General features: G+C 57.7%; 53 protein-coding genes and 2 tRNA genes (1 of these 55 running past the window's edge). 25 read left to right on the top strand and 30 right to left on the bottom strand.

Going from position 1 to position 55,958, the window contains the following annotated elements; all coding sequences use genetic code 11:
* A protein-coding gene (locus C4S59_RS19150; RefSeq protein WP_103911960.1) for a c-type cytochrome crosses the window boundary here: on the bottom strand, positions 1–415 show its 5' portion. It extends 20 nt beyond the left edge of the window; 415 of the gene's 435 nt are visible here — the first part of the coding sequence; the start codon lies at positions 413–415; its stop codon lies beyond the left edge, outside the window.
* A 127-nt stretch (positions 416–542) separates the two neighbouring features.
* On the opposite strand from C4S59_RS19150, the gene C4S59_RS19145 reads away from it, so the two are divergent.
* Both C4S59_RS19145 and C4S59_RS19140 read left to right on the top strand, forming a co-directional pair.
* Positions 543–2,201 carry a Y-family DNA polymerase gene (locus tag C4S59_RS19145; protein ID WP_103911959.1) on the top strand — a complete coding sequence of 553 codons (1,659 nt, stop codon included), beginning with the start codon at positions 543–545 and terminating at the stop codon, positions 2,199–2,201.
* Positions 2,202–2,250: 49 nt separating this feature from the next.
* A complete protein-coding gene (locus tag C4S59_RS19140) occupies positions 2,251–2,592 on the top strand; it encodes a DUF2794 domain-containing protein (RefSeq protein ID WP_103911963.1) in 342 nt (113 codons plus the stop codon).
* 6 nt (positions 2,593–2,598) lie between these two features.
* On the opposite strand, the gene speB is transcribed toward C4S59_RS19140, so the two are convergent.
* The 4 genes from speB to C4S59_RS19120 all read right to left on the bottom strand — a co-directional run bounded on the left by speB (position 2,599) and on the right by C4S59_RS19120 (position 6,245).
* Positions 2,599–3,561: an agmatinase gene (gene speB, locus C4S59_RS19135; protein ID WP_103911958.1), complete on the bottom strand. Its 963-nt coding sequence runs from the start codon at positions 3,559–3,561 to the stop codon at positions 2,599–2,601.
* Complete coding sequence (locus tag C4S59_RS19130) at positions 3,558–4,403, bottom strand: C40 family peptidase (RefSeq protein ID WP_234994841.1); 846 nt, start codon at positions 4,401–4,403, stop codon at positions 3,558–3,560. Before C4S59_RS19130 ends, speB begins: the two co-directional genes overlap by 4 nt.
* Positions 4,400–5,785, bottom strand: a complete 1,386-nt coding sequence (locus tag C4S59_RS19125) for a leucyl aminopeptidase family protein (protein WP_103911956.1) — start codon at positions 5,783–5,785, stop codon at positions 4,400–4,402. Before C4S59_RS19125 ends, C4S59_RS19130 begins: the two co-directional genes overlap by 4 nt.
* A 79-nt stretch (positions 5,786–5,864) precedes the next feature.
* On the bottom strand, positions 5,865–6,245 hold the full coding sequence (locus C4S59_RS19120) for a hypothetical protein (protein ID WP_146064567.1): 381 nt from the start codon (positions 6,243–6,245) through the stop codon (positions 5,865–5,867).
* Positions 6,246–6,396: 151 nt separating this feature from the next.
* Here C4S59_RS19120 and C4S59_RS19115 point away from each other — a divergent pair, with 151 nt between their 5' ends.
* A complete protein-coding gene (locus tag C4S59_RS19115; RefSeq protein ID WP_103911954.1) occupies positions 6,397–7,050 on the top strand; it encodes a carbonic anhydrase in 654 nt (217 codons plus the stop codon).
* A gap of 3 nt (positions 7,051–7,053) precedes the next feature.
* On the opposite strand, the gene C4S59_RS19110 is transcribed toward C4S59_RS19115, so the two are convergent.
* From C4S59_RS19110 to C4S59_RS19100, 3 genes are all read right to left on the bottom strand, one after another.
* Entirely contained in the window at positions 7,054–7,365 is a 312-nt protein-coding gene (locus C4S59_RS19110) for a hypothetical protein (RefSeq protein ID WP_103911953.1), read from the bottom strand.
* Positions 7,366–7,597: 232 nt separating this feature from the next.
* Positions 7,598–8,620, bottom strand: coding sequence for an aspartate-semialdehyde dehydrogenase (locus tag C4S59_RS19105; RefSeq protein ID WP_103911952.1), 1,023 nt, complete (start codon positions 8,618–8,620; stop codon positions 7,598–7,600).
* 172 nt (positions 8,621–8,792) lie between these two features.
* Positions 8,793–9,635: an LOG family protein gene (locus C4S59_RS19100; protein ID WP_103911962.1), complete on the bottom strand. Its 843-nt coding sequence runs from the start codon at positions 9,633–9,635 to the stop codon at positions 8,793–8,795.
* Between the two features lie 142 nt (positions 9,636–9,777).
* Here C4S59_RS19100 and dapD point away from each other — a divergent pair, with 142 nt between their 5' ends.
* The 3 genes from dapD to C4S59_RS19085 all read left to right on the top strand — a co-directional run bounded on the left by dapD (position 9,778) and on the right by C4S59_RS19085 (position 11,368).
* Positions 9,778–10,605, top strand: a complete 828-nt coding sequence (dapD, locus tag C4S59_RS19095) for a 2,3,4,5-tetrahydropyridine-2,6-dicarboxylate N-succinyltransferase (protein WP_103911951.1) — start codon at positions 9,778–9,780, stop codon at positions 10,603–10,605.
* A gap of 126 nt (positions 10,606–10,731) precedes the next feature.
* Positions 10,732–10,977 carry a GlsB/YeaQ/YmgE family stress response membrane protein gene (locus C4S59_RS19090; RefSeq protein WP_103911961.1) on the top strand — a complete coding sequence of 82 codons (246 nt, stop codon included), beginning with the start codon at positions 10,732–10,734 and terminating at the stop codon, positions 10,975–10,977.
* Positions 10,978–11,032: 55 nt separating this feature from the next.
* Positions 11,033–11,368, top strand: a complete 336-nt coding sequence (locus C4S59_RS19085) for a hypothetical protein (protein ID WP_103911950.1) — start codon at positions 11,033–11,035, stop codon at positions 11,366–11,368.
* 6 nt (positions 11,369–11,374) lie between these two features.
* Here the strand turns inward: C4S59_RS19085 and C4S59_RS19080 are convergent, their stop codons facing one another.
* Positions 11,375–12,448 carry a Hint domain-containing protein gene (locus C4S59_RS19080; protein ID WP_103911949.1) on the bottom strand — a complete coding sequence of 358 codons (1,074 nt, stop codon included), beginning with the start codon at positions 12,446–12,448 and terminating at the stop codon, positions 11,375–11,377.
* Complete coding sequence (locus tag C4S59_RS19075; RefSeq protein ID WP_103911948.1) at positions 12,445–14,019, bottom strand: Hint domain-containing protein; 1,575 nt, start codon at positions 14,017–14,019, stop codon at positions 12,445–12,447. Before C4S59_RS19075 ends, C4S59_RS19080 begins: the two co-directional genes overlap by 4 nt.
* Positions 14,020–14,286: 267 nt before the next feature.
* On the opposite strand from C4S59_RS19075, the gene dapE reads away from it, so the two are divergent.
* The 3 genes from dapE to rnr are packed head-to-tail and all read left to right on the top strand — an operon-like array spanning position 14,287 to position 18,191.
* On the top strand, positions 14,287–15,429 hold the full coding sequence (gene dapE, locus C4S59_RS19070; protein WP_103911947.1) for a succinyl-diaminopimelate desuccinylase: 1,143 nt from the start codon (positions 14,287–14,289) through the stop codon (positions 15,427–15,429).
* On the top strand, positions 15,429–15,848 hold the full coding sequence (locus C4S59_RS19065; protein WP_103911946.1) for a GNAT family N-acetyltransferase: 420 nt from the start codon (positions 15,429–15,431) through the stop codon (positions 15,846–15,848). The genes dapE and C4S59_RS19065 overlap by 1 nt, the downstream gene beginning before the upstream one ends.
* A gap of 45 nt (positions 15,849–15,893) precedes the next feature.
* On the top strand, positions 15,894–18,191 hold the full coding sequence (rnr, locus tag C4S59_RS19060; RefSeq protein WP_103911945.1) for a ribonuclease R: 2,298 nt from the start codon (positions 15,894–15,896) through the stop codon (positions 18,189–18,191).
* On the opposite strand, the gene C4S59_RS19055 is transcribed toward rnr, so the two are convergent.
* Complete coding sequence (locus tag C4S59_RS19055) at positions 18,169–18,900, bottom strand: glutathione S-transferase family protein (protein ID WP_103911944.1); 732 nt, start codon at positions 18,898–18,900, stop codon at positions 18,169–18,171. The two genes, rnr and C4S59_RS19055, sit on opposite strands and share 23 nt — an antisense overlap.
* Before the next feature lie 81 nt (positions 18,901–18,981).
* On the opposite strand from C4S59_RS19055, the gene C4S59_RS19050 reads away from it, so the two are divergent.
* Positions 18,982–19,680: a helix-turn-helix transcriptional regulator gene (locus tag C4S59_RS19050; protein WP_103911943.1), complete on the top strand. Its 699-nt coding sequence runs from the start codon at positions 18,982–18,984 to the stop codon at positions 19,678–19,680.
* A gap of 72 nt (positions 19,681–19,752) precedes the next feature.
* Positions 19,753–21,060, top strand: a complete 1,308-nt coding sequence (locus tag C4S59_RS19045) for a lytic murein transglycosylase (RefSeq protein ID WP_103911942.1) — start codon at positions 19,753–19,755, stop codon at positions 21,058–21,060.
* Here C4S59_RS19045 and C4S59_RS19040 read toward each other — a convergent pair.
* The 5 genes from C4S59_RS19040 to gpmI all read right to left on the bottom strand — a co-directional run bounded on the left by C4S59_RS19040 (position 21,057) and on the right by gpmI (position 26,179).
* The gene (locus C4S59_RS19040) at positions 21,057–21,563 is read right to left on the bottom strand and encodes a hypothetical protein (RefSeq protein WP_103911941.1); all 507 of its coding nucleotides are present in this window, start codon (positions 21,561–21,563) and stop codon (positions 21,057–21,059) included. The two genes, C4S59_RS19045 and C4S59_RS19040, sit on opposite strands and share 4 nt — an antisense overlap.
* Positions 21,560–22,042 carry an RNA pyrophosphohydrolase gene (locus C4S59_RS19035; protein ID WP_103911940.1) on the bottom strand — a complete coding sequence of 161 codons (483 nt, stop codon included), beginning with the start codon at positions 22,040–22,042 and terminating at the stop codon, positions 21,560–21,562. Before C4S59_RS19035 ends, C4S59_RS19040 begins: the two co-directional genes overlap by 4 nt.
* A 150-nt stretch (positions 22,043–22,192) precedes the next feature.
* Positions 22,193–23,527 carry a S41 family peptidase gene (locus tag C4S59_RS19030; protein WP_103911939.1) on the bottom strand — a complete coding sequence of 445 codons (1,335 nt, stop codon included), beginning with the start codon at positions 23,525–23,527 and terminating at the stop codon, positions 22,193–22,195.
* Positions 23,528–23,534: 7 nt separating this feature from the next.
* Entirely contained in the window at positions 23,535–24,665 is a 1,131-nt protein-coding gene (locus C4S59_RS19025) for a murein hydrolase activator EnvC family protein (RefSeq protein ID WP_103911938.1), read from the bottom strand.
* On the bottom strand, positions 24,662–26,179 hold the full coding sequence (gpmI, locus tag C4S59_RS19020) for a 2,3-bisphosphoglycerate-independent phosphoglycerate mutase (protein ID WP_103911937.1): 1,518 nt from the start codon (positions 26,177–26,179) through the stop codon (positions 24,662–24,664). The genes C4S59_RS19025 and gpmI overlap by 4 nt, the downstream gene beginning before the upstream one ends.
* A gap of 67 nt (positions 26,180–26,246) precedes the next feature.
* On the opposite strand from gpmI, the gene C4S59_RS19015 reads away from it, so the two are divergent.
* Positions 26,247–26,849, top strand: coding sequence for a hypothetical protein (locus tag C4S59_RS19015; protein ID WP_103911936.1), 603 nt, complete (start codon positions 26,247–26,249; stop codon positions 26,847–26,849).
* A gap of 53 nt (positions 26,850–26,902) precedes the next feature.
* Here C4S59_RS19015 and carB read toward each other — a convergent pair whose 3' ends face one another.
* Positions 26,903–30,235 carry a carbamoyl-phosphate synthase large subunit gene (carB, locus tag C4S59_RS19010; protein ID WP_103911935.1) on the bottom strand — a complete coding sequence of 1,111 codons (3,333 nt, stop codon included), beginning with the start codon at positions 30,233–30,235 and terminating at the stop codon, positions 26,903–26,905.
* 287 nt (positions 30,236–30,522) lie between these two features.
* On the opposite strand from carB, the gene aspS reads away from it, so the two are divergent.
* On the top strand, positions 30,523–32,304 hold the full coding sequence (gene aspS / locus C4S59_RS19005; RefSeq protein WP_103911934.1) for an aspartate--tRNA ligase: 1,782 nt from the start codon (positions 30,523–30,525) through the stop codon (positions 32,302–32,304).
* 63 nt (positions 32,305–32,367) lie between these two features.
* Here the strand turns inward: aspS and C4S59_RS19000 are convergent, their stop codons facing one another.
* Positions 32,368–33,084 carry a response regulator gene (locus C4S59_RS19000; protein ID WP_103911933.1) on the bottom strand — a complete coding sequence of 239 codons (717 nt, stop codon included), beginning with the start codon at positions 33,082–33,084 and terminating at the stop codon, positions 32,368–32,370.
* Positions 33,085–33,224: 140 nt separating this feature from the next.
* Between C4S59_RS19000 and mce the strand changes: the two genes are divergently transcribed.
* Positions 33,225–33,629, top strand: a complete 405-nt coding sequence (gene mce / locus C4S59_RS18995) for a methylmalonyl-CoA epimerase (protein ID WP_103911932.1) — start codon at positions 33,225–33,227, stop codon at positions 33,627–33,629.
* A gap of 60 nt (positions 33,630–33,689) precedes the next feature.
* Positions 33,690–33,989, top strand: a complete 300-nt coding sequence (locus C4S59_RS18990) for a DUF1467 family protein (RefSeq protein ID WP_103911931.1) — start codon at positions 33,690–33,692, stop codon at positions 33,987–33,989.
* On the opposite strand, the gene C4S59_RS18985 is transcribed toward C4S59_RS18990, so the two are convergent.
* Positions 33,940–34,644, bottom strand: a complete 705-nt coding sequence (locus C4S59_RS18985) for an EI24 domain-containing protein (protein ID WP_103911930.1) — start codon at positions 34,642–34,644, stop codon at positions 33,940–33,942. The genes C4S59_RS18990 and C4S59_RS18985 overlap by 50 nt on opposite strands.
* A complete protein-coding gene (locus C4S59_RS18980) occupies positions 34,641–35,219 on the bottom strand; it encodes a nitroreductase family protein (protein WP_103911929.1) in 579 nt (192 codons plus the stop codon). Before C4S59_RS18980 ends, C4S59_RS18985 begins: the two co-directional genes overlap by 4 nt.
* A gap of 99 nt (positions 35,220–35,318) precedes the next feature.
* Between C4S59_RS18980 and C4S59_RS18975 the strand changes: the two genes are divergently transcribed.
* Positions 35,319–35,579 (top strand): DUF167 domain-containing protein, encoded by a 261-nt coding sequence (locus C4S59_RS18975; protein ID WP_103911928.1) that lies wholly within the window; start codon positions 35,319–35,321, stop codon positions 35,577–35,579.
* On the opposite strand, the gene C4S59_RS18970 is transcribed toward C4S59_RS18975, so the two are convergent.
* Positions 35,576–35,812, bottom strand: coding sequence for a hypothetical protein (locus C4S59_RS18970; protein WP_103911927.1), 237 nt, complete (start codon positions 35,810–35,812; stop codon positions 35,576–35,578). The two genes, C4S59_RS18975 and C4S59_RS18970, sit on opposite strands and share 4 nt — an antisense overlap.
* Positions 35,813–35,821: 9 nt before the next feature.
* On the bottom strand, positions 35,822–36,208 hold the full coding sequence (locus C4S59_RS18965; protein WP_160006971.1) for a thiol-disulfide oxidoreductase DCC family protein: 387 nt from the start codon (positions 36,206–36,208) through the stop codon (positions 35,822–35,824).
* 105 nt (positions 36,209–36,313) lie between these two features.
* On the opposite strand from C4S59_RS18965, the gene C4S59_RS18960 reads away from it, so the two are divergent.
* Positions 36,314–37,051 carry a M48 family metallopeptidase gene (locus C4S59_RS18960; protein WP_103911925.1) on the top strand — a complete coding sequence of 246 codons (738 nt, stop codon included), beginning with the start codon at positions 36,314–36,316 and terminating at the stop codon, positions 37,049–37,051.
* Positions 37,052–37,127: 76 nt separating this feature from the next.
* Positions 37,128–37,385, top strand: a complete 258-nt coding sequence (locus C4S59_RS18955) for a DUF6455 family protein (protein ID WP_103911924.1) — start codon at positions 37,128–37,130, stop codon at positions 37,383–37,385.
* Positions 37,386–37,441: 56 nt separating this feature from the next.
* Here the strand turns inward: C4S59_RS18955 and C4S59_RS18950 are convergent, their stop codons facing one another.
* Positions 37,442–38,422 (bottom strand): complex I NDUFA9 subunit family protein, encoded by a 981-nt coding sequence (locus C4S59_RS18950; RefSeq protein ID WP_103911923.1) that lies wholly within the window; start codon positions 38,420–38,422, stop codon positions 37,442–37,444.
* A 149-nt stretch (positions 38,423–38,571) separates the two neighbouring features.
* Here C4S59_RS18950 and C4S59_RS18945 point away from each other — a divergent pair.
* Together C4S59_RS18945 and C4S59_RS18940 are read left to right on the top strand one after the other, a co-directional pair.
* Positions 38,572–38,657 (top strand) — tRNA-Leu (locus C4S59_RS18945).
* 270 nt (positions 38,658–38,927) lie between these two features.
* A complete protein-coding gene (locus tag C4S59_RS18940; protein ID WP_146064566.1) occupies positions 38,928–39,308 on the top strand; it encodes a hypothetical protein in 381 nt (126 codons plus the stop codon).
* 45 nt (positions 39,309–39,353) lie between these two features.
* On the opposite strand, the gene nusG is transcribed toward C4S59_RS18940, so the two are convergent.
* The 5 genes from nusG to C4S59_RS18915 all read right to left on the bottom strand — a co-directional run bounded on the left by nusG (position 39,354) and on the right by C4S59_RS18915 (position 44,983).
* Positions 39,354–39,857 carry a transcription termination/antitermination protein NusG gene (nusG, locus tag C4S59_RS18935; protein ID WP_103911921.1) on the bottom strand — a complete coding sequence of 168 codons (504 nt, stop codon included), beginning with the start codon at positions 39,855–39,857 and terminating at the stop codon, positions 39,354–39,356.
* A gap of 156 nt (positions 39,858–40,013) precedes the next feature.
* Positions 40,014–41,534, bottom strand: a complete 1,521-nt coding sequence (locus tag C4S59_RS18930; RefSeq protein ID WP_146064565.1) for a tetratricopeptide repeat protein — start codon at positions 41,532–41,534, stop codon at positions 40,014–40,016.
* A gap of 57 nt (positions 41,535–41,591) precedes the next feature.
* Positions 41,592–43,301: a class I SAM-dependent methyltransferase gene (locus C4S59_RS18925; RefSeq protein WP_160006968.1), complete on the bottom strand. Its 1,710-nt coding sequence runs from the start codon at positions 43,299–43,301 to the stop codon at positions 41,592–41,594.
* A 172-nt stretch (positions 43,302–43,473) separates the two neighbouring features.
* Positions 43,474–44,010, bottom strand: a complete 537-nt coding sequence (locus C4S59_RS18920) for a hypothetical protein (protein WP_103911918.1) — start codon at positions 44,008–44,010, stop codon at positions 43,474–43,476.
* Positions 44,011–44,023: 13 nt separating this feature from the next.
* A complete protein-coding gene (locus C4S59_RS18915) occupies positions 44,024–44,983 on the bottom strand; it encodes a hypothetical protein (protein ID WP_103911917.1) in 960 nt (319 codons plus the stop codon).
* A gap of 414 nt (positions 44,984–45,397) precedes the next feature.
* Between C4S59_RS18915 and C4S59_RS19615 the strand changes: the two genes are divergently transcribed.
* The 5 genes from C4S59_RS19615 (at position 45,398) to C4S59_RS18895 (ending at position 50,499) form a co-directional block, all read left to right on the top strand.
* A complete protein-coding gene (locus C4S59_RS19615) occupies positions 45,398–47,431 on the top strand; it encodes a hypothetical protein (RefSeq protein ID WP_160006965.1) in 2,034 nt (677 codons plus the stop codon).
* The gene (locus tag C4S59_RS18910) at positions 47,314–47,730 is read left to right on the top strand and encodes a glycosyltransferase (RefSeq protein WP_160006962.1); all 417 of its coding nucleotides are present in this window, start codon (positions 47,314–47,316) and stop codon (positions 47,728–47,730) included. The genes C4S59_RS19615 and C4S59_RS18910 overlap by 118 nt, the downstream gene beginning before the upstream one ends.
* Positions 47,731–47,804: 74 nt before the next feature.
* Positions 47,805–49,481 carry a hypothetical protein gene (locus tag C4S59_RS18905; protein ID WP_146064564.1) on the top strand — a complete coding sequence of 559 codons (1,677 nt, stop codon included), beginning with the start codon at positions 47,805–47,807 and terminating at the stop codon, positions 49,479–49,481.
* The gene (locus tag C4S59_RS18900) at positions 49,474–50,034 is read left to right on the top strand and encodes a hypothetical protein (protein ID WP_103911914.1); all 561 of its coding nucleotides are present in this window, start codon (positions 49,474–49,476) and stop codon (positions 50,032–50,034) included. Before C4S59_RS18905 ends, C4S59_RS18900 begins: the two co-directional genes overlap by 8 nt.
* A 159-nt stretch (positions 50,035–50,193) precedes the next feature.
* Positions 50,194–50,499, top strand: a complete 306-nt coding sequence (locus C4S59_RS18895) for a hypothetical protein (protein WP_103911913.1) — start codon at positions 50,194–50,196, stop codon at positions 50,497–50,499.
* A 93-nt stretch (positions 50,500–50,592) separates the two neighbouring features.
* On the opposite strand, the gene C4S59_RS18890 is transcribed toward C4S59_RS18895, so the two are convergent.
* Together C4S59_RS18890 and C4S59_RS18885 are read right to left on the bottom strand one after the other, a co-directional pair.
* Positions 50,593–55,167: a cadherin-like domain-containing protein gene (locus tag C4S59_RS18890; RefSeq protein ID WP_103911912.1), complete on the bottom strand. Its 4,575-nt coding sequence runs from the start codon at positions 55,165–55,167 to the stop codon at positions 50,593–50,595.
* 612 nt (positions 55,168–55,779) lie between these two features.
* A tRNA-Met gene (locus tag C4S59_RS18885) sits at positions 55,780–55,856 on the bottom strand.
* Positions 55,857–55,958: the final 102 nt, after the last annotated feature.

The raw sequence follows: 55,958 nt of genomic DNA, 5'->3' as shown, positions 1-55,958 counted from the left end.
TATGGCATGCTTTACAGCTTGCACCAATAGCGCCCATTCCGGCCCGTAAGCTGTCCATTGACGACGCATCTGCGGCCTCTACCGCCGCGACCATGTCATTCGACTTTGCAACGAAATCGTCCCAATCGGTCCAGATTGCAGGCGCCGCTTCGGTTTTCGGGTCGGTTGCTTGCACCTCGAACGCGGCAGGGATCGCTTTGGCGTGATCCAGCAATGCCAGTCGCGCGGCTTCGGCCTGTGCGGCGTCAAAAGGGATTTTACCCTTCAGCATATTGCCCAGAACGCCGGTGCTGTCCTTGATCTCGACCATCAAATCCATGCGCGCCTTGACCAGCGGGTCCTTTACGCCGCCGTGGGCCATCGCCATCGTTGCTGCCATCACCAGTGTGCCAAATCCGAGAACCAGATGCTTCATCAATCCATCCTGTGTGTCGTTTCCTTTCCCTAGACCTGTCGCACAGACCCGCCCCTGACAAGGCAAAAGACTCGACTCACCATGACGTGAATATTAGAACAAAGTGTGAACATGCTTTCTGGAATCGATGCCGCACAAACGCGTCCTGTCCCTTTGGTTCCCCAGATTGGGGGCCGAACGTCTGATCCGTCAGAACCCGGTTCTGGGCGATACGCCCTTTGCCGTGGCCGAGGATGTGGGCCAGATGCAGGTGCTGTCCTCGCTGTCTGAAACCGCTGCACAGGCGGGGCTCTATCGCGGCCAGCCCCTGCGTGACGCCCACGCGATGTGCGCAGGCCTGATCACCCGCCTGCGCAATCCACACCGCGAGGCCGCATTTCTGGGGGTGCTGCACCGCTGGGCTGGCAAATATTCCCCTTGGGTCGCACGCGAAGCCCCCGATGGGCTGATCATCGATCTGACCGGCTGTGCGCATCTTTTCGGAGGAGAGGCCGCGCTGGCCCAACAGGTTGAACAGGATTGCACCGATCTGGGGCTGACGGTGCGACTCGGGCTGGCTGATACGCTGGGGGCCGCGTGGGCCTTAGCGCGCTACGCAGACGCCACCCCCACCAGCGACCGTTCTGGCGATGCGATTGACCAAGAGGCCCGCGCCACGCGGTCCCGTGCTGGCAAACGGCGGCATTGGGAACGGGGCGGTGCTTCGCCCCTTGCCCATGCGCCCAAGGCCCAGACCACGCGCATTTGCCCCCCCGGCAAAACGCATTCCGCCCTTGCGCCCTTGCCCATCGCGGCCCTGCGCCTGTCCGATGATACAACCGCGCAACTGGGCCGTCTGGGCTTGCGCCGCATTGGTGATCTGACAGGCCAACCCCGCGCCGCTTTGGCCCGCCGGTTCGGCACGGGGCTGGTCTACCGGCTGGATCAGGCCATGGGCAGCGCACCTGAACCGATCTCGCCCGCGGCCCCGCCGGACCGCTTTGCCACACGGCTTAGCCTGCCCGACCCCATCGGGCTTGAGGACGACATCCTTGCCGCGCTTGACCGGATGCTGCCCCGCCTATGCGAACTGCTGGAACGCAAAGGCCGCGGCGCACGCACCCTGCGGCTTGAGGCTTATCGCAGCGACCAAACCATGGCGTGGATCACCGTCAGCCTTGCACGGCCATCCCATAACCCCGACCGCCTGCGCCCCCTTCTGGCGATGAAGCTGACCGACATCGACGCAGGCTTTGGCATCGACGTTCTGCGGCTCGAGGCGACGGCCCATGAACCGCTGCACGAACGCACCCGCGTCGGGCATCTTGAGGCTGGCAAATCCGTCACCCAGAAAATGGCCAACAACACCGGCCTTGATGATCTGATCGGCCGCCTTGGGGCCCGTATCGGGTTGGACGCCATCACGCGGGTGCATCCGGCCTCAAGCCATATCCCCGAGAAAGGCGCGCAAACGCTGGCTGCTGCGTGGTCGGAACCCGCCCCTGACAACTGGCCAGCAAGCCCCGTGCCCCGTCCATTATTGCTCTGGCGGCCCGAACCTGTGACCGCGCCGGACACACCCGCACCGCCCGACACCTTCCGCTGGCGGGGACGGCAGTTTCAGACCACAGGCCGCAGGGGGCCGGAACGGATTGCACCGGAATGGTGGCTGGATGATCCCGACTGGCGCAGCGGCCAGCGCGATTACTGGTCGGTCTACACCGATCAGGGCGATCATCTGTGGTTGTTCTACGCCCATGGCGCCACACTTTCCGGCGGATGGTTTTGCCACGGTTCCTTTGCCTGATCTGCTTATCGTGCTTGATTTAAAGCACAAACCGCCCCAGATTCATTTTATGAACTCATTCACGCCCCTGACCCCACAAGGCGCTGCGCCAGATTCGGTGATGTTCCACCGCACCGAGCTTAGCGTGATCCTATCGCTTTACGGACGCATGGTGGCAGCAGGGGAATGGCGCGATTACGGAATATCGGCCCTACGCGACACCGCCGTGTTTTCGGTGTTCCGCCGCGCTGCCGAACAGCCACTTTACCGGATCGAAAAACACCCCCGCCTGCGCAACAAGCAGGGGCAATACTGCGTGGTTGGCATGGACGGCCAGATCCTGAAGCGCGGCAACGATCTGAAGACCGTGCTGCGCGTTCTGGAACGCAAACTGATCCGCGCGGTCGAATAAACGCCCCTAGCGGCGCGCCTCGACGATCTTGCACAGCAATTCGAACATGATCGACACGCCCAGAAAGGCGGTGCCACCCGAGGTATCAAAGGGTGGCGACACCTCGACCAGATCGGCGCCGACGATGTTCACCCCTTCCAGCATGCGCACCACCTGCAGCGCTTGATAGGAATTCGGGCCGCCAACCTCGGGCGTGCCGGTGCCGGGGGCAAAGGTCGGGTCCACAAAGTCGATGTCATAGCTGACATAGGTCTTGCCGGTGCCGGCGATCTCACAGGCCTCGGCCATCACATCCGCAGGACCACGATCATGAAATTCCTCGATCGGGATCACGCGAATGCCGACAGATTTGGCAAAATCGCGATCTTCCGTGTCGTACATCGTGCCGCGAATACCAATCATCACGACACGTTTTGGGTCCAAAAGCCCCTCTTCCACCGCACGGCGGAAGGGCGTGCCATGGGTGTACATCGTGCCGCCGAAATACGAATGGTACAGGTCCGTATGGCTGTCAAAATGCACCATCCCCAACGGACCATCCTTGGCCAAAGCCCGCAGGATCGGCAGCGACGTCAGATGGTCGCCCCCTGCCGTCAAAGGCGTGATCCCTTGCGCCACCAACCCGCCATAAAACGCCGTGATCCGGTCCATGCTGTCCATGATATCGGCAGGGTTCGGGCCCACATCCCCCAAGTCGGCGACATTCAGCACCTCGAACGGGCGCAAACCCGACACAGGGTGCTGCGCGCGGATCATCGTCGAGGCATCGCGCAACTGTCGCGGACCATGGCGCGGACCCGGTCGGTTGGTCGTGCCGCTGTCCCACGGCACGCCAAGAATCCCGACATTCACATCACCGAACCGGTCATGATCCGGCTGCACCACAGGCAGTCGCATGAAACTGGGCACACCGGCAAAGCGCGGCAGCTCGAAACCCGACACAGGGTGAAAGAACGGATCGCTGGTCATGATGTTCTCCGAAGATAAGGCAGGCGGGCGTGGCGCGTGACGGGGCCGTCGCCCTGATCGGCGATACGGGCAATCGCCTGTTTCAACGGCTCATAGGCCACCGCCATGTGAAACGCGTTTGCATGCAGCAGAGTGTCCTCATCCGCGACCCACGCCACATGCCCTTTCCAGAACAGCAGATCGCCGCGCTCGGGCGCCGTGCCCTCGGGCAGGGTTTCGCCCAAGGCGGCCTCTTGCAGATCGCTGTCCCCGGGGCAGGCCTGACCAACAGCATACAGCCCCGCCTGCACAAGACCGGAACAATCGATGCCAAAGCTGGAGTTGCCACCCCATAGGTAAGGCGTGCCTAAAAGACGATCCGCCACTTCGACCGCATCAACCTCGCGCTCTTCCACAGGCAGAAGATGCGTCAGAGGGATAAAACCGCGCGCCGTTTCCGCAAATCGGCCTTCGATCCCCGTCACCTCGATCAAGGCCCCCATCGACAGGCTTTCGCGTTCGCGCTGTTTGAAATCGGGTGCAGGGTAAACATGCGTCGCACGTGCCGACACACGGTGCGTCACCGCCGCAACATGATCGACCTGTTCCACCCGAACATAGCCGCAATAATCGTCCTGCGCTGCCTGCACAAAGGCCCAGCCATCGCGTTCCTCATAAACCTGAACCGGCGCCCCCAACAGCAGCTGCCGGTCACGCGCGCCATCCGGTTCACGCAGCAAATCCGCCAAACCGGTGCTGATCCGCGCGTCCGACCCTGCCACGAAATGTCTGTCTTCGACGCTACCGAACAGATGCGCCGCAGCCACGCGGTCATTCACAGGGGTGACGCGGCGGTCCATCACAGGTCCAGCAGTTCGGGCAATGCGCCCAGAATGGCGCGAACGCCCTGCATCGCACCGCCCTTGGTCCGGCCAGGTGCCGCAGCAGGCTGCCAGCCGTAGATGTCGAAATGCGCGTAACGCGGCGTGTCTGTCACAAAACGGCGCAGGAACAGCGCCGCCGTGATCGCCCCCGCAAAACCGCCCGCGGGCGCGTTGTCCAGATCGGCGATGCCGGGTTCGATCATCTTTTCATAGGGGTCATGGAACGGCATCTGCCAGACCGGATCTGCCGCCGTCACTGCCGCCGTCGCAACCGCATTCGCCAGCTCGGGCGTGGTCGCGAAATAGGGTGCAAGGTCAGGCCCCACCGCCACACGCGCAGCCCCCGTGAGCGTCGCCATCGAGATCACCAGATCGGGCTTATCCTCATCTGCCAAGGCCAATGCATCCGCCAGAACCAGACGCCCCTCGGCATCTGTATTGTTGATCTCAACCGTCAGGCCCTTACGCGATGTCAGGATGTCCTGCGGACGGAAGCTGTTGGACGAGACCGAGTTTTCGACCGCAGGCACCAGAACCCGCAACTGCAAAGGCAGACCCAGCGCCATGATCGCATGCGCCAGCCCCAGCACGTTCGCGGCACCGCCCATGTCCTTCTTCATCAGGCCCATCGACGATCCCGGCTTCAGGTTCAGACCGCCAGTGTCAAAGCACACGCCCTTGCCCACCAGCGTCAGTTTGGGGCCACTGTCGCCCCACCGCATATCGATCAAACGCGGGGCCGAGGCGCTGGCCCGACCCACCGTATGGATCATCGGAAAGTTATTCTTCAGCAGGTCCTCACCGACCGTCACATCGATCTTCGCGCCATGTTCAGCCGCCAGATCACGGGCCGCTTGTTCAAGATCGGCAGGCCCCATGTGTTCGGTCGGAATATTGATCAGATCACGTGTCCGCGCCTCTGCCGCGGCCAAAACCTCGATCCGGGCGGCATCCACTCCTTCGGGCGCGATCAAGCTGCCGACCTTCGGCGTCTGATCCGCGTATTTCGAAAACCCGTAGCCTGCCAGCAGCCAGCCCAATGCCTCTACCTCGGCATCTTCAGCAGGCAGACCGGACGCGATCCGCCATGTGCCGCGCCCCAGTCCAACTGCCGCAGCAGCCAGAACATACCGCGTGCGCCGCCGCGCATCGGGCGTGCCATAGCCGGCCAAAGCCATCTCCGGATGCCCATTCGCATCCGGAATAACCAAGCTCGCGCCCAGAGCGCCATCAAACCCTTGCGCCGTCACCCAATTGCGGACGCGGTCGGGCTGACCCGCCAGCCAATCTTCGACCTCGCCCTTGGCAATGACATGAAGATCAAGCGCATCGGCGCTGTTGGGTGCGAATTCAAGCGGCATAGAAGGCTCCGGTCCGGGGTGTTTTCAACCACAGTATCGCGCCCGCCTGCGGCTGCAAGCCCAGTCGCACGAACACTTCCTAGAACACCGGATCAGCCCTGTCCCAAAGCGCATAAAGCGACATTTCACCAAGCCGCACCAGCCGCGCCAGAACCGATGCCGTGGCAACATAGTCATGCCCGTCCAGCAAGCCCTGCAAATTCTGCGCGACCTTACCCAGATCCGACAACCCTGTCTGCGATGCCAGATGGATCAGCATCTGCACCTCGCAATGGGTGCCCTTCATATTGCCAGCGCGCCAAAGCTGATCCACCCGCGACAGGCGCAGGGCAATATCCTCCATCGACCTGCACAACAATTCTTCCGTGTCGCGCGCCGATCGGTCGCCGTATAGTTTCTTCAGTCTGTCCGTATCCACATGCACAACTGTGCGCGGCACCAGATGGGTCACACCTGCCATCAGGTTCACTCCTTTACCTGCACCCTTACCCAAGACCAGAAAATCGCGGCGAACCTTTTCCAATGCGTTACCAGCGCCCGTCGATTTCCCTCGAATTTCTTGAAAAATCCGCGTAATTGATCCGGAACGAAAAAATGAACCGGAGGGACATATGCACAACGCCAAGCCACTGCCCAGCTATCTCGTGCAACGGTATCAGGGCTGGAAAGCCACCACTCATGCCGAGAATAGCGCGTGGTATCGTCGTCTTGCGACCGAAGGGCAGCGCCCCCGTGCAATGGTGATTTCCTGCTGCGACAGCCGCGTGCATGTGACGTCGATTTTCGGTGCCGATCAGGGTGAATTCTTTATTCACCGCAACATCGCCAACCTTGTTCCGCCTTGTGAACCCGATGGCAACAAACACGGCACCTCGGCGGCGCTGGAATATGCCGTAACCGCGCTCAAGGTGTCCCATCTGATCGTACTGGGCCACTCGCTGTGCGGCGGCGTTCAGGGCTGTGTAGATATGTGTTCCGGCAATGCGCCCGAGCTGGAAGAGAAGACCAGCTTTGTGGGCCGCTGGATGGACGTTCTGCGCCCGGGCTATGACCGCGTCAAAGAACGCAACCTAGCGCCCGAAGAAGAACCCCGCGCACTGGAAAAAGAGGCTATTCTGGTCAGCCTGTCGAACCTGATGACCTTCCCGTTCGTCAAATCCGCCGTGGAATCCGGTGAACTGACGCTGCACGGTCTGTGGACCGATATCGGCGAAGGCGATCTTGAATTCTACAACGCCAAAACAGACGATTTCGAACCTGTCTAAGCCTTAGCTGAGGCGCGCGAAATGTCCTGTGTGGTCGGCCCGCAGCTTGGGCCGGCCCAGACGTTCGGACAGCGTCCTCAGCGGATGGCCCACGTCAGACCCACAGCACACGGCCACGCCGGTATAGCTGTCGGAAATCACCAGACGTCCGTCTTCAAAATCCAGATCATAACCGCGCTTGGTCAATTCTTCTTCAAGATTGATCCAATCCGTCGCGCGCTCAAGTACGGGCGCAAGAAAGAGCATCAATAACGTGCGCGTTTCCTGGTCCACAGGACGCATATGCGCCTGCTTGCTGTAGTGTTGGGGTTTCATTGCTCTGCCTCAGTTTTTTTATCTAAAAACGATGACAGATTTCGGAATCAAAGAAAGGAAACTTTTTGCACCAGTTTCCCCGTGTGGCCGCCGCGCAACCGGTTACACTTTGTTAACAGGATTGCGGCTTAATCCGAAAGGCACGTACCGGATTCCCTTGATCCAGTAGTTACCTCGTAAAAAACCGCCCCGACGGGGGCGGTTTTCTTTTTCCAAACTGCACTGGGGCAGCTTAGCCTTTTTTCAGAACCTCACGGCCCAGAACCTCGGCGATCTGAACAGCGTTCAGCGCCGCGCCCTTGCGCAGGTTGTCCGATACGCACCACAGGTTCAGACCGTTTTCCACGGTCGAGTCCTGACGGATGCGGCTGATGAATGTCGCGAAATCGCCAACGCATTCTTTCGGCGTGACATAGCCACCATCTTCGCGTTTATCGATCACCATGATGCCCGGTGCTTCGCGCAGGATGTCGCGTGCTTCGTCTTCATCGAGGAAGTCTTCGAACTCAAGGTTGATCGCTTCCGAGTGGCCAACGAAAACCGGCACGCGCACACAAGTTGCTGTCACCTTGATCGCCGGATCAACGATCTTTTTGGTTTCCGCGACCATCTTCCACTCTTCTTTGGTGGAACCGTCTTCCAGAAACACGTCGATGTGCGGAATGACGTTGAACGCGATTTCCTTGGTGTAAACCTTGGGTTTGATTTCCGATGTCGGGTTATAGACCGCTTTGGTCTGATCCCACAGTTCGTCCATCGCCTCTTTGCCGGAACCGGACACGGACTGATAAGTCGACACAACAACGCGTTTGATCTTGGCGCGGTCGTGCAGCGGCTTCAGTGCAACAACCATCTGAGCGGTCGAACAGTTCGGGTTCGCGATGATGTTTTTCTTGGAATAGCCGTGGATCGCATCTGCGTTCACTTCGGGAACGATCAGCGGCACGTCGGGATCGTAGCGGTACAGCGACGAGTTATCGATGACCACACAGCCGGCTTTTGCCGCGATGGGCGCGTATTTCTTGGTTGCGTCGGAACCGATGGCAAACAGCGCCATATCCCAACCCGAGAAATCGAACGTGTCGATGTCCTGCGTCGTCAGGGTTTTGTCGCCAAAGCTGACCTCGGTGCCCAGCGAGCGACGGGATGCCAGAACGGCCAGTTCGTCTACCGGGAACTCGCGCTCGGCCAGAATGTTCAACATTTCGCGGCCCACATTACCTGTGGCGCCAGCAACGACTACTTTGTAACCCATGGGGGTCTCCTTGTATTCGGTGGGCCGCCCTCGGCCCATAGAAAACGTTGCCGCGCTTCCTATAACAGCATCGGTTGCTGTTAAAGCGGATTCGTTGCGGCCTGTTTTTATCGTGTACGCAACGAAAAAGCCGCGCAGTCAGCGCGGCCTTTCCAAGTGTCACTTTGGCACCCTACCGGTCCGGCAAACCATCCCGTTTGTCAGCAAAATTCCAGGTGTCGATAACCTCCAGCGCTTCTTCTGCGGTCTCGACAAACTTGAACAAGTCCAGATCCTCGGCGGAAATTGTGCCCGCCTCTGACAACGCTTCCCAGTTCACGATGCCGTCCCAGAATTCGCGCCCGAACAGCAGAACCGGAATACGGTCCATCCGGCCCGTCTGGATCAGAGTTAGCGTTTCGAACAATTCGTCCAACGTGCCGAAACCACCTGGGAAAACGCAGATCGCCGCGGCGCGCATCAGGAAATGCATCTTGCGGATAGCAAAGTAGTGGAAGTTGAACGCCAGTTCCGGCGTCACATAAGCGTTCGGCGCTTGTTCGTGCGGCAGAACAATGTTCAGACCGATGGAACGACCACCCGCTTCGTGCGCACCTAGGTTGCCAGCCTCCATCACGCCGGGGCCGCCACCAGTGACAACCACGTTTTCGCGCATGTTCGATTCTTTGGACCGTTCGGTCATCGCAAAGGCAAAACGGCGCGCCTCTTCATAGAAACGCGACAGGTCAGCCAACGTCTTGGTCCGCGCTGTATCCTTGTTGGCAGGCGACGGAATGCGGGCACCGCCGAACATCACGATGGTCGAATCGATATCCATTTCGTCCATCAGCATTTCGAACTTCAAGAGTTCGAGCTGAAGTCGCACAGGCCGCAATTCGCTGCGGCACATGAAATCCTCGTCCGCAAAGGCCAGACGGTACGCGGGCGACCGTGTTTGCGGCGTATCAGGCACCTCGCTTGCGGTTTTGCGGTCAATACCGGCATCGCGAAAGCGGGATTCAAAGCTTTTGGTCATAAAACCTCCAGAAACCATTTGCGCCTGCCTACCCTGTTCAGGGGGCCGACGCTACCCGCGACAATACCGCCGTCAGTTGGGCTTTCCCTGACGTGATTCAAAAGCTAAACAACCGCAAACCCGTAGACACGAAGGACTTGTCATGGACATTGCTGCACTGGAATCCGCCATCGAATCCGCATGGGATGCGCGCGACACGATCACACCTGCCACAACAGGCGAAACACGCGAAGCCATCGAAGACACGCTGAACGCATTGGACAGCGGTTCGCTGCGCGTCGCCGAGCGTCGTGAAAACGGTGACTGGCATGTGAACCAGTGGGCGAAAAAGGCGGTTCTTCTGGGCTTCCGCATCAAAGACATGGAGCAGCAGGACGGCGGCCCGCAGGGTTCCGGTTGGTGGGACAAGGTCGACAGCAAATTCAAAGGCTGGGGCGATGCGCAATGGAAAGACGCAGGCTTCCGCGCCGTGCCGAACTGTGTTGTTCGCAAATCCGCCTACATCGCCCCCGGCGTTGTTCTGATGCCGTCTTTCGTGAACCTCGGCGCTTACGTTGACGAAGGCACAATGGTCGACACATGGGCAACAGTTGGTTCCTGCGCACAGATCGGTAAAAACGTACACCTGTCCGGTGGCGTCGGCATCGGCGGCGTTCTGGAACCCATGCAAGCCGGTCCGACCATCATCGAAGACAACTGCTTTATCGGCGCGCGTTCCGAAGTTGTCGAAGGCTGCATTGTCCGCGAAGGTTCTGTTCTGGGCATGGGCGTGTTCATCGGCAAATCGACCAAGATCGTTGACCGCGAAACCGGCGAAGTCATGTACGGCGAAGTACCGCCCTACTCGGTGGTTGTTGCGGGCTCCATGCCGTCCAAGAACGGTATCAACCTGTACTGTGCGGTCATCGTAAAGCGCGTTGACGAAAAGACCCGTTCCAAAACAGGCATCAACGAACTGCTGCGCGACTAAACTTCCGCCGCAACCAGCCTTTCAAACCCGTCCCGAGCATCGCTTCGGGGCGGGTTTTTATTTGCACCCTTGCAAGACATCCAAATCCGCCCATCTTGTTAGGTAAGCATTTTTATGGGGGCTGATATGGGACTTGGATTTTTAGGCTCGATTTTCGTGGGCGGTTTGGCAGGCTGGATCGCCAGCATGATCATGAAGGCCGATACCGGCATTCTGGCCAACATCATTCTGGGCATCGTCGGCGCAATTGTTGCGAACTTCCTTCTGGGCGTGGTCGGCATTTCCGCGTCGGGCTGGTGGGTGTCGCAACTTGTTGTTGGTCTTTTGGGCGCGTGCATCCTGATTGGCGTCGGTCGCGCGGTCAGAAACTAGGCCCGAACCACGCTAAATTGTTGACAACGAAGGGCTGTCAGGCCCATCTGCGGGCATGGCTCAGGATAAACCTAAAAAGAAACAACAGGTTTTCACCCTTCTTGTCGAAGTCGGGCGCAAAACTGGTGACGGACTTCCCAAAGGGGCGCAGGGCGCGGCCCTGATGTGCTACGCCTCGGGCGTGGACGAAGCCGAAGCTGTGCGCGAAACGGTGGCCATCCTGAAGCAGGCCGATCTAGCCCCGCTGGATGTGACAGGCTACGGCACACTGGACGAACGCCGTGCCCAAGGTCACGAAATCGACGATGCGGAAATCGAACTGATGGACCGCGCCTTGGAAGAAAACTCGGTCATCGTGGCGCAGGTCACGCCGTTTTTCGACAAAGCGTAAGGGGCGTTACGCCGCCCGCGCCTCGGCCAAAGTCACCGCTTCAAACGGTTTCAGAACCTGATAGCCTTTACGGAACTGCTCGGGCATGGACCGCGCAGGGAAATCCGCAAGCAGCGTCTTATCCATCAAATCGCGATCACGGCGCATGCGGCCCACGTACAGGCTTTCAATCGCACAGCCTGACACCTGAATGGCATCGTGGTTCGGCAAAAGCACCTGATGATACCGCACGAACAGCGGTGGATCTTCGTAGATACCGGTAAACCCGTTCACAAGGTTTTCAGCAGGGATCAGAACCGCTTCACGGCCAAAGGTGTATTCCACTTCGCTACCGCCAATCACCAGCTTCTGGTGCGGGGCCACGTGAATATCACGCGTCAGACCCAAATAGGGCGACCGAAGGCGCACAGGCCGGAACGAACCCAGCGCAGGCACCCTGCGCGAGATATTGGCCAGCACAGGCTGCAATTCGCCGCTGTGCGTGTAGACCAGATCACCGGGTTTCAGCTTGGAAATCACGCGGGCACCGAAGGGTGTGCTGACTTCGGTCTCGCCAAAGATCGATGGCATCGGGCCTACAGGTTCGATTGCGCTTGAGACCGCGAAATAGATCACGTCGTCATCGCGTTCGCACAGCTGCGGGCGGTGGATCATGGTGAAGATATCGCTCAGCATCAAAGGCGGCGGCGCAGGTGTTTCGACCGACCGCACCTCATCACCTTCGGGCTGTTCCACAGACAGCCGCGCCCAGCGTCTCGGGGAATCCCAAGAAAACGTCAGACGCAGAACGTCGGTACGGCCATTTTCATGCGCGGGAAGAACGGTGTGAAACACCGCATCGCCCTGCGCCATGACCAGAACCACACTGCCCCCCGGAAGTGCCTGAAGCGAAATACGGCCCGCCCATGGATGGCGCCGTTCATAAGCCAGCAACATCTGCGGGCGGCCATGCGGTGACAGGCGGGTTTCGATAACCAGCGATCCACGCGGTAACAGTGCCTCGCCCGAAGCCGCATCAGACGAAAAGATGTCCGGACAGGTCCAGTTTCGCTCGCCCCCTGCAACCGCGATCCAGCTCATGCTGCGACTTGCCCCAATACCTGCGCTTCGTATGCTCTGAGTATACGCCGTGCCGGTTCGCTATATCCAGCGCCTGTTTGCGGATCGAGTTCGGGGAAGATCTCGCAGATTTCGTCCAGCGTCTCTTGTTCGAAAATGTCCGAGAACATCGGTCCGGGCAGAAAGCTTTCGGATGCCAGACCGTTCGAAAAGACGATCTCATGCGCGTCGAACATCAAGTGGAAGTACGTCACGCTTTTCCCTTCGACGCGGCGGATCGTGTCATCGTTCACCAGATATTTCGCTGCAATCAGCACCTCGGCATCACCGAACATCAATTCGGCCTGAAACTCGCGCACCAGCAGGCGATGAAGCGGGGAAATTTGCAAACGTTCGTGTATACCGAAAGTATTCCGAGCAATTTCAATAGGTGCCATATCGCCCTTGGCCTCGACCGTGCGCGACCCGACCCAACGCATCGGCTGAAAGCCATTGTCCTGCGTCAGCACCAGATCACCCACTTTCAGGTCTTCGACCAGCCGCGGCCCATCAATGGTTTCGATCATCGTGCCTGCAACAAAGCACGGCACCTGATTGACGGTGACAAAGGCTGTGTCCGTGATGCCGCTGTCGGATTCCACCGCATAGGTGAAGTTCACGATCTCTTCGTCAGCATCCGCGTTGAACGTCAGCGTGCCGTCCGCATTCAGCGTAACAGTCTGGCCCGTTGCCAGCGTCACGCTATCGCCAGCCGACACGTTCTGGCCGTTGATCTGCGTGATCGTCAGCGTGCCGGGCGTCTGATTGATGTCGTTGGACAGAACATCGATCACAACGGTGCCTTCGGGCACAACGTTGGCGGTGTCGGTGATGGCAACAACCGACGTCTGAACCGAGTCCGCCGCGATCAGCAGGTTCGAGTCATAGTTCGAATCCACCACATCCGCGATACCGATACGGATCGTGTTCACCTCACCTGGATTGACGTTCATCGTCAGCGTCATGGTGACGGTGAAGCCGTCCATTTCGGTGTTGTACTGGTCGCCGGTGTTGTCGACGTACAAGTTCTCGTTCGAGGTCGAGTTCAGGTTGTTCGGGTCGGCATCACCATCGCCGATGGTCATTTCGACCTGCTGACCGTTCACCCAAACGCCGACAAAATCCTGATAAACAGCGGTTTCGTATTCGGGGTATTCTTCGGACGAAAAGACGAACTGCATCGTCATCACGTCGCCGGTCGGAATGAAATCGACCTCGATATAAGACGCGTCATACGTCGACGTGCCAGCGGCGGCGTTGAACAACGGGTCATTGTTGACGCCGGATGTGTTCGACGACGTATTGCTGTTCAGGTTGGATTGCCAGCGGTTGTTGCTGGTGAAATCTGTTGCGTCACCCGTGGACAGGATGACACCGACATCAGACGGGGTAACACCGGACGTCAGGCGATCACCATCGGTATAAATACCAGACGAAATCGCATCGCCAGTGTACGTCGCACTGACAACCGTAACACCATCGCCAAAGATGGTTTCTGCCATTTCGATCGCACTCGCCTGAGTGTCGATCGGAAGGTTACGTCCTCGGACCATATCTGCCTCGTGCCTTAACGAGGTCAGAACGCAGAGGTCACAACTTGTTTGGGTCACGCAAAGCGTGCCGGGTGTCGTGTTTGGGTGTCTGCTTGCCCTGCCTCGGGCTTATATCTTTTGATAATCATGCATACACGAAAGCGTAAAATTTTAAACGTTGGACATTTTTCGGACGAAATGAGACCTGACAAATGCGGTTTTTCAGCCACATTTGCCCTCGCGCTCTGAACGGGTTAGCCACGGACCCAAGCTATCAAGGAACACGCCATGACAATCGATCCCGTCACATTGACCGCCGATCTGATCCGCTGCCCCTCTGTCACGCCAGAAGAAGGTGGCGCCCTTGTTTTGCTGGAAAAAATGCTGTCCGAGGCCGGCTTTACCTGCACCCGTGTCGACCGTGGCGGCATCGCCAACCTGTTCGCCCGTTGGGGTGACAAAGGCCACGCGCGCAGCTTTGGCTTTAACGGCCATACCGATGTGGTTCCTGTCGGCGATCTGGCGGCTTGGACGGTTGATCCCTTCGGGGCCGAGGAAAAAGACGGCCAACTTTGGGGGCGTGGTGCGACCGATATGAAATCGGGCGTCGCGGCCTTTGTTGCGGCGGCTGTGGACTTTGTTCAGACCACCCCGCCTGACGGCGCGGTCGTGATCACCATCACAGGCGATGAAGAAGGTGACGCGTTGGACGGCACCGTGGCGTTGTTGGATTGGATGAAGGACAACGACGAACGTATGTCCGTCTGCCTGGTGGGTGAACCCACCTGCCCGAATGAAATGGGCGAGATGATGAAGATCGGCCGTCGCGGTTCCTTGAATGCCTTCTTCACCGTGCGCGGCGTGCAGGGCCACGCGGCCTATCCGCACCGCGCGAAAAACCCCTGCCACGCCCTGGCGCGCCTGATGGATCGTCTGGCCTCGACCCCCTTGGACGAAGGCTCGGACCACTTCGATGCCTCGACCTTGGCGGTTGTCACGATGGACGTGGGCAACCCCGCGACCAATGTCATTCCGGCAGAAGCCAAAGCCACGCTGAACATCCGTTTCAACGACCTACACAGCGGTGCGGCCCTGACCCAATGGCTGGAAGATCAAGCCGCTTTGGTCGATGCCGATTTCGGAACGGAAACCGAGGTGAAGGTCAAAATCTCGGGCGAAAGCTTTATCACGCCTCCGGGTGATCTGTCTGATCTGGTGGCCAAATCCGTGCAGGCGGAAACGGGCGTCACGCCGGAACTGTCCACGTCGGGTGGCACATCGGACGCGCGCTTCATGCAGCACCATTGCCCCGTTGTGGAATTCGGCCTTGTTGGCAAAACAATGCATCAGGTGGATGAACGGGTGGATATCGATCAGATCCGCGCATTGAAGGCGATCTATTCCCGCATCCTGACCGACTACTTCGCCTGATGACTGTCACGGTCGCCCCGACGTCGAATTTCAACGCCTGCCGCGATATCCGGATCGCTGTGTTTGTCGAAGAACAACGCATTCCAATGGCCGAGGAATTCGATGTCATTGATGACGTCGCACAGCACCTTTTGGCGACGCTGGACGGCACCCCTGTTGGCACCGCCCGCGTTTATGAAAAGGGTGGCGTGGGCTATATCGGGCGCATCTGCGTTCTGCGCTCGGCCCGTGGTCATAAGGTCGGTCAAAAGCTGGTTCTGGCGGGGCTGGACGTGGTTCGTGATATGGGGCTGCCCACTGCGCAGCTTAGCGCGCAGGATCACGCCATTCCGTTCTACGAGCGCCTTGGCTTTGTGGCCTACGGCGACTTCTACGACGATGCCGGAATCCCGCACAAAGACATGCGCCGCGACCTGTGATCGGTTTCGGATGACGCCCCCTTGCAGGCATGCTAAGTGCCGAACATGAGCACCCTGCCTAGCAAAGACCAGATTCTTGAATGGATCACCGAGAACCCTACCCAAACCGCCAAACGCGACATCGCCAAGGCCTTTGGGATCAAGGGTGCGCAGCGCATCGATCTGAAGCGCATCCTGAAAGAGCTTGAGGCCGAAGGTCACCTGACCAAGCGCAGCAAGACCTATCGCGATCCGGACAAGCTTCCGCCTGTCAGCGTGCTGCAAGTGTCCGAAACCACGCCCGACGGCGACATGATGGCCAAGCCGCTGGAATGGCATGGCGACGGCATCGAGCCCAAGGTTCTGCTGATCCCGCGCGCGGGTGATCCGGCTTTGGGTGTTGGCGATCGCATCCTTGCGAGGCTGACTGCGGTGAAAGACCCCGAGCATCAATACGAGGCGCGGTTGATCCGGCGGATTGGGTCTAACCCCAAAAAAATAGTCGGTATATTCAAGAAATACTCGGAAGGTGGCGTGATCAAAGCCATCGACAAAGGTGTCGATACTGAATGGCGCGTTGGCCCCGATGCCACGGGTGGCGCACAGGAAGGCGAGCTGGTCGAGGCCGAGCAGCTGGGTGCGCCCAACCGCATGCATCCCCGTGCGCGTATCGTCGCGCGTCTGGGTGATCCCAGCGAACCGCGCGCTGTCAGCCTGATTGCCATCCATCAGCACGGCATCCCCGACGATTTCCCCGACGACGTTCTGGCCGACGCGGATTCCAAAAAGCCCGCTGGCCTGTCGGGGCGCGTCGATCTGCGGGACATGCCGTTGGTCACCATCGACCCTGCCGATGCGCGGGACCACGACGATGCGGTCTATGCCCACGCCGACGATGACCCCAGGAACCCCGGCGGTCATGTTATTTGGGTCGCGATTGCCGATGTGGCCCATTACGTGCGCCCTGGTTCGCCGCTTGATCGCGAAGCCCGCAAGCGTGGCAATTCCAGCTATTTCCCTGACCGTGTCGTGCCCATGCTGCCCGACCGCCTGTCGGGCGATCTGTGCTCGCTGCACGAAGGCGTTCCGCGCGCCTGTATCGCGGTTCGGATGATCGTCGATGCCCACGGGCACAAGAAATCACAGAAGTTCGTGCGCGGCCTGATGCGGTCGCCTGCGTCCCTGACCTATCAAGAGGTACAGGCGGCGATGGACGGCGATCCGAATGAACGCTGCGCCGCGATGCTGGATGACGTGATCAAACCGCTTTACGCGGCCTATCACGCGCTGAAATTGGCGCGCGAACGCCGCCAGCCGCTGAACCTTGATCTGCCGGAACGCCGGATCGTTCTGACGGAAGACGGCAAAGTGGCGTCGGTCAACTTTGTGGACCGACTTGATGCCCACAAGCTGATTGAAGAGTTCATGGTTCTGGCCAACGTGGCCGCCGCTGAAACGCTGAAGGCCAAGAACACACCTTTGCTTTTCCGCGTCCACGAAGAGCCGCCTGCCGACAAACTGGAAAGCCTGCGCGACACCGCCGAGGCCGCTGGCCTGACGCTGGCCAAAGGGCAGGTTCTGCAAACCGCGCACCTGAACAAACTACTGGCAGATGCCGCAGGTCGGGACGAAGCCGAGCTGATCAACCTGTCGACCCTACGGGCAATGACGCAGGCCTATTACGGGCCGATCAACTTTGGTCACTTTGGCCTCGCGCTGCAGGACTATGCGCATTTCACTTCGCCCATCCGCCGCTATTCCGACCTGATCGTGCACCGCGCCCTGATCACCGCGCACAAATGGGGTGATGACGGGCTGACTGCGCAGGAAATCGAGCGGCTGGAAGAAACCGGCACGCATATTTCACAAACCGAACGCCGGTCGATGATCGCCGAACGCGACACAACAGACCGATATCTGGCGGCCTTCCTGTCGGACCGGTTGGGCGCAGAATTCAGCGGCAAGATCAGCGGCATTGCCAAGTTCGGCGTGTTCGTGCGCCTGGACGAAACAGGAGCCGACGGGCTGATCCCGATGCGCAATCTGGGTCGCGAATATTTCCATTTCGACCCTGACAGCGCGACGCTGATGGGATCGGAAACCGGCATGGTGATCGGCCTTGGCCAGCGCGTGACCGTAAAGCTGGTCGAAGCCGCCCCTGTCACGGGCGGCATCGCGCTGGAACTACTGACCATCGAAGATCAGGAGATGCCCAAAGGCGGGCGCGGCGATCGACGGGGTCGTGGATCGAAACGCCCCACCGGTCGCAAGGGCCCCAAGGGCAAACCGCCATCAAAGCGTAAACTGGATCGGGCCAAACAAAAGAAGGCCAAGATCAAGGTCACGCGGCAGAAGCGCGGTTAGCACCCGGCACAGGCAGCTGTGCAAACAGCTGTTCGCGCGCACGCCCGACGTAGGCCATCAGCTTATCATCGCCCCGCAAACGACGGCGCAATGCGGTGTCGGCGGGCAGCGTGTCGATCATGCTAAGCACCGGCGCAACCGCTGCATCCGCCGCTGTCGGTGTTGTCCCGAACAAGAACGCGTCGTCGATAAAGGCCGCGATGGTATCAAGATCGCGGCTGAGATAGGTCATACGGTCTTCTTCGGAAAACCGGCCCATCCCGTTTAGATCCATCCGCTGCCTGATCGTTTTCCGCACCATATTGGGCACGAACAATTTCAGCGGCGCCGGAAGGCCACCGAACACCTGCCGGTTTAGAACCGTCCAGCAGTCATCAATCAGCCAACGGTTATAGACCAGCCCTTCGGTCAGGTTCTGTTCTGTCATGCGGATCACCGCACGGGCGGTGGCGCGGGCTTTGGCATCAAGACCGGGAAACATGTCTTTGCCCTGCTCTTCCAGCCAGTCGATCAACAGATTGCTGTCATTCACCATAAAATTCGGTGTCTCGACGACTGGGAGTTTCTTGTAGGCAAACTTGCTGGGGTTCTGAACCCAGTTCGGCGTCCACTCCATCCCTGCAAGGTTCAGAAGAACCATCGCTTTGACGCAGAACGGGCTGGCGCTGTGGTTGCCTAAAGCGGGGTAGAAGGTGTGCAATGTCAGCATCGAAAACTCCTTTGACTGTTGGTGTGTTCGTAGCGCACAGTCATGTCAGTTTTTGTCAGCAGTCATTGCCCCGAGTAATTTATGGCCCGCACCGAACGCCTTTTCCAACTGATGCAAGCGCTGCGGCGTTTGCCGTCACCTGTCACCGCCGAACAGCTGGCAGACGACACGGGGGTGTCGCCGCGCACGTTATATCGCGACATTGAAACGTTGCGCGGTTTGGGCGCCGTGATCGATGGCGCGGCGGGGTTCGGGTATACGCTGATCGAAGACGCGCAACTGCCACCCTTGGCCTTTGACACCGAAGAGATCGAGGCACTGGTTCTAGGCCTGCGCGAGGTGATGGCTGTGGGCGATCCCGATCTTGCCTCCTCTGCCGAGGCCGCCCTAACCAAGCTCGGGGCACGGTTGCCTGCGACGCAGTCACACCGCCTGAAGCATGCAGTGCTGACAGCGCACCGGTTTGACCGGCCCCCCGCGCCAACCGTCGCGGCCCGTACCTTGCGCACAGCGATCTGGGAAGAACGGCAGGTACGGTTTGCCTATCGGGATGCCAAGGGTGACAGCACCGAACGCGAGGTCAAACCGTTGGGCATCGTGTTTTTCCAATCCAGCCACTGCCTGCTGGCCTATTGCCTGTTGCGGGACGGATTTCGCGCTTTCCGTTTGGACCGGATGGATGCGCTTGAGGTCACGCAGACCAGCTTCCGGCCCCATCGCACGTCGTTGCTGCGCGAATTCAAGCAAGAGATGGAATCGGCAAGGTTACGCGCGTCCTGAGCGGCCCGCTTTTGGGGGGCTCTGAAACGCGCTAGGGTTGATGGAAAGAGGCGCAGCATAAGGGCAATCACCATGAAGGCGCTGGCAGTCGCAGGCTTGGTACTTTCACTTTCCGGCACATCGGCATGGGCGCTCGAGCCCGTGGCATCATCGCTGCGTCCCGAGGTGCGGCCAGTGGAAGGCGTTCAGGTGGCATCGCTTTCATTGCCCGTCCGGCCCAAAGCGCGGCCTGCGTCGCGCGATGTGGTCGAAACCGCCGGTCAGGCAGGGTTCGATCGCTGGGTTCGGCAATTCCGCACACGAGCCGAGGCGCAGGGCATTCGCCGCTCGGTTCTGGATCAGGCCTTCAAGGGCGTGCGCTATGATCCTGACGTGATCAAGCGGGACAAGAACCAATCGGAATTCACCAAAACGATCTGGGATTATCTGGACACGGCCGTATCTGACACGCGCATTGCTAACGGCAAAAAGGCATTGGCGCGGGAAGGCGCGGTTCTGAACCGGATCGAACAGCGCTATGGCGTCGACAAAGAGGTCGTCGTGGCGATCTGGGGGCTCGAGTCTGCCTATGGATCGTTCCGCGGGTCGAATTCGACCATCGGGTCTTTGGCCACGTTGGCCTATGGCAGCCGCCGCAGTGACTTTTTCGAAGACGAGCTGATTGGCGCGCTGAAGATCCTGCAGTCGGGCGATACGACCCCTGCCAAGATGAAGGGCAGTTGGGCGGGCGCGATGGGGCACACCCAGTTCATGCCGTCGTCCTATCACGCGCTAGCCGTGGATTTTACCGGCGACGGCAAACGCGACATCTGGTCGGATGATCCGACCGATGCCTTGGCCTCGACCGCCGCGTATCTGAAGCATCACGGCTGGATCAAAGGCCAGCCTTGGGGTGTCGAGGTGCGCATTCCTGACGGGTTTGATTACCTGCAGGCCAACCGCGAGACGCTAAAAATGCCTTCGGATTGGGCCGCTATGGGCGTGGTTGGTGTGGATGGAAAACCGGTGCGCGATCACGGGGCGGCTTCGGTTCTGTTGCCCGCTGGTGCAGATGGCGCGGCCTTTATGATTTTCAAAAACTTCGACGTGATCGAGCGCTACAACACCGCCGACGCCTATGTGATTGCGGTCGGTCATCTGGCGGACCGGATCAAGGGCGGACGCGCCATTCAGAGCAAGTGGCCGCGTGGCGATCGGGCGCTGACCTATGCCGAACGGACCGAGATGCAGCGCAGGCTGACGGCAAAGGGGTTCGACACGGTAAAGGTGGATGGCAAGATCGGGCCGCTGACCATCAACGCCGTGCGCCGATTCCAGCAATCGCGCGGGATGAAGCCCGACGGCTATGCATCCCTGCGTATCCTACAGGCGCTGCGTTAACGCTTTTTGCGCTGTAGGATCGGGCCGTCAGCCACGGGGCAGTCGCCGTTCATACAGGCCTGCATGCGGTCCAGAACCTCTTGCGACGGTTTGGGATAGCTGTTGCTGCCACAGGGGTCGACCGTCATCGTGTAACTGCTGCCGTCTTTTAGCATGAAGGCGAGATAGTCGGTGTCCGACACGGCGCCCCCGCACCACGGGCCGAAACAGCGGGCCGTCAGGGTGATCGGGGTTTCGAACCGATTGGTAAAGCCGTCGCGCGTCAACGAATAGCCTTTGAAATATGCCGGAATGTCCGTTGTCGGGGCGGCGTCATTCGACGGGCCGTCACGGTTGGGCAACAGGCGTTTGTCAAATGTCAGCTTGCCATGCACCACGACCCATTGATTTTCATCGCTGGCCGCACGTTCGAAATCGCGTGCCGGATCAGGCGGAATGCAGGAGAGAGCGAACGCAGGGCCCGAGGCCGCAACAAGGCCCGCAATCAACAGCGCTCGGATCATATCTTATCTCCGAATTCGGCCAGAACAGCGCGGTAGACGTCGCGCTTGAAAGGCACAATCTTTTCGATCAGCTCATCAACCGGCGACCAGCGCCATTCGGAGAATTCTGGGTGGTCCGTTTCGATCTGGATCTGATCGTCGGTCCCGTTGAAGCGCATCAAATACCACTTCTGTTCCTGACCGCGGAATTTGCCCTTCCACAGCTTGGGAACCAGTTCGGCAGGCAGTTCGTATTTCACCCAATCCGATGTCACCGCCTCAAGCGTGACCAGATCGGCGGTGACGCCGGTTTCTTCCCACAATTCACGGAACGCCGCATCCTGCGGGTCTTCGCCCTTATCGACACCGCCTTGCGGCATCTGCCACGCTGGACCGGGGTTATCGATGCGCTGGCCCACAAAAACCTGACCGTCTTTATTGGCCAGCATCACGCCAACGCAGGGACGGTAGGGAAGGCTTTCGATGTCGATCTTGGTCATAGGGTGCCTTTGGTCTTGAAGTCTTTTCATCAGTTTACCGCAGCCGCGACAGCAGGGAAACGGCAAGTGGTTTTGCGGCGGGCGAAATCCCGCTGAAACGAAAACACCCCGACGTTGGCCGGGGTGTTGAGGTTGTCTTTCCTGATCCGCTTATTTCGACGGAAGCAGCGTGGAATAGCCTTTGAGGATGTCGATGGCATAGGCCAGCTGGTAATCCTCTTCGCGCAGGGCTGCGGCGGCTTCTGCCTTGGCGCGGTCTTCCTCGATCTGGCGGATTTCATCCTCGGACAGGCTGTCGTTGTTCAGCGCGCCGCGCAGATCTGCCTCGGACCGTGTTGTCGGTGTTTCTTCTTCCTCGGTCTCGGCGTTGGGATCACGACGGGGCTGTTGGACGACGATATCGGGGGACACGCCCAGCGCCTGAATCGAACGACCCGACGGCGTGTAATAGCGCGCTGTGGTCAGGCGCATTCCGCTGTCGCCACGCAGCGGCATAACGGTCTGGACCGAGCCCTTACCAAAGCTTTTCGTGCCGACAACGATCGCACGGCGGTGATCCTGAAGGGCACCGGCAACGATTTCAGACGCCGACGCAGAACCACCGTTGATCAGAACGACCAGCGGTTTGCCTTGGGCCAGATCGCCAACGGTCGCGTTGTAGCGTTCGCCATCTTCCGGCTGGCGGCCACGTGTCGAAACGATTTCACCCTTTTCAAGGAAAGCGTCGGACACCTTGATCGCCTGTGTCAGCAGACCACCCGGGTTGTTGCGCAGGTCGACAACAAAGCCGTTCACATTGTCGATGCCGCCTGCGGCCTCGATCTGCTTGGCGATGCCTTCTTCAAGGTTCGGGTAGGTCTGTTCGTTGAAGGTTGTGATCCGCAGGACAACGGTTTCACCTTCGGTGCGCGAACGGACGGCTGTCAGGGTGATGGTGTCGCGCACGATTGTAACGTCGAACGGTTCCGCTTCGCCTTCGCGCACAACGGTGATGACAATCTCGGACCCCACCGGACCGCGCATCAGTTCGACCGCTTCGTCCAAAGTCAGACCCAGAACCGAGTCGCCGTCAACGTGGGTGATAAAGTCGCCCGCTTCAATGCCGGCTTCCATCGCGGGGGTGTCATCGATGGGCGAGACAACTTTGACAAAGCCGTCTTCCTGAGTGACCTCGATGCCCAAGCCGCCGAATTCGCCGCGCGTCTGGACGCGCATGTCAGCCGCATCATCGGGCGACAGATAGCTGGAGTGCGGATCAAGCGATGTCAGCATGCCGTTGATGGCCGCTTCGATCAGATCCTTTTCATCAACCTCCTCCACGTACTGGGCGCGGATGCGTTCGAAGATGTCACCGAACAGATCAAGCTGTTCGTAAACGGATGTTTTGCTCTGTGCCTCTTGCGCCAAAAGCGGTCCGACGAACTGGGTAGTGGCAATCACACCGGCCAGTGTACCGCCCAATGTCGCGACGATGAATTTTTTCATTCTGTTCTCATCCCTTGTCGATGCTGAACCAGGTGAACGGATCCACAGTGGCGTCACCTTCTCTTACTTCTATATAGAGCGTTTCCGGTCGCTGGTTTCCAGCCCTTTCCACGCTTTGTAACGCAGAGGTGTCTGCGACTTGAGTATCGCCACCCATCAGCCCCACGGGGGCGCCAGATGGCAGAACCTGTCCAACATCACCAAAAACCTGACCCAATCCGGCCAGAACGATCAATAAATCAGGTTGGGGTTCAAGTATAATTACTAATCCGTAATTTAGCAGCGGACCGCGATATCGGATGGTTGCGGGCACTGGTGTGGTGACCAAAGCCTGCGGTCGCGTGGCGATCAGAACGCCGGGGCGCACAACGCCCGCGGCATCCGCCTGATTGGCGCGCCGCAGTACTGTGCCCTGCACCGGCAAGGCCAATTCGCCCTTTGGCACATCCAGAACCGGCGCAGGCACGCCGGTGTCATCGCGGGTGATTTCGCTGAGGCCGCTGGCAAACCCTTCCAGCGTTTCCGACGCCGCGATCAGAATGGCCGAGCGAACGGGGTCTTCGCTGAACCGTTTCGGCAAGTCAGTGCGGTCGGCCACAGCCTGACTAAGTTCGGTGCGCGCTGTCTGAACGCCGCTCAGCCCCTCTTGCAGCGTCAAGAGCGCGTTTTCCTGAAGCGTGCGCAGGGTGGTGATTTCTTCCAGCTCGGCGCGCAATTCTTCGGCACGACGGGCCAGTTCCGGCGTCAGATCGGACACCAGCATACCTGCCCGCGCAGCGCCCATCGGCCCCTGTGGGTGCAGCATCTGTTGGGGAACGTCGCCTTTGCTCATGGATTGAAGAACACCGACCAGCTGGGCGATGTCCTCTTCCCGCGCTTCCAGATCGCGCTTTAGCTGCGCCTCGCGCGTGGCGACGGCACGCAGGCCGTCCCGCATCGCGGCAAGGCCGGATTCGTAGGCCTGAACGGTGGCCGTCAATGCCGCCACACGATCACGCGCAGCATCGGCCTTTGACAGCTGGATTTGTGCCGCTTCCAATTGGCTCGCGGCGGCACGGGCCGCTTGCTCCACATCTTGCGCCATGGCGGACGCGGCGGTCAGCACAGCGGCGGCAAGATATGGCAGGATGCGGATCATTTGCGGATCAGACTTTCGCCGGTCATTTCTTCGGGCTGCTCCAGCCCCATCAGTTCCAGCAGCGTCGGCGCAACATCGGCCAAACGCCCGTCGGCCAAAGTCACGCCCTCGGGGCCACCGAACAGAATGACAGGCACGGGATTCAGCGTGTGCGCCGTGTGCGGGTTGCCTGTTTCGGGATCAACCATCATGTCGCAGTTGCCGTGGTCGGCAATCACAATCATCGCGCCGCCGGCCTTTTCAAGGGCCTCAACAACCTGCGCCAGTCCCTGATCCACAGCCTCGCACGCCTTCATCGCGGCCTGTAGATCGCCGGTGTGACCGACCATATCGGGGTTGGCGTAGTTGGTAACAATCAGGTCGTAGCCTTCTTCAATCGCCTCGACGAATTTGGCCGTCACCTCGGGCGCGCTCATTTCCGGTTGCAGATCATAAGTCGCCACGTTGGGCGACTTCGGCATAAAGCGGTCTTCGCCCTCTTCAGGGTCTTCCTTGCCGCCGTTCAGGAAGAAGGTGACATGGGGGTATTTCTCGGTCTCGGCCAGACGGAACTGGCGCAGACCCTGCTTGGCCACCCATTCGCCCAGCGTGTTCTTGATGTCGCGCGGCGGGAAAACAGTCGTCAGATAAGCGTTGTGGCCTTCCGAGTATTCGACCATGCCCAGCGCGATGTCGACTGGCGCATCGCCCCGATCCCAGCCGTCAAACTGGGGCGCGGCCAGAGCGGCCAGAATTTCGCGCGCGCGGTCAGCGCGGAAGTTGGTGCAGAAGAAACCGTCACCCTCTTTGAACCCGTCGTAGTCACCAATCACGGTGGCGGGGATGAACTCATCGGTCTTGTCGGCGGCATAGGCCTGATCGACAGCCTCAAGCGCACCATCGGCCTTATCACCCGCGCCGGATACCATCGCGTCATAGGCGGTTTTCACGCGTTCCCAGCGGTTGTCACGGTCCAAGGCAAAGTAGCGACCGATCACAGTGACGATCTGCACACCATCCGGCAGCTTGGACTGGAAATCCTCGATATACCCTTTGGCCGATTTCGGGGCGACGTCGCGACCATCGGTGATCGCGTGGATCACAACCGGCACGCCCGCATCGTGGATCGCCCTGGCCGAGGCCGCGACATGATCCAGATGCCCATGCACACCACCGTCCGAGATCACGCCCATGATATGCGCGGTGCCGCCGGTGTTTTTGACCTTGGATACAAATTCCTGCAGCGCGTCGTTGTCGAAGTAAGAGCCGTCCTCAATCGCCAGATCAATCTGACCCAAGTCCATCGCCACAACGCGACCCGCACCGATGTTGGTGTGCCCGACTTCAGAGTTGCCCATCTGCCCGCTGGGCAGACCCGCATCGGGGCCGTGGGTGATCAGCGTGGCGTGGGGGCAGTCGGCCATCAGCCGATCCATCGTGGGCGTGTCCGCCAAAGCAGGCGCATTCGCCACCTCAGAGGGACCAATCCCCCAACCGTCCAGAATGGTCAGAACAACAGGCTTGGGTCGGGACATAGGGTGCCTCAATCATCAAAGAAGTTGAGGGTCGTTTATCAGAGGCTTGAGGGGATGTGGAGTAGTGATGGTATTCCGCGAAACAAGTACAATAAATCGGCTGGCCTTGATTTCGCTATGCCGTCCGCTCATGCTGAACGACCTTTATAAAAGCATTTTCAGAATAGCAGCGGATCACAGCATGCCTGATTTTCTTTCCATTACGATTGCAGAAGTTGTTGCCATTGGCATTTCCGCTGCAGCCTTATTTTACACGATTAAAAATATAAACAACACGAAGCCGCACAACGCGAACGCAAAGAAGGTTTCCGAAGGGCAGATCGCTCAGCAAAACGAGCAAATCAGGAAGTCGAAAATTGCAAACATCTCGGTCGTACTTTTGGGACAACCTGACGATCACGTAGTTCTATGCATTCAAAACTTAGGACCACATGCTGCGAGAGGACTCGATCTGCAGATCAAAGAGGATCAAAGCTTTTTCAACACTGACAAAAAGCGTGAAATCTTCCCGCTCAAACACGCTCTGGAAGCTGGCCGAGAGATCAGACTGCTTTCGCATATAGATACAGACCGAGAAATCGACGAAGAGATCGTGATAACGTGGTTTGATGCGTCATCTGACAAAGTAAAGCGCAAGTCATTTACCTTGCTACAGCGAGACGTCCAATAAACAAAACCCGCGCTTTGAAGGCGCGGGTTTAGATGTTTTGACTGCAAAGCGATTTAGCCCTGCAGCGATTTCACCACGATGTCGCCTTCTGTGCGGGCTTTCATTGCCAGTGCTGCGGCGTGGGCGCCTGCGAGCGTCGTGAAGTACGGGATCTTGTCATAAAGCGCGACCGAGCGGATTTCGCGGCTGTCGGCCAGTGCGGCTGCGCCTTCGGTCGTGTTCATGACCAGCTGGATGCCACCGTCTTTCATCGCGTCGACCACGTTCGGACGGCCTTCGTAGACCTTCTTGGTGATCTCGGCCTCGACGCCCTGTTCCTTGAGGTAGGACGCGGTGCCTGCGGTTGCGACGATGTTGAAGCCCAGATCACGCAGGATCGATGCTGTTTCGATCAGTTGCGCACCTTTGTCGTCATCCTTGATGGACAGGAACACTGTGCCTTCTTGCGGCAGGTGCGTGCCTGCGCCCATCTGTGCCTTCAGGAAGGCGCGGGCAAAGTTGCGGTCCCAGCCCATAACCTCGCCTGTGGAACGCATTTCCGGGCCAAGGATCGTGTCCACGCCGGGGAAGCGGGCGAAGGGCAGAACGGCCTCTTTCACGCTGAACCACGGCATGTTCGGATCGGCCAGTGTCATCGGATCGGCCATCGGCACGTTGCTGTCGTAATCGACTTTCTCAGCCAGACGTTCGCGCAGCGGGAAGGCCGACAGTTTCTCGCCCGCCATGATGCGCGCTGCGATGGACGCAATGGCGCTGTCTGTCGCTTTGGCCACGAAGGGCACGGTACGGGACGCGCGCGGGTTGACCTCGATCAGGTAGATGTCGCCGTTCTTGATCGCGAACTGGACGTTCATCAGACCGACAACATTCAGCGCTTTGGCCAGTGCGTGTGTCTGCTCCTTGATCTGTTCGATCACATCGTCAGCCAGCGAGTAAGGCGGCAGCGAACAGGCGGAGTCGCCCGAGTGTACGCCAGCCTCTTCGATGTGCTGCATGATGCCCGCAACGTGCACGTCAGTGCCGTCACAGAGCGCGTCAACGTCCAGCTCAACCGCGCCGGACAGGTAGCTGTCGAGCAGAACGGGGCTGTCGCCGGAAACCACAACCGCTTCGTTGATGTAGCGTTTCAGGTGATCCATATCGCGGACGATTTCCATCGCGCGGCCACCCAGAACGTAGGACGGGCGGATCACCAGCGGGAAGCCGATGTCTTCTGCAATCGCGATGGCCTGTTCGTCGGTGGACGCGATGCCGTTCTTCGGCTGCTTCAGGCCCAGTTCGTTGACCAGCGCCTGGAACCGTTCACGGTCTTCGGCAAGGTCGATCGCGTCCGGCGTGGTGCCGAGGATCGGAATGCCTTCTTCCTCCAGCGCGTTGGCCAGTTTCAGCGGTGTCTGACCGCCGAACTGAACGATCACGCCGTGCAGGGTGCCGTTGGACTGTTCGACACGCAGAATTTCCATCACGTGTTCGAACGTCAGCGGTTCAAAGTACAGACGGTCGGACGTGTCATAGTCTGTGGACACCGTTTCGGGGTTACAGTTGACCATGATGGTCTCGTACCCCGCGTCGGTCAGCGCGAAACAGGCGTGACAGCAGCAGTAGTCGAACTCGATCCCTTGACCGATCCGGTTGGGACCGCCACCCAGAATGACGACTTTCTTTTTGTCGGACGGACGCGCTTCGCATTCGACCTCGCCCATCATCGGGGCCTCGTAGGTGGAATACATGTAGGGCGTTTGCGCTTCAAATTCCGCGGCGCATGTGTCGATGCGCTTGAAGACGGCAGTCACGCCAGCGCCCGTGCGGTGATCGCGGACCTGCTTTTCTGTCTTGCCGGTCAGCTTGGCCAGACGGGCATCCGAGAAGCCCATCATCTTCAGGCCACGCAGGCCGTCGGCGTCGGTCGGCAGACCGTTGGCGCGGACGTCTTCCTCGGCTTCTACAATCTCGCGGATACGATCAAGGAACCACGGGTCGAATTTGGTGGTGGCCTGAATTTCGTCGTTGGTCAGACCGTGACGCATCGCTTGCGCAATGGTGCGCATGCGGTCGGGCGTGGCGACCGAGATCGCCTTGATCACAGCGGCCTTGTCCGGTGCGCCGTCGATTTCGACCTCATCAAAACCGGTCAGGCCAGTTTCCATGGACGCCAGCGCCTTTTGCATCGATTCGTGGATCGTGCGGCCAATGGCCATCGCCTCGCCCACCGACTTCATCGCGGTGGTCAGATAGGGTTCAGAGCCCGGGAATTTTTCGAACGCAAAGCGCGGGATTTTGGTGACGACATAGTCGATGGTCGGCTCGAACGACGCCGGAGTGACCTTGGTGATGTCGTTGTCCAGTTCGTCCAGCGTGTAACCGATGGCCAATTTGGCCGCGATTTTCGCAATCGGGAAACCTGTGGCCTTGGATGCCAGAGCAGACGAACGCGACACGCGCGGGTTCATTTCGATGACAACCATACGGCCGTCTTCGGGGTTGATCGCCCACTGAACGTTCGAACCACCGGTTTCAACGCCGATCTCGCGCAGAACGGCGATCGAGCCGTTGCGCATGATCTGGTATTCTTTGTCGGTCAGCGTCAGCGCGGGTGCTACAGTGATCGAGTCACCTGTATGCACGCCCATCGGGTCCACGTTTTCGATGGCACAGACGATGATGGCGTTGTCGGCTTTGTCGCGGACAACTTCCATTTCGTATTCTTTCCAGCCCAACAGCGATTCATCGACCAGGATCTGGTTCACCGGCGATGCGTCCATGCCCGAGCGGCAGTAGTATTCATAGTCTTCGCGGTTGTACGCGACACCACCGCCTGTGCCGCCCAGTGTAAAGGCGGGGCGGATGATGGCCGGCAGACCGATTTCTTCCAGCGCGTCCATCGCCATGCGCACGCCTTCTTTCAGGTCGGCAGTGCCGTTTTCCTTTTTAGGTGCGGTGATGATGGTGGCTTTGGGGTTTTCCAGACCGATGCGATCCATCGCTTCGCGGAACAGTTTGCGGTCTTCGGCCATTTCGATGGCGTCACGCTTGGCGCCGATCATTTCCACGTTGAACTTGTCGAGGACGCCCATTTCCTCAAGCTCGAGAGCGGTGTTCAGACCTGTCTGGCCGCCCATTGTCGGCAGAAGCGCGTCGGGGCGTTCCTTTTCGATGATCTTGGCCACAACCTCGGGCGTGATCGGTTCGATGTAGGTGGCATCCGCAAGGCCCGGATCGGTCATGATCGTCGCGGGGTTCGAGTTCACGAGGATGACCCGATAGCCTTCTTCGCGCAGCGCTTTACAGGCTTGGGCACCTGAATAATCGAATTCGCAGGCTTGTCCGATCACAATAGGACCGGCGCCGATGATCATGATGGATTTGATATCGGTACGTTTGGGCATGGGCGGACCTCAAAGACTGCAAGGGTGAGTCGGCTTTGGCGCATGGCACCAAGGCGCAAATTGTCGTGCGTTATAGACATCGCGCCTTCGGGTTCAACCCCAGAAACCACGCTATTACGGACTATAACGCGCGATAGTTTCCCACGATAGCGCGACACCCCCGAAATCAAGCGGCAAAACAGCCCCGAATCCGGCCATATCGCACCCGAAACGGGCGTTTGGCTTGACTTCCGGTCCTATCACCTGTGTATCGGCGGCTGAACTTCGGCACGCCAAGGGGCCCTATCATGCACGCTTACCGCAGCAAAACCTGCGTCGAACTGAACAAAGACCACGTCGGCGAAACCGTCCGCCTGTCTGGCTGGGTGCACCGCATCCGCGACCACGGTGGCATTCTTTTCATCGACCTGCGCGACCATTACGGCATCACTCAGGTGCTGTGTGACCCGGACAGCCCTGTTTTCTCAGAGGTGGAAAAGGTCCGCTCGGAATGGTGTATCCGCATCGACGGCACCGTTAAGGCGCGCGATCCCGAACTGGTGAACCCCAAGCTGCCCACGGGCGAGGTTGAGGTGTTCATCCGCGATATGGAAGTTCTGGGCGCTGCCGACGAACTGCCGCTGATCGTTTTCGGTGATCAGGAATACCCCGAGGAAACGCGCCTGCGGTATCGTTACCTCGACCTGCGCCGCGAAGCGATGCAGAAGAACATGACGATGCGCTCGGACGTTGTTTCGTCGATCCGCCGTCGCATGTGGGACAAAGGTTTCCGCGAATTCCAGACGCCGATCATCACGGCATCGTCGCCTGAAGGTGCGCGTGACTTCCTTGTGCCGTCCCGCCTGCACCCCGGCAAATTCTATGCCCTGCCCCAGGCGCCCCAGCAGTTCAAACAGCTGATCATGGTGTCGGGCTTTGACAAATACTTCCAGATCGCGCCGTGCTTCCGCGACGAAGACCCGCGCGCTGACCGTTCGCCGACAGACTTCTACCAGCTCGACATGGAAATGAGCTTTGTCGAGCAGCAGGACGTCTTTGACACGATCTCTCCGGTTCTGGCGGGTATCTTCGAAGAATTCGGCGGTGGCCGCAAAGTGGATGCGCCGTCGGAATGGCCGCAGATTTCCTATCGCGATGCAGCGTTGTGGTATGGTTCGGACAAGCCCGACCTGCGCAACCCGATCAAGATGCAGGTTGTGTCCGAACACTTCCGTGGTTCCGGTTTCGCGATCTTTGCCAAGCTGCTTGAGCAGGAAGGCACCGAAATCCGCGCGATCCCTGCGCCGACAGGTGGCAGCCGCAAATTCTGTGACCGCATGAACGCGTTCGCGCAGAAAGAAGGCCTGCCGGGTATGGGCTATATCTTCTGGCGCGAAGGTGCTGACGGTATGGAAGCCGCCGGTCCGCTGGCCAAGAACATCGGCCCCGAGCGCACCGAGGCGATCCGCCAGCAGTTGGGTCTGGGCGTCGGTGACGCGGCCTTCTTCTTGGGTGGCAAGCCCAAGACGTTCGAAACCGTTGCGGGCAAGGCGCGTAACGTGATCGGCGAAGAGCTGGGCCTGACCGAAAAAGACCGCTTTGCCTTTGCTTGGATCGTCGACTTCCCGATCTACGAAAAAGACGAAGAGTCCGGCGAGATCGACTTCGAACACAACCCGTTCTCGATGCCGCAGGGCGGTATGGACGCGTTGAACGGCGACCCGCTTGAGGTCAAAGGTTTCCAGTACGATCTGGCGTGTAACGGTTACGAGCTGGTGTCCGGCGCGATCCGGAACCACAAGCCCGAGGTTATGCTGAAGGCGTTCGAAATCGCAGGCTACGGCGCGGATGAGGTGAAGAACCGTTTTGGCGCGTTGTTCAATGCATTCCACTATGGTGCCCCGCCGCACGGTGGCTGTGCCGCTGGTATCGACCGCATCGTGATGCTGCTGGCTGATCAGCAGAACATCCGCGAGGTCATCATGTTCCCGATGAACCAGCGCGCCGAAGACCTGATGATGAATGCACCGTCGGAACCGGCCAGCGACCAGCTGATGGAACTGAGCCTGCGCGTGATCCCGCAGGACTAAGTTTCGGCATAGCAGACTTAGAAAAGGCCCGCGCTGTGATGGCGCGGGCCTTTTTCGTTGGCCTTAGATTGCGATCTTTTCCTCTAGACGGTCATGTAGCAATCCGCTGACCTGCGTCAGGGCTTTGGAAACCGGCACGCCGGACACCCGAGCCTGAAACAGGCGGTCGGCGGCATCGGCCAAGGGCGCGTCGCCGGCGCTATGGGCCACTCCCGACAGGAACCGGCTTACATAGTCCAGCGTCTGGCCAGTTTGCTCTTCGCCCAACACCTCGACCGCGTGGGCAATGTCATCGCGATAGGCGATGGGGTCGGGTTTGATCCGTTCATCCGGAACCGAGCGCGGCACGCGTGGGCGGCGTTCGGGGGGCAGGTGGCTCAGAATGGTCTGCTGGAACAGGCCCACGCTGTTGATCGGTTTTTCAAGGAAGCCGTCCGCGCCCGCTGCGATGGCGCATTCTGCGGCAAAGGGATCACCGCTGGTGGCCAGAATCACCGAAACACGCGGCTTGGCGTCTTTCAATTCGGCCAGCAGATCGGCCCCCGATCCGTCGGGCAGCCCCATATCCACGATGATCACCGAAGGTCTGTAGACCTCAAGATGTCGTCGCGCCGATTTCAGGCAGTCAGCACGCCGGATACGCGCGCCACTGCGAATACACAAAAGCCGCACTGCATCGCAGGCAAAGCGACTGTCTTCCACCACCAGAACCGTCAGCCCGAGCAGAGGGCGACTGGCGGTAGGGCGTGGCAGTCCGTCATTCACTCTAAGGTCGTCCATCTCACTCTCCTTGGGCAGCCTATGGATTCGGAGAGTGGCGATTCACAGCTAACGTGAAGTTAACAGCGACCCCGTGTCGCTTGCCCTGTGGCAACGTTCCACGTCATAAGCACGCAACGCATTTAGGAGGAGACCATAAAATGATCGGTCGTTTGAACCACGTCGCCATCGCTGTTCCTGATCTGGAAGCAGCCGCCAATCAGTACCGCACCGCACTGGGTGCCAAAGTCGGCGAGCCGCAGGATGAACCGGATCACGGCGTGACCGTCATTTTCATCGAACTTCCCAATACCAAGATCGAACTGCTGTACCCCTTGGGCGACAACAGCCCGATCAACGGCTTTCTGGAAAAGAACCCGTCGGGCGGCATCCACCACGTTTGCTATGAAGTCGACGACATCATCGCGGCGCGCGACCACCTGAAAGAAACAGGTGCCCGCGTTCTGGGCACAGGCGAACCCAAGATCGGCGCACACGGCAAGCCGGTTTTGTTCCTGCACCCGAAGGATTTCAACGGCTGCCTTGTTGAACTTGAGCAAGTCTGACACAGGTATGGGGTGGCGGGCACGCGCGTCCGCCATCGTCACTGACTGAAAGAGGCCCACATGGGGATTACATCCGGACTCGTCCTATATTCGGTAATCTGGTTCATGACCTTTTTGGTGGTCATTCCGTTCCGTCTTCAGACGCAAGGCGATGTAGGTGAAGTTGTTCCCGGCACCCATGCGGGATCGCCCGAGGTGCATAACCTCAAGAAAAAAGCCTGGATCACCACGCTTATTTCCTTTGTTCTTTGGGCGATCATCGCGACGATCATCATCACAGGGATGATCACTATCGAGGATTTCGACTGGTTCAATAACCTGAACCGGTCTTCCGACGCAGTTGGTGGAACAAATGGGTAAAGGTGGCCGCGCCTAGGATCGGGATCACAAGGTTGATCAGCGGAACCGAAAGCGGCATCGCCATCAAGGTACCAGCGGCCCAGATCGTGGGCATGTGACGGCGGCGCATGGCTTTGGCTTCGGCCCGGCCAACACGGCGCATGGCGGCCATAGTGAAATATTCACGGCCCAGCAGGAAACCGTTCAGCCCCCAGAAGATGAACAGGGCGAACGGACTGAAGAAAATATACAGGATCAGCGCCACGATGTTGGCCCCGATCAGAACGCCCAAAAATACGCCCGTATCGCGCAGCGTGTCAGACAGAGAAACCTTCTGCGCGGCCGGCAGGCTTGGGTAGTGTTTATCTTCGACCGCCTGTGCCACGTCTTCAACGAAGATACCCGTCATGGCCGAGGCCACCGGCACCATCAGGAAGATCGACAGCACAAACATCAGAATGGCGGATCCCCAGCTGGTCAGGTCGTCGATCCAGCGGACCTCGCCCACCAGCGGCAGGGTGACAACGTCAGGCGTGAACCACCCCACTAACGTCACGAATACCGCGTAGATCACGCCCAAAAGCAGCAGGGCGCAGCCGATGCCCAGTAATAGAACACGGCGGAAACGCGGGTCGCCTAGCTGGCCCAGCGTTTTGGAGAAAGCGGAAATGATCATGCGTCGACCCAAGTGGTGATCGCGTCCAGATCAGGGCGCGGACGCTCGGGCGGGGTGCTGGTTTCCGTGCCGATGTGGATGAAGCCCGCGACACGTTCGTTGTCCGCCAAGCCCAGCGCATCTGTCATGAAACCGCGATCATGGCTGACCCAACCAGACAGCCAGTTCGCACCCCAGCCAGCGGCCAGCGCCGCGTTCAAAAGCGCCAGACAAACGGCGCCTGCAGAATAGGTCTGCTCAAGCGGCGGGATTTTCGGCGCGTCTTTCTGCACTTCGATCACCGCCACGCACATGGGGCTGTTGGCGAACTGGTCGTGGCCTTTGGCGATCTTGTCCTCATCCAAGCCCAGCGCCGCGCCGCGTTCTTTGGCAACGCCAGCCAGACGGGTCAGCGCATCGCCCTGCAACACAATAAAGCGCCATGGCTCCAGCTTGCCATGATCCGGTGTGCGGGCGGCAGCGGTCAGGATCGGCATCAGCGCATCCGCATCCGGCCCCGGTGCCTTCAGAGTTTTGGCAGGGCGCGAACGACGCGACAGTAGGAACTCGAGGGCTTGGGGATTGGGTGTGGGCATGCGGTGTCTCCGATTGATGCCCTCTATTTCTGCGCAGCGGGGCCAAGTTTCAACCGCTGGATACTATTTCTGACAAAAAAGCTCTGTATAAACGGGGGTATGTCGCATCCTGATCTCAGTCAGCTTGCCCTTGATGGCACCGAATTCACCGTCCGCGTGACACCCCGCGCGTCGAAGAACCGGATTGAGGCCGAGGGCGAACAGATCCGAGTCTATGTCACCACTGTTCCGGAAAACGGCAAGGCCAATACGGCCGTGCGCAAATTGCTGGCCAAGGCAATCGGCATTGCCCCGTCGCGACTGGTTCTGGTGTCGGGTGATACGTCCCGCGATAAACGGTTTCGCGTCGACCTGCGTTAGTCGTCGTCCGTTCGGGTGTAGACGCCTTCGGGCAGGGCAATCGCCGCTGCCAGATCGCGCATCTGCGAAATCGACAGGGTGATCATCATCGTCCTGTCTGTACGCGGGTCATATTGTTCGATTGTGATGCACTCTTCGAATGTGTTGACGATCACATCCTCTTGGAGAGGGGCGTCGCCTTCATCCACAAGAGTCACAACGGTTGAGTCAAATTCGTGCTCGATGCTGAACATGAACTCAGGTTAGCCCTGCTTTTCCGATTTGCCTAGTCTTTCCCTGCGCTTGTGCATCGCAAAAAGGATCGGAGCTGCGCCATGATCGTAAAGTAGGCCGGTCAGTTGTCGCAGCACAGGCAGGCCCGTGACAGTCGCCATCCATCTGGTTTTCGAAGACTGCCGCCAAAGCATGCGGAAGGCATCCATACCGGACACAAGCTGCCCGTCGCTGACAACATAAAACCGCCGCGCGGCGTCATCGGCACTTAGGCCGTAGTCGGCGTATGTGGCGGTGCTTAGCCCACAATAGGTGACATTCCCGTGTTCCGCGTCTGTCATGCTCTTGTACATGTCGACTTCGCGTGAACAAATCGGGCAAGTATCGTTATACAAGACTTTCAATGGTCTGGTCATACGCAACATATAGGCGCTCTGGCCCGCTTTCCAAACCGCCTATAAGGGGCTAGCGGCCAACGCGAACTGCGCTTAATTTCAACCATGACAAATTTCGGAGATGTCATGTACCGCCTGATCCCAGTTCTGGTTCTTCTTGCGCTAAGCGCCTGTACCGCGGCCGATTTTCCGGCTCCGAACCCGACGCCGCCTGCCCAGACGAAGCCGGTGCAAACGCAGCCCGAACCGACCAAGGCAGAAATCCAGCAACGTGCCAGCACTGCCGCGCGGAACTTTATCACCGTGGTCGAAACGGTAGAGCCCGTGGCCGAAGCGGAATGCCGCCGCCTTGCGCCGCGTGCGAACTGTGATTTCAACATCGTCGTCGATGACCGCCCCAATCAGGCCCCGAACGCATTCCAGACCATCGACCGCCAAGGACGACCGATCCTTGCCTTCAACCTTGCCCTGATCGCATCAGTCCGGAACAAGGATGAAATGGCGTTTGTCATGGGTCACGAAGCCGCCCACCACATTCTGGGTCACCTGCAACGTACGCAGCAGAACGCCGCCGTGGGCGCTGTGATCTTCTCGGGCCTTGCGGCCATGTCGGGTGCCAGCGCGTCCAGCGTACGTTCGGCCGAAGAATTCGGCGCAGCGATTGGCGCGCGCAGCTATTCCAAGGATTTCGAGCTGGAGGCGGACGGCCTTGGCACGCGGATCACCGCACGTGCAGGCTATGACCCAATCCGCGGGGCCGAGTTCTTTACCCGCCTGCCCGATCCCGGCAACAAGTTCCTCGGCACACACCCCCCTAACAAGGACCGCATCAACACGGTGCGCAAAGCGGCCAGCGCGCTGTAAGACCCCTTGATCTGAGTCAAAGCGCCTAAGGGGGCGCTACGGCATCCTGCCCGTGTATGACACGAAGGGATGCGACATGATTGGACGAGAAACACTGAAGAAGCACGCCCGTCTGGTGGACCTGATGGCCTCGAAACTGGGCATCGATCTGGAAGAGCGTGCTTTGCGCGGCGACATCAACTTTGACGAAATTTCGGACGCTGTTCTGGCCTGCACTGGATGTTCCCATCCTTGCACCTGCGAACGCTGGTTGGACGCAATGCCTGTGCCGCAGAATGACACGCCGGAGTACTGCCGGAACCGCCCCCTATTCAAAGGCCTGAAAAACGCCTGAGAAACGAAAAACGCGGCCCAGAAGGCCGCGCTGATCTTAGTTCGTGAAACCTTGGCTTAGTTGCGCAAGGTTTTCGCGGATTCTGTGATGTCGTAGTACTGGCCCGACGGGCGGAAGCGCCACAGATAGGACGGCAGAACCGACGCTATTGTTGTCGGCTCGATCCCCAGATCAGCCAGCGTTTTGGCGCCCTCGGACACAACGTTGTCGTTGCGCAGGTTGGCCACCTGATCCGTTGTCAGCTGTGCCGGAACCAATCCAAGGCTGATTGTCTGACCCAGCTCCATCAGCTTGGCCATAATGCCCGCCGCAAAGAACGGGATGTTCAGCACCAACCGCTTGCGGTGGATGACAGACAGCATTTCTGTCATCAATTCGCGGAACGTACGCACGTCGGGGCCGCCCAGTTCGTAGATGCCGGGCTCGGCCTGACCAAGAATGCCTTTGACTGCGGCCTGAGCCACGTCATCCACATAGACCGGCTGGAATTTTGTGTCCGCGCCCACGACGGGCAGGATCGGACCGAAACGGGTCATGCTGGCGAAACGGTTGAAGAATTCGTCTTCCGGACCGAACACAATAGACGGACGCAGGATCATGGCCGTCGGGAAGGCGGCCAACACGGCCTCTTCACCTTCGGCTTTGGACTGGGCGTATTCGCTATCGCTGTCCGCATCGGCGCCGATCGCCGAAATCTGGACCATGCGCTGAACCGATTCTTCAGCCGCAATACGGGCGACACGACCCGCGCCTTCCGCCTGAACCGCATCAAAGGTGTTCTTGCCGTCTTCCGCAAGAACGCCCACGCAGTTCACAACCACGTCTGCGCCTTTGGTGACCGCACGAACCGATTCGTCATCGCGGATGTTGCAGAACACCGGTTCGACCTGACCGACAACGCCGTAGGGGCGCACGAACAACGCATCATTGGGGCGACGCACCGCAACGCGGACACGCCAACCTTCTTTGGCCATACGTCGTGCGATGTACCGGCCGACAAAGCCTGAGCCGCCGAAAATAGTGACGAGGTTCGACATCGGATCACTCTCCAGATCTTGCTGTTGGGCCTGTGTCTAGCCCTCTGAAGGGCCTCGGGCAAGGTGCAGTGAAAGAAAGCAGTAAAAGAGTCGCAAAATGTGCGTTGACACTGTCTGAGCTTATGGATACATCGCCCCCCACGACACCTGCCCAGGTGGCGGAATGGTAGACGCGCTGGCTTCAGGTGCCAGTGGCCGCAAGGCCGTGGAGGTTCGAGTCCTCTCCTGGGCACCAATTCCCCTAAGATCGATATTAGATGTTCCCGCTGCCCTTCGTTGGTGCGCGGTTCGCCGCGATTTTACGCGAATTTCTGCGATTTTAGGGCGCGCGGAAGCACGGTTGTCAGGCGCAAAAGTAAATCCGACTCACGTTTCGAGAGAGCAGCAGTATGCAGAAGATCAGGTGTTTGACGCCCTGAAATTCATGGGACTAGCCTCTTTTTAGTGGAGGCATTCGATATTGATGAAATGGGGCACAGCCCCCAGAATCAGGAGCCCCAAAAAAATGCGCATTACGCTTAGTGTAATAACGCTTGTTGGATTCGCCCTATCGGCCTGCTCGGAAGCGGACATGCCGTTGATTACGGCCGAACCGACCTTTGACAAATATGGCAGCGCCAGTGGCTGCGAAGACGGTTTTGTTCTTATGACAGAGGGGCAATACGTTAATCTTTGCCTACCGGTGAACGAAGGCTGCACCGAGGATTATAACCGCGAGACCGAGCAATGCCGCCCTCACCGGCGCACCTATGACGAAAACGGCGGTGATACTCCGGACTATCCAGACGACAGCACAACGGAAGACCGCTACCCCGATCAGTCACCGCAACCCGATCGATCACCTCAAATGGAGGTAACCGGAAACTCGCTGACCATCTCTAACTAGTTCCGACGGGGCCAGGTTGGCCGTTCCAGCTTGGCCTCACTCGCTCTAAACCGCCTGCACAGCAGATCGGTCAACGGCGCGTCTGGATTGCTGCCCCATGAGATCCAAAAGCAACCAAACGCGCTGCTTTTCATCAATGCTCAGGATGCGCCCGACAGCATCGGTGAAGGGCCCGCGTGTAATGACCACGCAGGTGCCCTCTTTAAGCGTTGTGTCAGAAATGACCTGATCGCGTTCATCACAACGTTGCTTTAGATCGGCGATGAATTCAGGTGGGATTTCAGCGGGCGTAGACCCAAAGCTCACAAGCTTGGTAATGCCCTGCGTCGCGTTCACAGAGCGCCACGCACTTCCGCCCGTGTCAAAGGCCACGAAAATATAACCGGGAAACAGTGGCTTGGACGCCGACACAAAGCGACCGCGTTGGCGTGTTGTCGCCTGATGCATCGGCAAGAAGGCCTCGAACCCCTGTCTTACAAGATTGCGCTGTGCGATTGCGTGGCTGTTCGGCTTCAATTGTGCCAGATACCACTTTTTCAATTCGGTCATCGTGATCCGCACCCAAGAGCCACGCTTGTGGGTAACGGATTTTCGAAACGTCGAAAAGAAAAACGTTCAATTTTGAGCGAACTGGCAATTCAGCGCCTTAGCGCATCAGTCTGCTTCGGGCATGACCGCGGCCCGAAGACCGCTGCCAGATAGTGATTATGCCCCGGCAGGCACCAGCGCATCTACGATTTTACGCATCGCGCCCGACCGCATCGGGCCGTGAATGCACTCGTCGTAGATTTCGACTCGGCGACAAAAGCTGAGCACGGCGCGGACCGTATTTTTCGTCATCAAACCGTTGACGTTGCCCTTGTACAAACCGAGGTCCTTCAGCTTTTCCTGCAACAAATAGGTATAGGCGTTCTTGTCTTCCCAGAACACGCGCTGGAACCCATAGCGGAAAGCATCATCCTGATACCCTGCAAGCAGATCCGACAACGCAGGTCCAACCTCGCGCGGGCGTTTGCTATCCAGTGTCAGATAAACAGTTTCCGTCGCGCGGGTCCTATCTGACAGAATTTCGGAATAAGCCTCAAGATAGTCCTGCCGTTTCCGCCATGCGTTTTCAACCAACCCCGGCTTCTCACGGGTCAGCTGGATCAACGCACCGGCCGCACTGGCGTTGCCTTGATCTGCTTCTGCTTCAAGGGCGGCAACTAGGGCCGGCACATCCGTACTAAATCGACGGCCTTCGGCAAGCAGCTCAACCGCGGCGATTTTGTAGTCGATCTTGTCTTCCTCGATGCCAGAAAGCAGGGCACTGACACCCTTCTGAACATCCGTGGAATATCCAAAATCGCGATTTATATGGCCTACCGCGATTTCCAGGCCGGCATCTTCTAAGCCGGCTTCCGAGGCCTTCTGCAAGGTGCGCAAAGCAGCACTACCCCTGTTCAGTCGTACTTGCACGTCGGCGAGACCAAACATTGATTTCTCGCGACCTGCATCAACAGCTTGCTGGTAATAGTTCATCGCCTGCGCGTAGTCGCGTTCGACCACATAACCATAGCGGTAAAAGACCGCGATCCTGTCCAATGCATAGGCGTCGCCCTGATCCGCAAGTTGCCGAAAGATCGCTAGGCTTTTTTCATGGTCCACTTGACCCGACCAGCCATAGTAATGGGCTTGCGCCAATGTCGATCCGGCACGCTGATCGCCATCGGCCCACAACGCCTCAAGTTCGGCCATGCCATCCTGTTGATCAGAAATGTCGCCAAAATCACCGCGTACATTGGCCCTAGCGCGGGCGAGTTCATGACTGCCCGTCACCCCGGCTTCGTCGGCCTTTTCAAAGGCTGCATATGCTTCTTCGGACCTGCCCGCATAAAGCAATGCGATTCCCAACTCTCCTAGCGATTCAGCTCGTCCAAGTTCGACAGACTTCTGATAGTACTCGACGGCCTTCCCGAGGTCCTTTTCAACCAGAATGGCAAAGCGATAAATCCGTGCGAGGCGATAGGCGGACAGCGCATGTCCCTGGTCCGCCAAGGCCTGATACGACGCGATGACATCCGCCATTTCACTGGGTGTTTCTACAGCCAACCTAGCTTTTCTAACTTGGCTATATGCGTCATCCAATTCAATTTCGACCGATATAGTTTGCGCCTCAGACGAACTATAGCTATTCAATACGGCAATTAGTAAAACCACGAATTTAAAAGTTTTTCGAAGATTCACAAGCTCTCCCCTTCTAATGAGATGTCTCTTCTCAAAGCTATGAAATCATTAATATATTTACTTATTTATCTTCGATTTTTTCTTGACCGCGGCAATACAGAACAGGTTCTGCGTTTCGAAATCACGATCCGTAAGATACGGGTAGCGTGCCCTGATCTTGTCCGTAAGGCGGCCCAGTCCCGTATCCGGACGTGACGGGCGTTCATCGAATTCTTCCACGTCAAAGTATTTGTGGGTCAGCTCAATGATATCATCCAGACGGATCCTATTCAGGCCACGGCCGATATAGTGACCTTCGGGTGGATCGAATTCGACATGACCCCAATCGATCATCTCGCGTTGGCCCGCGTCATCAAGGTTGATGGCAGACACGGTTTTCGGCGGAAGGTGATGTCCGTTCCACGCATAGAAATTGTGGTGGTTGTAGACCACTTTTCCGTCCGGGCGCAGGCGTTCGGCCATGGCTTGGAAGATGCCCTCAAGATCGGACAGGTGTTCTGTTACATTGTGGAGCACCGCCAGATCGAAACCGTCCCCTTTGTCCAACGACTGTAGGGGCGCGGGCGTGACGTTCCACGGTGGGATTTGCTGATGGATTTGCCTTGGCGTCCAGCCAAAGGGTTCTTTCCGCTTGGCGGTCAGGTTCTTGGCGCGATCCTTATCGGGCTTCGCAATCGGATCAACGCCCATATAGGAATTCGCACCCAAAATCAGATAGCCGATGCCGTGCAATCCCGGACCACAACCGACATCCAGAATGTCCTTACCTTTGACCAGATTCTGGATCGTGCGCGGCCAGCTCATATACCCGAAATCAAAAGCGCGTTCGATGATACGTGGGGCAAAGGCCTTGCCGCGCCATGCTTTGTCGGCGTTGTTCAGCCAGTAGGCCCGCATCGCCAAATGGGCGCCTTTCTTGATATCCGCCACCGGTTGAAGATGCGCAACGGTGTCGTTCTGGATCGCGAAAATTTCTGAAAACAGGCCAAGATCCGAGGGATCAATCCGCCGTGTATCGATGGTTGGCTCAAGCCGCTCCCAAAGCTGGGTATTGGCCGGATCCGGGGTGAGAAGGGACAGCCTGTCATAGGCATCGGACCATTCACCGATTTCAACCAGCTTGATGATTTGCGCGACCTCATAGGGGCCATTCGCATCTGAATTAGCAGGTTGTGCAGGTGCATTCGCTGCATCGATCTGCTTTTCCAGAACTTCGTCAATGTCCGCAGGAATGTCTTTTGCAATCAGCGACAGCACATTGGACTTTGTCGCCTGATTACTGGGCGAGCTTTCAAAAACCCCGCATGACACAAGCCGGTCCACATAGGCCATCATGTCATGAAACTGCGGGTTCAATCCGTTCTTGATCATGACCTGTGCGCCAGGCTTCAGATGTTTCACCACGGGCAGGAAGCACTGCATCAAAGCATCTGCTGCCTTTGGTGAATCGATAACCAGCATATCGATTTCGCCGTCCGTCCACTCGAATTTAGCAAAATCCGCTTCGTGGATGTGAACAGCGGCCCCACAGTGCGCCATGATACCCTCGAACAGCGGGCGAAAGCTTTCGCCTGGTTCGATCAAATCCGGCACACGGCGGTTGTGATCTTTCGTCCACTTGAAGTTATCGATGACGTATAGATTGCCCAAAGCCGCCAATTCTACGCTGAGGACACCCAACCAAGGGCCCATTTCAACGATGGTCGAATTCTTGGGAAGAGCTTCTGCAACATTACGAACCCTATTCACATCGCGTTCGCTGATCATGCGCGGGTGCCCTTTTTTCATAAGAGCCGTGATCCTTCGCTTACCGATTTTGGTCGCCATCGTTCACAAAAACCTTTTGGTCCTTAAATCGCAGTTCGGGGCCGGAGAACCAATGTTTTCCCGCCCCGCAATTATTCAGCACCGAATTCGTCGATCAAGCAGGATCGATCCGTTATGGGTTGGTCGGTCCGACACCGCCACCTTCGTTGCTAGTGCCGTTACCACCGTCGCGGCCTTCACCGATACCACAGTTTCCACCACTACTGCCGCAGCCATCATACGAGTCATTGTTGGCAAGATAGAGCCAGTTTTCTAGATAGGACTGCCGGTCAAATGTGCCGCTTCCTACAACGCGCGAACGAACTCTCATCAATTCGGAAAAGCCCGCGTTATCATTCCGGCTCGCCAAATACCGTGTCCAGAAGCTATCCAGAGCCGACAATTCCTCTGGCAAAGCCACGGCATAAGACATCGACATAATCGATCGGTAGTCCGAGGTTGTTTTCAAACGGGCCAGAAGCCGTTCGATCGGTTCGGAAAGTGTTGTTTCGCTTTGGGCTTTCTCGATTTCACGCCGGGCCTCCAGCCATCCATCGAAAACATCATCCTTGGGCGCGACCACAAATGCCGAAGCAACGCCCGCGGACGACAGAACAAATGCACCTGTCCAAAATCGTTTCGAAGCTATGACTTTGAAAAATTTCTTCATGATCTCAACTTCCCTACTGGATCACAATTCCAGCAATGGAATAGTCGTTACTTGTCAGTGGCTCGCTGGTGAAAACGATGCGATCCACGGCGATACCATTACCCGAGTACCAACCAATTTCTCCGTTCGGGATGCTGCCCACACGACGCGCGTTCGTGGCGTCTATGCGCAGCTTTTCAAGGCTTGCGAGATTGTCCCGCGCAGCCAGAATACGCGCTGCGTTTTCAGAACCGGCTTTGAACACAGTGATGTTCGTTGCGCCGCCAAGCAATTCTGCAATCGGAATGTCTACTGTTTCGACACCTGCGAAAATCGCCTGCTTTTCACGATCAATATCGCCAAGCGGCAGCGTCACAACGCCGGTCCCATCTGGATCGGGCATATAGATGCTGATATCATCAGTACCGATCAAAAGACGGTTCAGAAGATCGCCGTCTTCGACAAACGCCTCGGGGAAAAGACCGTTGAACGGGTCGCGAGGCAGATCGATCTGGCCGGACATGCGCGCCTGCAATACGGGCGCATTACCGCGGAACATTTCGAAGTCCGCAACTTCGGCGTCTTCTGCGTTGGCATTCACTGTCTGGTAGCGGCCCGCCTCGGAAATAAAGACGTCGCTCAGCCAGATGCCGCGCGTTTGAACAGGAGAAGCGAATTCGACGACCAGACGTTCATCCACGTCGATTTCGTCATTCTGATTGCCGCCCTGAACGCCAAAACCGTCAACCGGATCCCAGTAAAGAGTGGCAGGAACCCATACATCGCCATCGCCAACCTGACGTTCAGCTGTGACGGTTACGCCAGCCACTTCGCATGTGGGCAGATCAATGCACACCGCATACGCGGTACGACGGAAGTCAAGCTGACCATCCAGCGCTTCGTCGATGGACTGTGTTGCAACGCTCTGAGCCGCAGCTGAGAGAGCCAGCGAAGAGGTTAGCGCGGTTGTTGCCGCAAGCAGAAAGTTCTTCATTTTTACACCTTGGCTAATTCGTTGCCAACGATCGCTTCAAAGTAGAAAACCGACAGCGCATTCGCTATTTCCGGTTATCTTTAGTTAAAGTTTACGCAAAATTGGTCGTTCTATTATTATCTAAAGATTAGCATGTGACTGAAATTGGGTCAATTTTTCCTTATTTGCAGTGCCGCATCCCCTAAAAAGCCTTATTTTGCACCACATTTCGGTCACATTCTGTGGTCTGCGACACATATTTGGGCCCGGACCAACCTAACAACTTAAAATTGCGTGGTATTTTTATAGGGGCCAGTAGGTCAAAAATCGGGCGATTGTTGATCAAACGGAGATAAAAAAATAGGTTGATTTTGGGGTGATTCGTGCCTCTGATTGATAAAACGATGAATTTTAGACTTCGGTTTTGTGTGCATAATGAATTTGGTCGACAGTGACCCTGACCGGGCGTTCAAGCCCGTTGATGCCGGAGCGTTGCGCGTAGACGTGATGCGCAGGTGTGCTGCCGGTGACTATGTCGACGCAATTTTGCTTCTGGAAGAAAGCGGACTGTCGGCTGAGGACGCCCCCGGATTGTGGGAGTATCTGGCCCGCCAATTGACCAACGCAGGCCTCGATCAACTGGCAATTACGGTGCGCGAACGGCTTGCCGTGGCCGGCACCTACACAAGCGAAATGGCTTTGTCGGATGCAAAGCTGGCATTGGATCAGGGCAATTCTGAACGCGCGCGGATCATCCTGAAATCTGTGTTCGGCCATTCCGATATGCCGGACTCGGTTGCCAAGCTGTTGGCGCGGGCCATCGGCGACAGTGATCCCCAGACAGCGCTCGGGCTGATCGCCGAACTAAGCGATAACGACCCCGAAGCGGCGCTTGCGGAAATCGATATCCTGCGTGCGAACGAACGTCTGATCGAAGCCGAAAAACGCTGCCGCAGCAAAATGCGCCGCTTTCTTGAGGATGACCGGTTTCACACCCGCTTGGCCCGCATATCCACGTCGCTGAACAATCTCGACGATGCTCTTGCGATCTGGACCGCCGTGGGTCGCCGGTCTCCGTCGATGCGCGCGACCACGCTACTGAACCGCATTCGGCTTTTGCACAGGCTTGAACGCTATGCCGAGGCGAAAACGCTGATCGCCGATATGCTGGCAGACCATGCACCATTGGCCGATCTGATGTCGGCTGTTTCCATATTCGGAATGAGCGATCTGTCCGACGCACTGTTGCTGAAGGCTGTGAACGAACACCGTTTCGATCCGCTTTCAGATCGCGAATGGAACCGCGTCCAGCATCTACTGCTTCAAAACGGTGAAATCGGGCGGCTGGTTTGGTTGTCCAAGCAAAAGGTGCCGATCGGCAAAACCGTGCAAGAAGCACTTGCAGCGGCAAAGCGGCTTTTCGGGCCACGTCTGGACCAGATCAAAACCATCTCGGATGGTGCTGCGTTTACGTCGCCCGATTGCCTACTGCCTTTCCCACCCCATATGCATTTTGCCCGTCCGCTCCGGTCACTGGATGATGAGCGCTGCAAGATTTTGTTGGTGAATGCTTCGTTGGCTGGTGGCGGCGCAGAGCGTCAGTTGGTCGTGCTGGTCAAGGCGCTGATCCATAGCGGTATTGCCGCCGAGAATATCGATGTTGCCCTATTCTCGCTGTCACAGGATCGGGGCCGTGCGCATTTCCTGAAGGACATGGAAACGCTGGGTGTGCGCATTCATGATTTGCAGCAACAGACCGAACAGCGGCACATCACCGACAAGGATTTCGAAGATCGGGTTTTGCTGTTGCCCAGCCCCCTAAGGGGCGACGTGGTTGCCCTTCAAAGCCTCGTTCAGAAACTGAAACCCGATGTTTTGCACGGATGGCAGGACAGGGCGTCGCTTGCGGCAGGATTCGTGGGTGCCCATCTCGGCATCGAAAGCATCGTCATGTCGGCCCGCAATATGCAGCCGCAAAAACGAGAACCCGGCGCACAACAGGATTTCCAAGGGTTATTCCGTGCCCTCTGCGCGCTACCTAATGTCACTTTGACTGCCAATGCCACAGAAGGCGCACGCGATTACGAGGCGTGGCTGGACATGGACAGAGGCTCTGTGCGTGTGCTTGAAAACGGGTTGGATCTATCCCGTTTCCGGATGCCACGGGCAAAGGCACAGTCCATCACCGACGGAAAACGCACCGTTACTATTACCGGCGTTTTCCGGCTGGCGCCAAATAAACGGCCATTGCTTTGGCTGGACACAATCGCGCACCTTACCGAAATTTCGCAGTTCGATATTCAGGCACGACTGATTGGCGTCGGCCCTTTGCGCGCCGAAGTCGAAGACCATTGCGAAACACTGGGGCTGTATACCATTGCGAAACACTGGGGCTGTATAATGTACAGCTTGAAGGCAGTCATAATGAAATCGGCGCAATCTATAAAGGGTCCGACATTGTCCTGTTGATGTCCCGCGTCGAAGGTACGCCGAACGTGCTTCTTGAAGCGCAGGCTCTTGGGCTTCCGGTTGTTGGCTGTGACGTCGGTGGCGTGCGCTCGGCCATTCAGTCGGAAGGCCCGTCAAGCGGACTGGTGTTGCCAGAGATCATATCAGCCACTGATGCCGCCGACGCGATCGAGGAGTGGTTGCCAGAAGCCTTGGCCGCACCCGCCAAAGACCGTCGAAACTTTATCCGCGACAGGTATTCCCTGTCCGCATTGGGAAGGAATGCGTTGCTTTCGTATCGACAAGAGGCGACGTTTTGACCGCCAACTTACCTGAACGTATTTATGTTTGCGGCCCCCAAGACGACCCCTGCACGGGTTTGCTTGGCGCTTATTTGCAGAACAGATTTCCTGACGCCATTCTACACGACTTTGATGAACGCAGCGGGGCAGCGGGCACAGACTCGGCCTGGTTTCTTTCGCAGCACGTGTTTTTGGCCGAAGCCGCAAGCCTGATCACGCAGCCCGGCCAGATCAACATCGTCATCCGCCAGCCCGACGTTTTGTCTGACACAGACGGCTTTCAGAACGAACTTGGCGTTCTGAACGAATTGCTTCGGCGGTTTGCCAAAGGTCAGGTCAGTCTTTGGGCGTTGTCCGATGACACGCAAAAAATGGCTGAGGGTGAGTTGAACGGTCTGGCCATTGAGGTGCTGCATTCCGGCAGCGCCGACCGCCAAACAGAAAGAACTGTTCGCTACATCACCGATCGCGATCAGTTTGTCGTCGATACCGATCGAGGCGAACAGCCCATTCCTGCCAAGTTGGTCAACTGGGCCCGAATTGCCCGCCATTGTCTTATCGAGACAGCGGGTATGGCCAGCGGTGACGTTTTGGACCTATGCACCTTTGCCAATGGCCTGCCCCAAGGCGCGCTCCGGGCGTCGCGCCAGCACTATCTTTTCATCACGCCGAACGGCGTCGGCATGGGGCATCTGACACGGCAATTGGCCATCGCTGATGCACTGATGTCGGCGGCGGCGGACGGCGCTAAACCCAAGATTTCGTTTTGGTGCTACTCGCGGGCCGCTGGCATTATTCAGGCCGCAGGCTATCCGGTGATCCTACGCCAGACCGCCCAGCATCTGGGCGCAGAGTCGGATGATTGGGAAGAGTGGGAAACCGCGTCGTTCACCACATTCCTGCGCTCTGACGCGTTCAGCGCGGTGTTGATCGACAGCAGCAACATCTCGCCTTGGTTAATGAACGCGTTGCGGTCCGCAGGTTGTCACGCTCCGGATTTGGTCTGGATCCGACGCGGCATGTGGCGGCCTGACGTCGATCCAGCGAAACTGGCCGACACCGCGCTTTGTAATCTGGTGCTGATCCCTGGCGATTTGGCGGGCGAAGCGGATCAAGGTCCGACAGGGCGTCCTCATGACTTTTCCAAAGGGCTGGCTTCTGAGGTTGTTACAGCGCCGGTCGTTTTCCGCCCTCGCAATGGGGTTCTTGATCGGTCTGCCGCGCGTCGCGCATTAAAACTGCCCCGCTTCCGCCGGTTGTGCTTGGTTTCTTTGGGGGGCGACACGCTCGCCGCAACGGACGTGATGCACAAAATTCTCTCAGATGCAGCGAAGGCTGAAAAGGTAGATTTGGTCTGGGCGCGATCACCGCTTGCCGCCATTCCTTCGGACTCGGACGGCGTGAACATCCGATCGGTCTATCCGATGTCGCGATATGTGCAGGCTTTTGACGGCATCATCTCGGCTGCTGGATACAACTCGTTCCACGAATTGCTGTTAGGCGTCGACTGTCCGGTTCTGTTCATTCCGACCGCTCATGCAAAAATGGATGATCAGCCGTCGCGCGCACAATTTGCGGCATCCCAAGGATGGTCCGACATTTGGGAAAGCGATGGCCTGTCGGCACCACGATCGAATTTGCGGACATTCTTTGCCAAAGTATGGGACAAAGCCCGCCCGCGCGGACGCCCGAGGGTCGTTAACGGCGCGGATGCGATGGCCGACGTGTTACTGACCCACCTTCGCGAAAAGGAATCAGTCGATGATTGATCCGTTCGAAACCGGTGATCAAAATACCGAAACGCTCCGTCTGCTGCGGCAGGTCGGAAACAGCCGTGACGAATTGGGCGAAAAGTTGGCGCGGCATGAGTTCTTGAGTCTGCAGCGCGAGCTACGATCCGAACACGCGTTTCGCTTGGACATTGATTTCGGAACGGCTGTTGTCGACGTGCCCCGATCAAACCCTGATCTGAGCGTATCAAAGAAAGGCTTGCCCGTTCTTCCGGTCCCATTGGGCAGTATCGCATGGGTCGCCAACGCCTCAAGTATGCCTGTCATAGGCATCCTTGTAGAAGACGCGCCAAATCAAGAACTTGCCGGTCGCTTGCTCGGGCTTTTAAGCGAACATCATCGCGCGCCCTTTGCGAAACTGTTCTTTATTTGCCGCGATTATACGCCCGTGCCCCTGCTGGGGCGGTACGGTTTTGCCTGCCATGTGAGCGAAGAGCAGAACCTGGATCTGGTCGGACGCGGGCTGCATAAGCGTTTTGGTGTGCAGCAAATCCGGTCTCTGAGAACGCAGGCGCAAATCTGGTCTGCCTGACATTCCAGAAACAAAATCCAAAAATGAACACAATTTCGTCCTTCGGCTGAACGATTCCTAAACGAAGTTGATCCTGCAGACATGGGTCATTTTGAATTTACTAAATGTCAGGCTCTTGTCCCGAAATTTAGGTAGCAGGCAATACTTCGAGGAAGAGACATGAAAAAGACATTTGCATTGGCGGCAATTTTCGCTGCTTCGCAATTCGCACTGGCGGGCTCCGCATCTGCAGCACAGTGCGCCGACAAATCACACGTGGCCACGCAGCTGTCCGCAAAATTCGGTGAGAATCTGGAATACGTCGGGGTTCTGCCGAACAAGAACACTGTCGAAGTGTACAGCAACGGCAAATCGGATCGCTGGACCATCACAGTGACGGTCCCGCACCGCGGCGTCAGCTGCCTGATTGCAACCGGTACTGGCCGCAACGCGATGCAAGCGCGACTGTCGTCTTTCACAAGCTGAAAAACGTAGATCCCGAAAAAGAAAAGCTCGAAACCGGTGGTTTCGAGCTTTTTTATTGCGTGTTCTAAATCCTAAACAGATCGTCAGTCCGGCCTATACGAACTGGAACTCGTCCGAGGACAGGTCCACGCTTTGCGTGCCGAAGTTGATTTCAAACCTGTCTTCGAACAGGTCCAGCGTGACGGCGTCGATATCACCCTGCACGCGGAACAGCGGCCCAATCGCCGAGTTGAACAAGTCCAGTTCGATACTGTCATCGCCCAGCCCGAAGATATCGATATCTGTCCCGAAAATTGCGTTCAGCGGGATGTTGATACCGGCCGATAGGCTGGTTTTGATCACATCAAGCGCATAGCTGAAACCCAGACCCAGTTCGGTGTCGTTCGAGAACGAAGCATTGGGCGTCAACGTCAGGTTATAGTCAATTCTGCCGTCACCATTCGCATCGTACTGGCTTGCATTCGTGATGTTCAGGGTCGGGTCCGCTGCAGTCGTGAGGAACTCGGTGCCGTCTTCCATTGTGAACTTGAAATCAAAATCATCCAGCGACAGCGTGAATTCCTGACTGAAGTTCAGGCCGGTTGTCACATCCAGATCAAGGAATTCAGCGTTCAGGCTGAGGTTGAACCATTCCTCGATCTTGTCGCGGGTTTCCTGATCGACGCCCGCGATTTCAAGTGCATCTTCAATACCGAATTCCAGATCCATCGGATTGAAAACAATAGGTGTCGGGTTGGCGAGGGCACGATTGGCGATGACCGCAATCAGCTGATCAACATCCAGCGTGACCTCAAAGATATTATCGCTTTCCCCGTAAGCCGCGTAGAAGCCGAACTGGCCAAGCGAGTCTTCGTTAATGCCGGACGTGTCATCAGCGATGGTGTTGATATGCAGCAGCGCGCCGTTCGTGTCATCCGTCGCATCCAGAAGGAAGATCGGGACAACACCATCGCCATCGGTATCACCTTCGCCAATCGCTGCACCCAAGGCGATACTCAGGCCCTGAACCAGCGCTTCAATAAATTCGCCATTGGCCGGATCGGCGGGATCAATGCCCGCTTGGTTCAACAAGGCCTGCATTTCGGGGCTAAGCTCGATCCGGGCTTCAACAAGGCTGCGTACAGCGCCCAGAAGTTCGTCGAAATCCAGTTCAAGCAGATCGCCCTCTTGGAAGAAGGCCAGCGACGGGTCGGTTTCGGTGCCCAGAGTTTCGATGGTCGGTACGCCAAGCGTGAACTCCAAAAGGTCAGCGGTGGTACCGCTGCCGATACCGAACGTAAGGCTGTCGCCATCACGCGAGTCGAAATCGACGAAATCGATCGAACCTTCCAGGTGCACCGAAGGCGAAATGCCGACGCCATCCGAGTTGGGTGAAAGATCGGCCAATACCAGAGTGTTAATCGCTGCATAGAAATCTGCGACAAATTCGAAATTGGCGCCCAGATCGTAAAGCAGCCCTGCGTAGATTTGGACGTTGGGGCTAACGGTGGAAAACGCGATGTCGCCGTCCGTTGTCATGCTTTCAAGACCGACGGTGATCGTCATGACGTCTGTGGCTTCGTTGTAACCGGAAACAGTGGTCAGGTTATATTCGACAGCGGCATCGACCGACCCGCCAGATACCGAAAAGTCGAACTGCAAGCCGGCTTGCGCATAAGCTTCGGCACTTGCGGAAAGCAGGGCCTGCAAGTCTGTCGTGTCGATCAGGGCCTGTACGCCGTCGACCAGGCCTTGCGCTGTGGCAAGCAGAGCCTCAAGACCAAGCGTCGTGCCTTCGTAAAGAAGCACCTCGCCTTGTGCCAAGGTCAGTTCACCGGTGGCGCGCAAAAGATCGCCTGCATCTGCCGTCGTGGCGTCTGAATAGTAACCGCGATCCTCCAGCACTTGTTCGGTCGCTGCGACGTCGGCCTTAGCCTCGTTCAGGGCTGCCAATGCATTGGCGAGCTGTTGCTCAAGGAAATCGAGCGATGAATCCGCGATAAATTCTTCCAACGCCTGCTGCGCCAGATCCACAGCCTCCGCGGCGAGATTCACTGCCCCTTGGGCAATGGCCTGCGCCGCTTCAGCAGCTTTCCAGATAGCATATTTGATTGGATCGCCAACCTGGACGCCAAAGACCGTGACAATCGAGTCCAGGTAGGCTGCCTTTGCGCTTGCGGTTGCCGACTTGGCAGAGTTCAAGCTTGACTGCGCCGAAGACAGGGCGCGTTCCGCAGCGTCCAGCGCGTCTTCGAAAAAGCCCAAAGCATCGTCTAAGGCGTTAACCGCGAAATTGGCCGTATTATATACGAGCTGCCGCGCAGCGACTTCGGCCCGCTGCGCCATCAAGATCGTGAGCAATTCCACTTCTTCAAAAACCGCATCGCGATCCAAGATCGCTTGGGCCAGCTTTCGTTCTTCTTCCAGCAACTGGCCGGCAAACGCATCTCGCGCGTCTTTCAACGGGTTGATCACAGATGCAAAGATATCATCGCTGTTCAGGTTGATATCAATCAGCGTCAACAGGCCGGTCGACAACGGATTGTCGAGTGCATCCACAGTACGAAGGGCGTCTATTGTTACAACGCCGTCGCGGATCGTGAGGTATTCGCCAGAAAACTCTGTCATAAAGTCTCCGCCGGTCGCAATAACGGTCATGGTTTCTTCGGTCGCGATCGCATCCGGAAGGGGAACGCCGTTTTCGTCGGTTTCGATGTAATAGAAGGTGAATGTCACCTCTGCGGTTTCACCAGGAAGAAGATCAGAATAGGCGTCGCCGGGAATCCATTCGATTTCGCCATTCTTGATAAAGACCGTACCCGCGTTGGTCGTCGCGTCCGTCAGTTCAAAATACTTCCGGTCGCCACCAAGTAGGGGAATGTACTGAGAGAATGTCGCAGAGAATTCGTCACCAGCCGCCCAGATATTCTGGTCAAGCGCCTGGAAGGTTAGGGTATTGGTCGTTTCGACAGCTTCGTAATTCAGTTCGATAACGGCGTCGCGTGTGCCAATGACGGTCCCGTCAGGCTCTAGTCCGGCGACCGTGACGTTGAAATTTTCAAGGTCCTGATTCAGCGGCAAGGTGACGACATAGGTGGTGACGCCCAGACCATCAGGAACGCCCGATGTCACGTCCTCTCCGGCTGCGTTCCGCACGATGGCGCCCGCAGGCAGGCCCGAGAAGGAAAGCGCCACACGTTCGTCGCGCGCCTGTTCTGTCGTCACGGTAAGCAGAACCACATTGGCGGTGTCGCCCGCAGCGATTTCGACAGCAATAAAGGGCGCGTCTGTATAGCCTTCGACGTTGACCGTAAGGGTTTGTTCAACGGTCCCGTTGAATTCGTCTTGCACAAGATAGTTGAAATGCAGGACGCCCAGTTCGCCGTCGTTCAGGTCATCGAAATAATTCGGGTCAATGGTGATGGTGTTACCATCAAGTGTCCATCCACCTTGGCCGGATGCTTCTGTCAGGTTCACGGCGCTCAATGTCGCGCCCCTGTCCGGATCCCTCGCGCCCGCCAGCAGATAAACGGTAAAGACGGCGTCTTCTTCGCTGACCTGACGGGTCAAGGCGCCAGCGACAGTAGGCGCGTCATTCAAGCCGTCGATCTGAAGCTCTAGTGTCTGTTGATCGCGAGCGCCCCATTCGTCTTGGACAAAATAGGTAAATGTCAGGGTTGCCGATGTCCCTTGGTTCAGACTGTTGAAATAGGACGGATCAAGAACGATCTCGGTCCCATCCAGCGTCCAACCGCCTTGTGCGTTGTCTTCAACCACCTCAACGACACCGAGCGTGGATCCCAGATCAACATCTGATGCGCCTTCAAGCAGGTCGACGCGAAGCGCGATGTCTTCTTCGGTGCGAACCGTCAGTGGTGCGGCAACTGTCGGTGCGTCATTTACACCGTTGATTGTGATCGAAATCGATGCGCCATCGCGCGATCCATAGGCATCAACGGAACTGTAATTCAGCGTCAGAGTGTCGGTCTGATTGATATTCAGATCATCAAATGACTCACCCGCGACGACCTGCAAAGAACCGTCAGTACCAGCAAAGACAAGAGCCGTTCTTCCGCCATCGGTGGCCACTTCAGTCCATGCTTCCAACGGAATGATGACACCGCCGATGGTTAGGCCCGACAGCCGCAATTCGTCAGACTGCCTGTCGTTGGCCAAAAGGTTCACATCCACCAATGTGGTGTTTTCATCGAGCTGGTATGCATCAGCCACAGCGAGCAGAGCCATGGATGATACATCGCCGATCTTCGGATCACCCCCGTCCAAACGCAACCCGATGTCAGACAAAGAAAACATATCAAGATCAAGCGCTTCACTGTCGTGGGAAATGGTAAAGCTGATCGACGTCAGGTCCTCTTGCGTATCAGCAAAGCCGACGCCTACGTCAAATGCGCCATATTCATTTACCACGGTACCATTGATGGATGTTCCGCTGCCGACTTGGGTGACGTCGTCATCTCCAAAGGTAGTAGCTGCGAGATGATCTCCGGTGATGGACAAGCCATCCGAGAGGCTCTCGAATGCCTCATTCAAATCGAAATAAAGGGCGCGAAGGTCGAGTGTGGCACCACTTTCTGATGTGATATCGAATTGGATACTGCCATCGTCGAGTTCGAAGATAGTAATCCGTACATCGGAAAGGTCACCGACAAGAAATGAAATTGACCGCATTTGGAAAAACTCCCTGAAAAATACATTTGTGCTTGGGGTACGTTCGCCTTTGGCTGAATGGATGGCGCCACGCTTAACCCTGGTAATTTTTCTCTGCGGAGCGCGGCTAGGTAATTGAAAAGTTTAGATAAAATAGTCCGTTTCGGACGGTTTAGCTTACGGATCGACAGAGCACTTCAATAGTCTATAGTTCCCCATTGGCCTCGTCGGATGACGTTGCTAATGGCTTGCCTCGGTGCACCAAAGCTAACTTCAATCTTCTTGGTTTGGTCAGCGCCGTTTCTAGGATCGGCGCTGGAGTTTGGAAATTTTGAATGCAGTATTTTGCGTTTAAAATTGATCAGAATTTGATCAATCCTGACCAAAACGGCCGGAACTGTAAGTGCTGTTTGGCACATCTCACATGAACTTTTTAAGTTCTTGCGATGCGATTAGGCTGGAAGAGCGTTGGATTTAATATTTGGACGCTTGGTTGACCATCCAGCACACATCATCCGCGAACTTCTGGTCGCACAAAACGGCACAGGAGGAACTCTTCTATGTGTTTCAGGATACCACATAACGCAAAAAGTAGCCGTAAAGACTATTCAATGCGTAAACATAAAGGGGTGTTGGTTGCGGGAGCAGGATTTGAACCTGCGACCTTCAGGTTATGAGCCTGACGAGCTACCGGGCTGCTCCATCCCGCGCCATTTGTCATCGTTTGTGAGAGACACTGTTTTGAGGTTTTTGCTAGGTTTGGCGGTGACCTACTCTCCCACGTCTTAAGACGCAGTACCATTGGCGCGACG

This window comes from Thalassococcus halodurans, from assembly GCF_900108225.1.
Lineage (GTDB): Bacteria > Pseudomonadota > Alphaproteobacteria > Rhodobacterales > Rhodobacteraceae > Thalassococcus > Thalassococcus halodurans.
Note: the sequence above shows the minus strand (reverse complement) of the source record. Positions and strands in the feature narration are given on the sequence as shown.

What these genes read in the sequence shown, in the direction of transcription:
- C4S59_RS19145 (WP_103911959.1), top strand. Translation starts at nt 543, where the DNA reads ATGCCGCACAAACGCGTCCTGTCCCTTTGGTTCCCCAGATTGGGGGCC.
- C4S59_RS19140 (WP_103911963.1), top strand. Translation starts at nt 2,251, where the DNA reads ATGAACTCATTCACGCCCCTGACCCCACAAGGCGCTGCGCCAGATTCG.
- speB (WP_103911958.1), bottom strand. Translation starts at nt 3,561, where the DNA reads ATGACCAGCGATCCGTTCTTTCACCCTGTGTCGGGTTTCGAGCTGCCG.
- C4S59_RS19125 (WP_103911956.1), bottom strand. Translation starts at nt 5,785, where the DNA reads ATGCCGCTTGAATTCGCACCCAACAGCGCCGATGCGCTTGATCTTCAT.
- C4S59_RS19120 (WP_146064567.1), bottom strand. Translation starts at nt 6,245, where the DNA reads ATGGCAGGTGTGACCCATCTGGTGCCGCGCACAGTTGTGCATGTGGAT.
- C4S59_RS19115 (WP_103911954.1), top strand. Translation starts at nt 6,397, where the DNA reads ATGCACAACGCCAAGCCACTGCCCAGCTATCTCGTGCAACGGTATCAG.
- C4S59_RS19110 (WP_103911953.1), bottom strand. Translation starts at nt 7,365, where the DNA reads ATGAAACCCCAACACTACAGCAAGCAGGCGCATATGCGTCCTGTGGAC.
- C4S59_RS19105 (WP_103911952.1), bottom strand. Translation starts at nt 8,620, where the DNA reads ATGGGTTACAAAGTAGTCGTTGCTGGCGCCACAGGTAATGTGGGCCGC.
- C4S59_RS19100 (WP_103911962.1), bottom strand. Translation starts at nt 9,635, where the DNA reads ATGACCAAAAGCTTTGAATCCCGCTTTCGCGATGCCGGTATTGACCGC.
- dapD (WP_103911951.1), top strand. Translation starts at nt 9,778, where the DNA reads ATGGACATTGCTGCACTGGAATCCGCCATCGAATCCGCATGGGATGCG.
- C4S59_RS19090 (WP_103911961.1), top strand. Translation starts at nt 10,732, where the DNA reads ATGGGACTTGGATTTTTAGGCTCGATTTTCGTGGGCGGTTTGGCAGGC.
- C4S59_RS19085 (WP_103911950.1), top strand. Translation starts at nt 11,033, where the DNA reads ATGGCTCAGGATAAACCTAAAAAGAAACAACAGGTTTTCACCCTTCTT.
- C4S59_RS19080 (WP_103911949.1), bottom strand. Translation starts at nt 12,448, where the DNA reads ATGAGCTGGATCGCGGTTGCAGGGGGCGAGCGAAACTGGACCTGTCCG.
- C4S59_RS19075 (WP_103911948.1), bottom strand. Translation starts at nt 14,019, where the DNA reads ATGGTCCGAGGACGTAACCTTCCGATCGACACTCAGGCGAGTGCGATC.
- dapE (WP_103911947.1), top strand. Translation starts at nt 14,287, where the DNA reads ATGACAATCGATCCCGTCACATTGACCGCCGATCTGATCCGCTGCCCC.
- C4S59_RS19065 (WP_103911946.1), top strand. Translation starts at nt 15,429, where the DNA reads ATGACTGTCACGGTCGCCCCGACGTCGAATTTCAACGCCTGCCGCGAT.
- rnr (WP_103911945.1), top strand. Translation starts at nt 15,894, where the DNA reads ATGAGCACCCTGCCTAGCAAAGACCAGATTCTTGAATGGATCACCGAG.
- C4S59_RS19055 (WP_103911944.1), bottom strand. Translation starts at nt 18,900, where the DNA reads ATGCTGACATTGCACACCTTCTACCCCGCTTTAGGCAACCACAGCGCC.
- C4S59_RS19050 (WP_103911943.1), top strand. Translation starts at nt 18,982, where the DNA reads ATGGCCCGCACCGAACGCCTTTTCCAACTGATGCAAGCGCTGCGGCGT.
- C4S59_RS19045 (WP_103911942.1), top strand. Translation starts at nt 19,753, where the DNA reads ATGAAGGCGCTGGCAGTCGCAGGCTTGGTACTTTCACTTTCCGGCACA.
- C4S59_RS19040 (WP_103911941.1), bottom strand. Translation starts at nt 21,563, where the DNA reads ATGATCCGAGCGCTGTTGATTGCGGGCCTTGTTGCGGCCTCGGGCCCT.
- C4S59_RS19035 (WP_103911940.1), bottom strand. Translation starts at nt 22,042, where the DNA reads ATGACCAAGATCGACATCGAAAGCCTTCCCTACCGTCCCTGCGTTGGC.
- C4S59_RS19030 (WP_103911939.1), bottom strand. Translation starts at nt 23,527, where the DNA reads ATGAAAAAATTCATCGTCGCGACATTGGGCGGTACACTGGCCGGTGTG.
- C4S59_RS19025 (WP_103911938.1), bottom strand. Translation starts at nt 24,665, where the DNA reads ATGATCCGCATCCTGCCATATCTTGCCGCCGCTGTGCTGACCGCCGCG.
- gpmI (WP_103911937.1), bottom strand. Translation starts at nt 26,179, where the DNA reads ATGTCCCGACCCAAGCCTGTTGTTCTGACCATTCTGGACGGTTGGGGG.
- C4S59_RS19015 (WP_103911936.1), top strand. Translation starts at nt 26,247, where the DNA reads ATGGTATTCCGCGAAACAAGTACAATAAATCGGCTGGCCTTGATTTCG.
- carB (WP_103911935.1), bottom strand. Translation starts at nt 30,235, where the DNA reads ATGCCCAAACGTACCGATATCAAATCCATCATGATCATCGGCGCCGGT.
- aspS (WP_103911934.1), top strand. Translation starts at nt 30,523, where the DNA reads ATGCACGCTTACCGCAGCAAAACCTGCGTCGAACTGAACAAAGACCAC.
- C4S59_RS19000 (WP_103911933.1), bottom strand. Translation starts at nt 33,084, where the DNA reads ATGGACGACCTTAGAGTGAATGACGGACTGCCACGCCCTACCGCCAGT.
- mce (WP_103911932.1), top strand. Translation starts at nt 33,225, where the DNA reads ATGATCGGTCGTTTGAACCACGTCGCCATCGCTGTTCCTGATCTGGAA.
- C4S59_RS18990 (WP_103911931.1), top strand. Translation starts at nt 33,690, where the DNA reads ATGGGGATTACATCCGGACTCGTCCTATATTCGGTAATCTGGTTCATG.
- C4S59_RS18985 (WP_103911930.1), bottom strand. Translation starts at nt 34,644, where the DNA reads ATGATCATTTCCGCTTTCTCCAAAACGCTGGGCCAGCTAGGCGACCCG.
- C4S59_RS18980 (WP_103911929.1), bottom strand. Translation starts at nt 35,219, where the DNA reads ATGCCCACACCCAATCCCCAAGCCCTCGAGTTCCTACTGTCGCGTCGT.
- C4S59_RS18975 (WP_103911928.1), top strand. Translation starts at nt 35,319, where the DNA reads ATGTCGCATCCTGATCTCAGTCAGCTTGCCCTTGATGGCACCGAATTC.
- C4S59_RS18970 (WP_103911927.1), bottom strand. Translation starts at nt 35,812, where the DNA reads ATGTTCAGCATCGAGCACGAATTTGACTCAACCGTTGTGACTCTTGTG.
- C4S59_RS18965 (WP_160006971.1), bottom strand. Translation starts at nt 36,208, where the DNA reads ATGACCAGACCATTGAAAGTCTTGTATAACGATACTTGCCCGATTTGT.
- C4S59_RS18960 (WP_103911925.1), top strand. Translation starts at nt 36,314, where the DNA reads ATGTACCGCCTGATCCCAGTTCTGGTTCTTCTTGCGCTAAGCGCCTGT.
- C4S59_RS18955 (WP_103911924.1), top strand. Translation starts at nt 37,128, where the DNA reads ATGATTGGACGAGAAACACTGAAGAAGCACGCCCGTCTGGTGGACCTG.
- C4S59_RS18950 (WP_103911923.1), bottom strand. Translation starts at nt 38,422, where the DNA reads ATGTCGAACCTCGTCACTATTTTCGGCGGCTCAGGCTTTGTCGGCCGG.
- C4S59_RS18940 (WP_146064566.1), top strand. Translation starts at nt 38,928, where the DNA reads ATGCGCATTACGCTTAGTGTAATAACGCTTGTTGGATTCGCCCTATCG.
- nusG (WP_103911921.1), bottom strand. Translation starts at nt 39,857, where the DNA reads ATGACCGAATTGAAAAAGTGGTATCTGGCACAATTGAAGCCGAACAGC.
- C4S59_RS18925 (WP_160006968.1), bottom strand. Translation starts at nt 43,301, where the DNA reads ATGATCAGCGAACGCGATGTGAATAGGGTTCGTAATGTTGCAGAAGCT.
- C4S59_RS18920 (WP_103911918.1), bottom strand. Translation starts at nt 44,010, where the DNA reads ATGAAGAAATTTTTCAAAGTCATAGCTTCGAAACGATTTTGGACAGGT.
- C4S59_RS18915 (WP_103911917.1), bottom strand. Translation starts at nt 44,983, where the DNA reads ATGAAGAACTTTCTGCTTGCGGCAACAACCGCGCTAACCTCTTCGCTG.
- C4S59_RS19615 (WP_160006965.1), top strand. Translation starts at nt 45,398, where the DNA reads ATGAATTTGGTCGACAGTGACCCTGACCGGGCGTTCAAGCCCGTTGAT.
- C4S59_RS18900 (WP_103911914.1), top strand. Translation starts at nt 49,474, where the DNA reads ATGATTGATCCGTTCGAAACCGGTGATCAAAATACCGAAACGCTCCGT.
- C4S59_RS18895 (WP_103911913.1), top strand. Translation starts at nt 50,194, where the DNA reads ATGAAAAAGACATTTGCATTGGCGGCAATTTTCGCTGCTTCGCAATTC.
- C4S59_RS18890 (WP_103911912.1), bottom strand. Translation starts at nt 55,167, where the DNA reads ATGCGGTCAATTTCATTTCTTGTCGGTGACCTTTCCGATGTACGGATT.